The following is a 57,671-nucleotide window of genomic DNA, read 5'->3' on the forward strand; positions in this document are numbered from 1 at the left end:
CTATCGTGACCTCAAGTCTGCCACAACACGACTAATCCACCATGACGTAACACGCACCATAGCTTCTACAACGATTTTCAACCCCATTTTTGAAGCACCCAACCGTCTCTCTATGAACACAATTGGGAGCTCGACAATATTACCGCCCGCTTGCTGAACCCGTCGTATCATATCTATTTGGAAGACATAACCAGCAGATTCAACCTCCTGCAAATCCAATCTGCGCAGCATACTAGCTCGATAAGCCCGAAAGCCAGCTGTAGCATCGCGTATTGGTAAGTGTAAAACTCGATGAGCATACCAAGAACCGCACCGAGATATGAAATCCCGATACCAAGGCCAACCCACTGTCTTGCCTCCAGCCACACGCCGTGAGCCTATAACCACATCAATATCATCCGCTTGATCCAGTTTTTGTAACAGTCTCGGTAAATCTTGTGGACGGTGTGATCCATCCATATCCATTTCACAGATAGTGCAATATTGACCCTGTAATCCCCATGCGAACCCCGCTAAATAAGCTGGCCCCAGGCCTCGAGGTCCATTGCGATGAATGACATGCACCCGGGTATCTTGACCAGCTAAAGCATCTGCTATGCGCCCTGTCCCATCAGGCGAGCAATCATCAACGACCAAAATAGTAATTTCAGGGCAATAATCCAGAACTTGCCCTACCGTAGACTTGATGCTGGCAGCCTCATTATAGGTAGGCATTACCACTAATACACCTGCACCCCTAGACAAAGCATCCGATTGCTTATCTGGCCTGGGTGTCGATACTTGAAGTACATGAGATGCTTGCATCAGTGGCTCCGCACCTTAAAATCAGCAATTCCAAGCCAGGAGTCTACAAGCGGTGTCCCTGTCTCAACACCTACCGATATAAGGAGAGTATTCCCGGACATGAAATCACTTTCTCTATGCATGCTTATGCCCAAAACCCAACGTATGTCAGTCCTAACTGTAAGTTATTGCACTGGCAAGAGTTCCTTGCCACCTCAGGAAATCAATGAATGTGCATCACGATTTGCCGGCGGACCGACTGTAATTAATTGGGCTGCGCAGCAGGAGCAGCAGGTGGAGCAGGAACCGCAGGTGCAGCCGGAGCCGCTGGAGCGGCAGGCGGTGCTGCTTGAGGCTGATTACTTGCAGGCGGATGAGTGGCTGACTGGCTCTGCTGGTTTGCCTGAACTCCACCCAAGTACTTGGGATCAGGATTACCGTAATTGTTGTCTGCTGGAATACCGGCCGCATTCAAGTAGTCATTCATAAACTTCTTCCAAGCTGGCGTAGCAATGTACATACCGTACCAATTGCCCCTTGAAACCCCGTTTATAGACTTACCAGTAAAGGAAACTTGACCTTCTGCATTACCAACAGCTACGTATGCAGCAACCTGAGGCACAAAACCGCCAGTTAACATGTACGTATCTTCATGAGTACCAGTCTTAGCGAAAGTCTTACGCCCACCATCAAGCTGGGTCGTATTAGCTTCTCCACCGGGCTGTACCACACCCTGGTTGAGGGCATAGGCTGTTGTTTGCGCAATTTTAGGATCGATCGCTTGATGACAATTTGCTGAAGGAACTTGTATTTCCTTATCGCTTCGGTCGGTAACCTTCTTAATAGCAATTGGAGAACAAGCCACACCGTTAGCCGCAAGCGTGGCATATACATTAGCCATAGTCAGCGGTGAAGCATAAGAAGTTCCGATCGTCATAGATGGCTGGAAAGAGTTTGCAGAATACACGTCCATCTGATTACGAGTAGAGTTGTGGTAGCCCAGCTCCTTGGCTGCATCTGCAACCGCACATAACCCAATCTGCTGGGCCATAGAAGCTTGAGTAGTATTGTGCGATCGCACTAAAGCTTGAAGCGGGGTCTCAGGTGATACTGTACCACCGCCTGAATTTGAAACCGACCAAGAGCCACCAAAACCATACTCATTGCCTTGGGCATCATGGCAAGAGAAAGACGAGTTAGGATATGAAAGCATCGTCTTCAAGGGCTGATTGATTGATTTGCCAGCTTTCATCCAGGCAACCATATTAATGGGCTTCCAAGTAGAACCTTCAGGAAAGCCTTGTCCGCCACCATCAACTTGGTCAACAGCATAATTAATAGCAGTCCGCGTACCACCACTTGCACTCTCAGTGGCATCATAGATACGATTTATTCCAAATCCAAGAACTTCTCCAGTTCCCGGCTTAATTGCAGCCATAGAGACTTCAAAACCTGATGGGTCATCGACAGGAACAGTGGCACGGGCAGCTTCCATGGCAGCGGAATTGGCTGCTACATCCATGGTGCTGTATATTTCTAGCCCACCTTCCTTGAGAAGCTTATTGCGATCCTCCTGAGTCTTACCGAATTCCTTTGAGTTGAGAATTTGTTTGGTCACATAATCACAGAAGAATGCTGCATCTCCAGCAGCTTGACAGCCTGCACCGACGCTCTGAACATGCAACATTTGGTCCAAAGGCACTGCTTTTGCCTTCTCACTTTGTTCCGAAGAAATATACCCCTCACGAGCCATTAAATCTAAAACGATATTACGCTGCTCTTGAGAAGCAGCAATATCCACAGTCGGATCAAACTTAGCAGGATTCTTCGTGACTGCTGCTATGGTCGCCGCCTCGCCTGAATTCAAATCTTTTGCATGCTTATTGAAGTAGCGTCGCGCAGCTGTTTCGACACCGTAAGTGTTGGTACCAAACTGCGCGATATTAAGATAGCCTTGTAAAATTTCAGCCTTAGAGTACTTTTTTTCCATTTGGACAGCGATCAGCATTTCACGCATCTTGCGAGCGACAGTTTCTTCGCGAGCGTGATATTCAGCAATGGGGTCATTGTCTTGCTCAGCCTGATTCATCAACACATTCTTGACGTACTGCTGAGTTAACGATGAGCCACCTTGCGTGTCACCCTGTTTGACATACGTTTGAATAAAAGCACGTAAGACACCTTGCATATCGACGCCAGAATGCTCGAAGAATCGACGATCCTCACGTGCAACGACTGCCTTTTGCATGGTATCAGAAACCTCTTTAAGAGGTACCACAATACGGTTTTGGGCATAAAAAGTAGCAATTACTGTCTGCCCATCCGCAGCATAGATTCTTGACTGCTGAGGCAAATCATTGACATTAAAGTCAACATTATCCACATTCAGATCAGGCATTAAATTCTTTGCAGCCGCATTAACCCCATATACGCCAGGCAGGAGGAAACCAGAGACCACCACTCCTCCAGCCAAGCAAAACATCAAATAGGCTAGCATGAGTGCGAAAAAGCGGTGAACAGTCATCGACTTCTTGTTTTCAGGCATGTAGTCCATATTAGAACTGCGGCTCTACCGACACAGCCGACACACGCAGACTTGGACAAGGTTCACAAAAGTTGCAGTTTACATGCGTGAGCGACGAATTAATGCCCCCGGATGGTAGATAATAATCGTGCGGCCTTTACGAGAAATCCATTTTCTATTAGAGAAGTCCATCAAAGCTTTGTTAACTGTCTCACGAGAAGCACCGACCAACTGAGCCAGTTCCTCTTGCGTAAGGTCGTGGGGAACCATCAATCCTTTTTCAACAGGCTCACCAAAGCGGGTCGCTAAGTCTATCAACGTTTTAGCCAAACGAGCTGGGACATCCATAAATACTAAGTCCGAAATTCGTTCATTATTGGCACGCAAACGGCCTGCAAGGACCTGCAACATATCGATAGCTACCCTAGGATGCTCATTAAGCCAAGCAAATAGGTCATCATGCTCCAATGCAGCTACTTGTGAATTATTAACCATTACCACAGCTGAAGCAGTACGTGGACCGCCACGTGGATCAAAGACTGGTATTTCACCGAGAATCTCACCCCAACCGTGAATACTTAAGAGTTGTACCCTGTGATCTGGAGACTGTCTCACTAACTTAACTCGGCCTCTTTTCAGCAAATACATTCGCTGGTCAGTATCCCCCTGACGAAATATGGTCGATCCTTTAGGAAGGGTGTATTCCTTGAGCAAGCCTAACAGTTGTTCTGCTTGTGGTTTCGGAATCTGCTTGAAGAGGGCAGTTTGCATCAATACATCATCTTCCGCAGGGCTTTCACAAGACTTACGAGCCACCACCATTTAATTCCCTTCCCAAGTCACCGTAATCGTCTTCGACTGCTGTGACCATCACTTTCTATTTATACCGGTTAATACTTGGACTGCTACCACTGTTCTTCAAACGAGACACAAGGCAATTGTCGAATTTCCCACCAGCTACATCATATGATACTAGCTGTCCATTGAGTTGAGCAAAAATATTTTGCAGCTAGCTCATTTCCTTGCACTGCCATTTGTTCATTCACCACAGACAAACGAGTTGCGGGGGCAATATCAGGCAATGTAGCCACAAGCGCCTCCGTTAGTTGTTTTCTGCTGAGGCGAGTTTGCCTCTCGAGAGGATCAATTCGAGCTTTAGCCGAACGAACAGCCTTATCTACGACTTTTTCATCAGAAGTATTAAGCACTTGAACCATCTTGTCAGCATCAATACTGTAGGAAAGCATATCATGGTGTAAAAAAGCCCCTACTCTACCAGGGTGTACTGGTAGCCGACGTTGGGCTGATCCGCCGATTTTTCCTTTTGGAGAAGCAATATCATTCATACCAGTCCAACCAGCTGTGATTCCTAAGTGCTCCAGACCCTTGAGTAGCCACACATCACACAAATAATATGTCAAAGTTCGATTCAGACCACTAGCAAACGATATTGGAAGATACAACGAATAAGTAATCACCCGGTCTGGTTCAGCGAACATGGCCCCACCGCCACTCATTCTCCGAACAACAGTAAAACCAAGTTCGTGCGCCCTTGCCACATGCACTTCATTATGTAAAGACTGAAAACGGCCGATAACTACCGCAGGGCTCGCCCACTGCCAAATACGCAAGCTAGGCGGTTGCTCACCCCGGTCGACAGCCTGGAGCATAGCCAAATCTAGACCTATCTGCTCTGCTGGTTCACGTTCCACATCCATGATGACGTTGAGTGGTAACTGCCCCCAGCGGTCAAAAAAGTCACTTGTCTGTGCATTCGTGAAATCATCTAGAGTCAGTATACGATCCAGTAAATCTGTTCGTGTATGTAAATGACCATCTATCGTATTCGTTGGATAGCCAGGAACCTGAGTTAGTGCCCGAATCAATGCAAGCGTTATCGTATTCGCATTAATACCGATCAGATAGCTATCTTTATATCGATTAATTACAGCTTCTAACCGCCCATTAATGTCACCCTCTGCTAGGGGAAGGACAATATTCTCAATTTCGCGTTCCAGCGCTTTTAGAATATTGAGTTGATCGCGAGCTGCATCGATAAAAAAATCACCGTCTATCTGACAGTGCTCAACATGAGAAGCACCCCTGGTAAGAAATACCTGTGGGTTCAATTGAACACTTACAGCAACCAGCTTACCGCCCGGGAGTTTGCATTCACCACGATAAGTGGTCAGTGCTTGACTAATCACAGTACAGCCTTCATAGGGCAGTTACTCAGTGAGCTCAAGACCATACGCATCTTTATGGTGTGACGATCCGGGGCGTGAACACAGGATAAGGATACCCTCAAGAATTCCCCAGGCCCAAGAGACAACCGGTCCTATAAAGAAGAAGAAGGCGCCGATGCAAGTAATCATCAGCTGAGCCATCCCCCTACCAGTGTTACCGAGGTAAAAGTTTTGCACACCGAATGCTCCGAGGAAAATACCTAGCATACCAGCAACCAGTTTACTGTGTGCCTTTCTGGTTTGGACCACAGGACCGGAAGCAGAACCAGAAGTAGGCTGAGTTCCCATCTGCTCAGGTGAAAGCTGAGGATACGCGGCGTATTGATTACCTTCCAGTGAAGGCATATATTGCAACGGATGCGACGATCTTACAGTACTATCTTGTGTCGTTTGGCTTGGTGTAGAGGTAGCCACACGTGGTTCGCCCGAAACCACCGATTGTGCCTGCTGCTGAGACTGAGGCTGCCATGCAGGCTGTGACCCAAAAGCAGCTGCTTGATCAGGTGCAACAGCAAGAGAACCGTTGTTGACTGCTGGCGACGGGTCAGCCTGAAACTGTCCATGGTACATCTGTACTGACGGATCCACCGGATTGGTGGCAGGACCTGCTGGACCTACCGCGGGCTCTATAGGCTGAGTAAACTGTCCAGCTCCAGGAGAATAACTGCGCTCTGGTACCCAGCCTTGAGTTTGATAAGTACTGAACTGACCAGCCTGAAGGTTGTCAGGCTGTGAATTCATTGGTTGGTAATCCATAACAGCCGGATAAGTCGGCTCAAGATTGGTAACTGGCATTTGATTCGACTGATCTGTCTGATAAGCCCCTGAACCTGCTACATATGTTGATGCTCCAGCAGAACCCGAATGCACCGTCGGTTGCGACGATGCAGAAGGCATAGATGATGGTGCATTCACAGCTACCACCGGATCGACGTGAGCTACCTGAGATACCGGAAACACGGGTTGATTCACCTCAGGCACTTGCCAGTTAGGCAGCGGTGATGATGGCTGCCATGATTCTTCCAGTCTATTTGCGACAGGCTGTTCGGGTACTGCTGCACTACTATCTGTGTGAAGGTAAGCCTGGTAAGGCGATGATACTTCTGGAACAACCGGATACTCTGCTGGTACTGCCTGCCAAGACTGAACGTCTGGTGGCACATTGCCATACGACTGATCACCTTCCGGCGTATTCTCAGGTTGATACTCACTCATAATATTCCCTTCACCACTTCGCTGCCAGCATTCAAACATGCCGACAAGCTCAGACTGCCAGAAAGTCCTGTTAACTCCTCAACATATCTTATTCAGTATAGCTTGAATCCTGTAAACCAGTTTTCGGGCAGTTTTACAAGAGGTCTGGATCATCAGGAGTAAGTATGGATAAGCAAAAAGCATTTTCAAGAGCTAATTCTTCCCACTGTTTATACCGTCCTGATGTTCCCCCATGCCCACCATCTATTTCAATCTTAATTATTGCATCTGCTCCCACAGCTTCTTCCTGCAAGCGCGCTGTCCACTTCAGCGGTTCCACATATAAAACACGAGTATCGTTAAGGGAGGTTGTAACCAATACCTTCGGGAAATGAGTACTACCGAATTTTCTCGAACGTTCTTCCTTGTCTGGCACATTTTCGTATGGTGTATATTCTTTCATATATCGGTAAACCGTTGGATTGTGTAAGGGATCGCCCCATTCGTCCCATTCAGTTACCGTCAAAGGTAAGGCTGGGTCCAGCATAGTATTGAGAGCATCCACAAATGGAACATCAGCCTCGATTCCCGCGTACAACTGGGGAGCCATATTCGCCACGGCACCTATCAGTAGTCCACCAGCTGAGCCACCGTTCGCCACAGTCCTGTGGGGATCTATCCATCCGGAATGTTCCAGTGCTGCTGTGACATCGATGAAATCTTCAAACGTATGCTTCTTATGAAGTCGACGACCCTGCTCATACCAAGCACGACCCATCTCTCCGCCGCCACGCACGTGCACGCACGCATACACTACTCCTCGATCGAGTAAACTCAATCTTCCCGTAGAAAAACCAGAATCAGAAGCGATCTCGTAGGCTCCATAGCCGGTAATAAAGCAAGGTGCCCCCGTGGGACGGACCAGTTTGCCAGTATTCTCTCCCTCAGATTGCCAAGCCCCAGAATGCATACTACGGGGAGCACTCAGTACTTGCGAGCATAGTCCCTCGGTAGGTTCGGCCCCTAAGCCAGACAAGGTTCCCCTACGCCATACCAAGGAAACCGGAACTAAAGCACCATCTCGTACTTTTACCCACATCCTGCGCTCACAGTATTGATCAGGATCAAAATCACCTAAAACTTGTGCTCGTTTTAACAGTAGGTCCTCACCAGTTGCCACGTTGAGTTCATGGAGTTGCGCTGGGCAAGTATACGAGCCAAAAGAGTACCGTACAGTCGGCGCATCATAAGAAGGGTTATCAGCAGCAGCGATGGAATACATTTTGTTTTTGTCACCTCCCGCTGGCTCAATTTCGCGGAAACTCCATGGCTGACCTGCCTCAAGATCTTGTGCTGCCTGTTGTGCAGAAACCACGCACAGATGAAGCAGGCTATCAGCCCTATAACTCATAAGCACGAAGTGTTGATAGATCCCCATGCCTTCAATACTTAATCCGCGAGATCCCTGCAAAATAGCAGGATTCCCCTGCCAGTAATAGGGCTCATCAACACCTGCCTCCCTGCCTGTCGTAACCTGCTCACAGCCATAGGGAGAACCTTGAGCTACCACAACACCTTCATCGCAGCTGAAGGGGGGCCGATGGATTCGCATGTCTATGAGACGAATACTAAAATTGGGATTTTCAAGGTTATGGTAAACCACCGCAACAGGAAAACTTGACTCAGTCCCATCGGGACTTTTGCAAGGCAAAGAAGCAAATGAAACATCGTATTCCACACCCTCTTGCCGTTCGATAAAAGTTTGAAAAACCCCTTGAGGATTAGACAGGGAAAGTGTGAGTATTTCACTAGTGGTCTTCGAACTGGTACCGATTACGACCATGCTTTCATCGAAACTCAGACCGACACCTACCCAAAAGCGTTCATCGTCCTCCTCGAACACACACACATCTTCACTTACATCGCAACCAACTTGATGTCGCCACACCGAGCATGGGCGCCAGGCCTGGTCCACCTTAACGTAAAAAATCCACTGTCCATCTGGAGTCAACACGGGACCAGAAGAGACCTGGTCAATGTGGTCAGGCAAATCAAGGCCCGTTTCCAAGTCTCTCAAGCGTATGTCGTACCTCTCATCACCACGTGTATCTACGCAGTAGAGGAGCCAACGACCGTCGGTACTCACATCTAAACCACCTAGACGGTAAAAATCATGCCCCTGAGCTTCGCGGTTACTATCAAAGAAAACTTCCTCGCCTGGCTCACTTCCTGGCTCAGCAAGTGCATCTATGGTAGGTGGAGTCCAGTCGTCTACATCCTTAACCGGAATACGGCACTGTCTTGCATACTGGTCACCTTCTCGGGTACGCGTGAAGTACCAGTATCCATGCATGCGCGTAGGCACAGACATATCAGTCTCAAGTACACGAGATTTGAATTCCTCAAAAAGCGTATGCTGTAGCTTCATAACAGGTGCTAAACGCTGTTGGCAATATTCATTTTGAGCTGCAATGTAGGATGTGGTCTCTGGACTATCCTTATCCCTCATCCATTCATAAGGGTCAGTAAAGCGGTCACCGTGTATTTCCCGTACCACTGGAATCTGCTGAGCTACTGGCACATCGGAGAGTCTAGTTGGATTGGTCATATTCTGGCGGCAAAGAGAAGTCATGAAGTGATTATATGTAAGTTCTCTAACAAACATGGCGTAAGTACGGAAGCATGGTCTTCATCAGATTAGCTCCCGTCGTGCCATAGAAGATCGGAACATCAATGTCAGGCGCTGGACGACTGTTGGACCATCCCAATGAGGATAAGCTTGTTTCACTCGGACCCAACTGACGGATGCCGATTGCTAAGACTCGGCCAGGATAGCGTCTTACAACATCAGTATACGTTGTAATATCTCGCTGCCCATCATCTCCAAAGAGAATAAACCGCATATTAGGAAAGTCAGCCATGAGCTGTCGTATAAACTCGTGTTTATGCTGCACGCTCGTGGGGACAAAGGTCTTGGGTCTTGGGTCCAAATCCCGAAGGAGTAACGGACCACTAGGGAATCCATGGTCTTGGATAAACAGACGAATAGTACGTTCCACATTCCATGGTGATGCAGACAAGTAGAAAAAGGGCATCTGTGGGTCTAAATCATGGATACGCGTATATAAAACGCTCATGCCCGGTACCGATACACGCTTCGTTGGATTCGATAACAACAGGTTGTATGATGCCTTGAACTTACTGGTAGCTTGTGTGACTAAAATAGTGTCGTCCACATCAGAAATAACGCCAATACGCGCCGAAGTAGGAATCGTATAAATGGGAGCTGAAACAAGTGAGCGACCTGGCACATGATACGTTAGCTCATGGAGCCCTACGGATAAGTTATGCTCTGCTACCAAATCCAAATACCCTGACCGGTCAGAGCGAATACTGTTGCTGCTCTGGTTACGCCTTGAGTCAGGAGCGTCATAATACTCGAAGTCGCCAAGTTGCGCAGATTGGATAGGAACAGAATCTATAGCCAACGAGACTCGAGTATGAGGAGCCGGAACTGTTAGTGCTGTCCATATCCCCCGACTTGCTGAACTAGTCTGAGGACCAGGTGGAGAAAGAACTGTACGGCAGATAAGCCGAGAATAGTGCTCAGTTCCATAACTCACATAAGGCTCAACTCGGGGGTACCAGCCTAACCGACGGCTCATATTCGTTGACAACTGGACCCAGAAGTCGAACGTACTTGTCACGCTTTTGCGTACTAATTGGATAGGGATGGACTGTCTGTCAAAGCGTTCATTTGGTGCAGCAGTATCGAAGCTAGACGCAACATGACGAGCACGAATGGCGGAATGCCGTTTACGACCTTTGCTCTCAGTACTAGTCATGGATATACCTTCCTAGCCGTACTGTGTTGAACTGCCCCGCACGTTATTGGGCGTCAATAATTCTAATGTAGGAATCAGCATCCAAAAGTTCAGGCTGATCATCGTCAAGTTCCAACTTGAGAATCCAGCCTTCACCGTATGGATCTGAGTTAATCACAGAAGGATCATCTGCTGCGGAACGATTAACATAACTAATAGTACCTGCAAGAGGACAAATCAACGGTTCCACCGCTTTAGAAGACTCTAGTTCTACTACTTCGTCTCCTGCATCAACATGTGTCCCAGTTTCCGGTAGGTCAAGGAAAACCAAATCTCCAAGCTGTTCTACTGCGTACTCAGTCACCCCTAAAACAGCAGGTGTTTCAGCAGTATTTACCCAGACATGATCCTGTGAATATGATAACTGCTCAGGAACATCCAGATGCTCTGAATTCTTCTGCGATTGTGTAACCATTTCTCCAGCTTATCTCTAGGCCTCTAATAGGCAGACACATAAATTGGGCGGTATTTGCTAACTTGGTTTAACGCACCGGCTGAGTTGGCTGATCTCCAATAACCTTGACCATTGTACCGATTGGGCAATTGTCATAGATCCATTTGGCATCTTGTTCATACATATTGATACAGCCGTGAGAACCACGGTTTGCTGCGTCACCATGAGCTATAGCATCATAATTCCACAGCGCAGTGTGGAATCCTTCTGAACCATTGTAATAGGAAACCCAAGGTACATTTGGAGACACATAACCTGGACCTCGCATGGTTTGAACAGCGTAACGGACGTTAATGAAGAAGGTCCCCAAGTCTGATTCATCACCATTGCGGGGCAGACCTGAACAGATAGGGAAGGATTTAACCTGCGTTGTTCCAGCATATGCGGTAGCAGTTTGTGTTGTGAGATTGACTTCCACCCACATGTCACCATTGGGAACGTCGTAATTGACAGTACGACTCTCTACTTTGTGGGGTTCAACATCTGCGACAGCCTTTATCGGCGTTATCTGACCAGACTTCAGCTGATCTAAGATCTGAGTGGCTGTTGTTCCTGTATCTTTGATTTTGACACCATCAACACCCTTATTGGTGACAGTCAACACCTCACCTTGAGGATTTTTAATATTTTTTTCAACAACCATGTCCTGATTGAGATTGGCGCTCAGTTCTTTGGCTGCATAAGAGGTAACTGCTTCAGTATCGTAAGAAAGGGTAATTGTACCTTTTTGAGGATCAGAAACTGGTTTAATCCATTGAGCTACTTGCTCAACAGGAATGGTCAGAGTACCGCCTTTGCCGTTCTCAATTACCATGGGTGTAGTGAGTCGCTTATTGGCATCGTCAGCAGCCTGAATGGCCGTATCTTTTGTGATTGGCATGCTTGTATCATGATAGCTAATCTTCACGGGTATAGTTTGTCCTGGACTCTGAGATATCTTCTCCACTGCGCTGGTCACACTATCCATGCGAGGAGCACTTCCATCCTTACCTTCATGAGCTAGAAAACGATGAGAGTCCTTATCATAAACTATCGAAGATGGAAGGGATCGCTTGTCTTGGTGGACAAAGGTCTCAGTCAAATAATTATTCATAGCACCTTTGTTTACAGACACCACCATCGGTACTGATTCATGCTCAAAAGGGTTGAGTTTTGCAAACTGATTGTGGTTTTTGGCTGACAGAATATTCTGTACAGTTGCTCCTGCATCCACTTGTACACCCAGCTCCTTGAGCTTGGCTGTAGACCGTCCACCATTACCATCACTGATAGTGAGACCGGAAGAGGCAGACTTAGAAGAAACCAACTGCTTCAAATCATGTTCTGAAAGACCCGAAACATTCTCTCCCGCAAAGCTGACACCTGGTGCAGCCTTGTGCGCATAATATGAGCGCGCACCAAAGAACCCAAGGACCAACACTGTGATTATCAAGGCAAGTAGGCCCGAAATAATAATGAGCGAGAGATGAGACCGCTTATGTTTGGCGACTGCATGCCCCCTAGATGGCTGAAAATCAACAGCCCCATTGTCGGTTTGCTCCGGTTGTATGTTCATATAAGGTGCATAACTGCTATCTTGAGAAATAGATGCAGTTGGTGGTATAGCCGTCGGCATTTCCGTATGCATTTGTCCGACGGAATACTCAGGCATTGGCTGAATATTACCAACATGCATAGTATTGTTAGCGGCGTGTGCTGATTGAGAGTTGCCGTTTTGACCGTATTCACCTGATGCCCCATATGGAGGAATTCCGGCCCCACCAATCACTTCGTCGGTCATCGCTCACACCTTCCGTCAGGTCTTCTACTGTCAGACAACTATAGCCTATGGCCACGAAACTCACTCGCAACAACTGACCTCACAGCATATGCCCATACCATTGCTCAATCATGTAATGAGCAACGGAGGCTTGCGTTGGTGGCACTATAGTGCCCTGGGACAGAGCTTGACTGTATTCATCCCGGCTTACCCACAGCGCATGGTCTATCTCCTGCCCGTCAACAGTAACATCATCGGTCAGTGCCTGAGCTTTAAAAGCCACCATGAGAGATGATGGAAACGGCCAAGGCTGCGAGCCTAGGTAGCGCATGTGACCTAAGGGTATCTGTAACTCCTCCATGGCCTCCCGGCGAACAGCTCTTTCAAAACTCTCCCCTGCTTCCACAAAGCCCGCACACAAGGAGTAACGATCTGGTTCCCAAGCGGTGTTGTGTGCCAGAAGAAGACGATCCTTGCTATCTACGATTTCAGTAATCACTGCTGGTTCAATACGAGCAAAAAACTCTCGACTCGGGCCCTCTTGAGTACACACTTGCTCCCAACCATTAGCGAACGGCTGAGTTGAGGCCCCACATGATGGGCAGTATTGTTGGCTATTCTGCCAAGAACTCAAGGCTACAGCACTAGTTGCTAAGCCCACATCCCGAGAAAGACCACGGGGAGCAAAGGACTTTAAATCCAGCCACTCAAAGCGAGTCTGAGCACGGTCGATAAAGTCACCAACCTCTTTGGCAGTGCTGCTATTGGTAGACAATTTTTTCGCTAGATCGAGGTCAAGTGCAAAAAAGTGCTGTTCTGAAGCACTCCCCAAGAAGTATAGACTCGACGAGCCACCAGGGGCTGAACCCACAAAAGATGGTACGTATTCGCCAGGCAATAGGGCGAGACTTAAGGTACCTGAACCTTGTTGTGCTCGTTCTAGCGACCCATATGGTACCCCTAAGCGCTGCCCTTGGACAAGCATGACGAGAACTTTCTTCTGCCTAGACAACTGTTGAAAAAGACCACTTTGCCTTCGTAAGTGTGTACAGTAGTCGACTTGAGATTGAGCCAGCGGTAAAAAAGGCAACGTCTGAGCCAAAGAAAACGGGGAAAAATAGGTCTGCTGAGCGTCCACAGTATTTGCCTTTCTTAGGACTCTTGCACCCGTTGTACGAGTTCTACAAGTGCGCGCGCAACGGTATCAGGATGCTCTACAGCACTGAAATGACCACAGTTAGCAATTGTTGTAAACATACGTTCAGTGGCGGTGAGGCCTTGAACAAGACTTGCCATCCGTTCAGGTGGACTTGACGGATCTAACTCCCCTGAAATCACAGCTACTGGAGCTGTAACTTCAGGTAGGATTTCACTTTGGTCTGGCCTACCAGCAGCCATACGTTCACGCCAGGCAATACCTGCTGGATTCTGATCCTTGATCCAAGCAGAAAACATTGCCACAAACTCAGAGGAGCGCTTGATTGTTGAATCGTGCTCTGTTGGCTGCGCAAAACTCATAACCTCTCGAACACTATCTTCCTGTTCACACAGCTGAGCTACCCGCATTCGATTGACTTTGCTATCAGGAGTATCCGCAACAACGTTAGTATCACAAAAAGCAAGTCCTGCCACACATTCTGGATGTAGCCTCTGTATAGCAGCCGTTACGTATCCACCCATTGAAAGACCTACCCATATAGCCTTTTGGTGACCTAGAGCAGACAATATGTCAACATAACTTTCTGCAAGCAAGTCGAGCGCTTGATAGTAGGCACCATCAGCATCCCTAGCACCACTATCTTGCAGGCTCGGCACTGGACTGAGCCCAGCTCCGGGCATATCGGGAGCATACACAGAAAATGACTCTAAGCCCGCCTCTTCCGCCTGCTGAGTGAGATGTCTGGCACATGTCAGCCACATTCGATGGTCTACCGGAAAAGCATGTATAAGCACAACTGGCACAGCTGTACCTGAATACAAGACATGATTGATAATTTTCATATTGATTCCATTCTTCTCATCAGCAGCCTCCCACCAGCTTGCTTGCCCCACCACTGACTAAGGCTTCACTTACCAGACGCCTGCCCACAGGAGGGCCTGTTGCAATATCTTTTCATGCCCACCCTGCATTTGTCGGATAAAAATATCAAGTGTTTCATTGTGCGGGTCAACCCATTCCACATCCAAGGTTTCATCTTGAGATTTGCAATCACCAGCCATAGGAACGAGGTAGCACAAGGCTATAGCATGTTGACGGGCATCATAATACTCAGATGTTCCTGGCGTTGGGAAAAACTCTGCAACAGTAAACGGTACGGGGCTTGGTGGAAGCACCGGTAGGGCCAGCTCACCCAGATCTTTGGAAATGTTACGCGTCAGGGCTTCACGTATGGTTTCGTGATAACGGATGCGACCGGTAATTAACGTTCGTTCTATATTGCCATCGTCGTCAACACACAGTAACGTACCCACTTGCTTTACACAACCCGCAGTATCGATACGAGCAGGGACCACTTCTACATATGACAGTGGTAGCTTAGCCCTTGCCCAGTTGATCTCCTCGGCATTAAGCCAGCCAGGTGGATTACCCTGCCCTGAGTCCCGGATAAAGTCTTCAGGAGTGATATGAGAAAACTCGCCGCGCGGTCGATCCGCATCAAAGTCCGAATCGTCCGGTATTTCATCGTGTAGTACTGGCATACTTCATATTATCCGACTATATTTCCATTGGTTCAAGCTCAAGCTACCTTCGAGCCAACAACCAGCATGAACCACTAGGAATGAGTTCGAGCATACTATTTCCAAACACAATGGAATTTTAAAGATACCAGGGATGTTGATCTGGTAAGGTCAATGCACATTTTCAAGGAGCGACCATGACGACAGTAACCCTCAACACACATAACTTTCAAGAAACTATGGAAAACAACAAGCTAGTTTTCGTTGACTTTTGGGCTACTTGGTGCGGCCCTTGCAAGGCTTTTGGCCCGATTTATGAGAAAGCTTCTGAAACTAATACAGACATAGTTTTTGGCAAGGTAGATATCGACCAAAACCAAGAACTGGCTGCTACTTTAGACATTCAAGCGGTACCAACACTGATGATCGTTAAAGATGGACAAATTATCTTTAAACAAGCTGGAGCCCTGCGAGCTTCAGACCTGGATAGCGTCATCAGCCAGGCACGCAAGGTCACTCTAGACGAAGGCGACAAAGAAACCGCTCAAGCATGAGTCAGCTACTGTAACGAGTTACTTTGGTATATGAGGTTACAGTCAAGGAATTTTGCATGTAACCTCATTTTTACTCTTACAGCTGTTCAATTGTACAGATTCGGCACTGAGTACTACAGTTGTATAGAAGCATGCTTGCCGGTGGTACTTTCATGCCATAACAGCATTTAGCGAAAGTAGCATGCGAATGTGAACTATTTGCATGCTCACATGGAAAGCCCACCGAGGATCTGTAAACAGAGATAGAGGAGCGTAATGCCAACCCATCGTAGGAAACATACAGAAGCTTTAAGAGCATTGACCAAACGTCAGTGGCTAAGACTTGGAGCAGGTTGTGTTGCCCTGACAATGGTCGTAGGTGCAGGTTTTGCTTCACTAGGTTTCTATCAAAACCAAGATGCAACACCACATCCAGCCGCTACCGCCTATTCCGCAACGCAACCCGAACAGCAAGAAGTCTCCCGAGATTCTGTTCGTGCAGCCCTCTCTCACCGTGAGGGCGGTTCCAGTGCTGGAACTTCCTACGTGACTGTGCAGATTAATGGTGCCAATAAAATTGTTTTAGGCGAGCACTTCACTACAGTTAAATCAGTCCTTGACGCAGGCAACATTGTTTTAGAACCTGGCGATCAAGTCACTCCTTCTTTAGAGGAAAAGGTCACAGAATCGACAGTCATCAAAATAGACCGGTCTGATTCTAAAATAGTCACTGAGAATTCAACCATTCCCTTCAATACTATTGAAGAGAAAACTGACAGCTTGCCTGCCGGCACTAAAAAAGTAAAGACAGAAGGCAAGGAAGGTGTCATGGAAACAACCAGCCTTGTGACTACGGCTGGCTCAAAAAATCTATCAAGCAATGTCTTTGCATCCTTTGTTAAAGAAGCACCAGTCAACAAAGTCATACAGGTCGGTACAGGAGCAGTGGTTACTGCAACTCCTGGAAAGAATGGCCCTGCTGGCGCACCTGCACCAACAAACGCAACAACAGCTCCTGTGGGAGAATCACAGAGCATTGCTCACGGCATAGTGCTTTCTCGAGGCATGGGCGAAGGAGAATTCACCTGCCTTGTACAGCTTTGGAATAAAGAGTCAGGTTGGCGAACCAACGCCGCTAATCCTTCTGGTGCATATGGTATCCCCCAAGCATTGCCTGGCTCCAAGATGGCATCAGCCGGCGCTGACTGGCAGACCAATCCAACGACACAAATTACCTGGGGCTTGGGATACATCGCCGGCCGCTATGGTACACCTTGTGGTGCTTGGTCTCACTCGCAAGCTACTGGCTGGTATTAAATTTCTCTATACTAAAATCCCCTACTCATACAAACAATATGAGTAGGGGATTTTAGTATGCTCTTCCTTACGAGATATCTTCATACAGTCTCAGAGCAAGACTACCAGTCTCACTTATTGCTGTCTGGTACCCTGATTGCTCTGTTACTGTCTCTCAATAGATTGAGGGGGCTGGATTGTACAAAAGCCAATCCAGCCCCCTCAATTCGTATTGCTTAGAAGATAGCTTGCAGAACAAAATCAAGAATAAAGAGCAGACCAACGATCCACATGATGGGATGTACTTCTTTGGCCTTACCCTTGCAGGTCATAGTGAGGCAGTATGTAATAAAACCAGCAGCTACACCATACGAGATCGAGTAGGACAAGCCCATAAATATCGAAGAGAAGAAAGCTGGTATAGCTTCAGACAAATCAGTCCACTTGATGTCCGCAAAACTCGACATCATCATGCAGCCCACGACAACGAGTACAGGAGCCGTAGCAGCTGATGGCACCGCGGAAATAAGGGGGGCAAAGAGGGAAGACAGTGCAAAACAGATAGCTATCACCACAGAGGTCAAACCTGTGCGCCCACCGACTGCAATGCCTGAAGCTGACTCCACATACGTGGTGGTGTTGGAAGTACCAAAGAGAGCACCTATAGAAGTAGCCGTAGCATCAGCGAAGAGAGCCTTATCCATCTTTGAAGAGAAGCCCTTCCCTGTCTCCAGTGCTTTTTCATCAGCTTCTGAGAAGATACCTGAACGCCTTCCCGTTCCAACAAACGTACCGATAGTGTCAAAGGTATCCGACAGTGAAAAAGCAAAAATAGTTACTAACACAATCGGCAACTTAGCTGGGTCAGAAAAGAGTGCGGGGAAACCTTTCGGACTGAAGATCGCTAAGAACGTCTCAGGCAATTGGGAGAATGCCTCACCCAAATTAACTGATTGAGCCATGCTCGTAACACCCATCGGTATGCCTAAAAGGCTAACTGCAATAATGGCAATAACAAATGCACCTCGGTTAAGGAAGGACCAAGCCCCCTTACCCTTACAAACCAAGAGGATAATAGTAATAGCCAAACCAACTAGGAAGAGAATGGTTGAGGGCGTATTAAAGGTAGTCAAGCTAGGATTTGCACCAGCAGCCGATGACTTATCAGGACTAAAGGTCACAATACCTACATTGAGTAACCCGACGTAAGCTATAAAAACACCAATGCCACCACCGATAGCATGCTGGAGGACAGGTGGAATAGCCTGAATAATCATTTTACGAAGTTTGGTGGCAGTAACGATGATGTTGATAATACCGCAAATAAATACCATACTGAGCGTTTCTTGCCAGGAAAAGCCTAATCCCTTAACAACAGTGAAAGTAAAGAAGGCATTAAGACCAACACCAGGAGCCACACCATATGGCACATTCGCAACAAGCCCCATGATCAAAGTACCAATAATCGCGGCAATAATAGTTGCAATAAAAACAGCTCCCCATGGCATGCCAGCCGTGGAGAGCACTGAGGGGCTTAATGCGATAATATAAGCCATAGAGAAGAAGGTAGTTATACCTGCAAGCACCTCTGTAGAAACTGTGGTATTATGCTCTTTAAGCCTGAATAGCTCGTGCATAGTTCTCCTAATATGTTGGTTTTAGCGATCCAGCATAATGAAGAATATCACGAGCCTAGGCTCTTTTTTTACCATAACGTCACAATATGGACATCAGTCGTGCATAGTTGTTCGTTGATTTTGATGGACGTGCTACAGACGTTTTGCATAGAACAAAAACATTACGGCTGCGGTTCATGTTTGGGTATTGCCACTTACTTTTTACCTGCTCCCCTACAGCATCGATCTAGTTCTAACAATAAGAAATATCTCATGAGTATGAACGAGCCACTATAGCCCTATCTCACAAAGCGAGCGACGCACTGTTATAAAACTTACCAGCCACTTCGAAACACCCCAATGCAGGTATAAACAGGGCAAGGTTAGCCAAAGCGCCCAGAAATATAACGCTCCGTATCCTCCTCACGAGGGTTAGAGAAGATAGTAGAAGTATTATCCATTTCTACGAGATGTCCAGGCTGACCGACTGCCTTGAGATTAAAGAAAGCCGTATAGTCAGAGACACGAGCTGCTTGCTGCATGTTGTGCGTCACAATCACAATCGTGTAATCACGCTTGAGCTCGTTTATTAAATCTTCGACTGCCAGTGTGGAGATAGGATCCAGGGCTGAGCAAGGTTCGTCCATGAGGAGCACCTGTGGATGAACGGCCACAGCCCTAGCTATACACAGGCGTTGCTGTTGCCCACCAGACAAACCGATACCTGGTTTATCGAGTCGGTCCTTAACTTCATTCCATAAATTAGCTCCGCGTAAAGCCCACTCAACGAGATCATCAGCATCTGCCTTAGCGATACGACGATTGTTGAGACGGATACCTGCCAAGACATTCTCTCGGATTGACATAGTTGGGAAGGGATTAGCCCGCTGAAAGACCATTCCTACATCCCTACGAACGGCAACGGGATCCACATCATCTCCGTATAAGTCTTGTCCCTCAAGCAGCACTTGTCCTTTGACATGGGCACCAGGAGTGATCTCGTGCATTCGATCGAGGGTTCGCAAAACTGTTGACTTACCGCATCCTGAGGGGCCTATAAAAGCAGTGACCTTGTTGGCATTGATTTTCATGTTCACATCTTCGACGGCAAGAAAATCACCATAGAAAACATTCAGATGGTTGATATCTATGCGCTGACCCATTACAAGCTCACTCTCTGGCAGAGTTCTTGGCCCACAAACAGCAGGGATACCCAAGAACCATAGGTAGATATATCTAACATTATTACTTCTCCTCTACAGAAAAGACCTTAGATATCAGACGACCCAGCAAATTCAAAAACAGAACGATGACAATGAGTACGAGAGCTGCTGCCCAGGCCCGTTCCATGCGAATACTGGCTACACACCCTGGATCTGCACCCGGACCACACACTGCCAATCCTTGAGAATACTCGTTATACACATACACTGGCAGTGTTGTCATGCGCCCAGAAAACAGATTGAAATTGGTGGAAACAATAAAACCTGATGCAATCAGTAATGGTGCTGTCTCACCAATCACGCGAGCGATAGCCAAAATAACACCTGAAACAATGCCTGGCAAAGCAGTACGCAAAACGATCTTGGTGATAGTACGCTGTTTGGTGACCCCGAGCGCATATGCTGCCTCTCGCAAATCGTTAGGAACCACCCTGAGCATGTCCTCCGAGGTTTTAACCACTGTTGGGATCATCAATAACGATAAGGCTATCGAGCCAGAAAAACCGTTAACCGCTCCTGGCCCCACAATGGTAGCAAACATAGAGAACGCAAAAAGACCAGCTACGATAGAGGGGATACCACTCATAACATCTACCAAAAGCGCAATAGCTTTTGCTATCCGTCCGCCGGCAGCGTATTCGACGAGGAAAACTGCGCACATGACACCAATAGGAACTGAGATAACCATGGCACCAGCAGTTACTTCCAGGGTACCAATAATGGCGTGTAGTATCCCCCCATGGCCACCGGTGAGTGTTGGGTTGCCACCAACTACGCCAGCCATATTGTGCGTTAAGAAGTCCCAATTCAAACGTTTTAGACCTTTAGAGATACTGACCCATAACACTGAAACCAGCGGAACAAGAGCTATGAGGAAGGAAAACACAACGAGTCCGGTCATCACAACATTATGACGCTTACGGGCACGAATTGAAGACCTAGTAGGTCTAAATCGATCAAAATCGATAACGGGTTTGGAACCACTCTTGAGTTTCTGCTCGACCGCTTGTACTGGGGAAGACGTTTGCTGACTCACTTGCTGCTCCCTTTACCGGTAATACGCCGCGCAATGAAGTTGACGAGAAATGTGATCAGGAAGAGCACTAGACCTGTTGCAATAAGGCTTGCAACTCCCATAGCATTTGCCTCTGGGAACTGTGACGCAATGTTTGCCGCTATGGTCTGACTGGTAGAAGCCCGTAAAAGGTGTAAGGAGTATGAGAAACCAGGAGACAAAATCATCAGAACAGCCATGGTTTCACCTAAAGCACGCCCCAAACCCAACATAGACGCAGAAATAAGGCCGGACTTAGCAAAAGGAAGCACCGCTAGTCGGATAGTCTCCCACTTAGTGGCACCCAAGGCAAGAGCTGCTTCTTGCTGCAATCGCGGTGCTTGTGCACATATATCGCGAGCAACTGAGGTGATTATCGGCACAATCATAACCGCTAACACCAAAGCTACAGTAGCCACAGAGCGTGCAGGTGCTGCCACGGGTCCTGAAAAGAGAGGAATCCATCCTAGATAGTGCGCAACCCAAGCCCAAAAACCAGTGATAGCTGGCACTACTATGAGGGCTCCCCACAATCCGTATACGACAGAGGGAATTGCTGCCAACAAATCAATCACAGAGCTGAGTAATGTAGAAAGTTTACGTGGCGCATAATGAGTGATAAAGAGCGCGATACCTACCGAAATTGGGAAGGCTACCAGCAGAGAGAGACCAGCGATAATGACTGTACCAAACAGTAATGGTCCTACGTACGCCAAAAAGCTCGTCACACGACCACCACTCAGCGCATCGAGAGCACTGGCACGATCAGCTGGAGAGCCCGTAAATGCAGGCAATGCACGCAGGATCAGAAAAAGAGTCACGGCAGCAAGCGCTACAAAAATAACGATACCAGCAGTCCAAGCCAGGATTTTAAAAATCCGATCTGCTAAGTGCCCTGACTGTGTTGCATCGGCTTCAGTGAAGGAAGATACCTGATTGCTCTTACAGTTGTTGACAGGTTGAGAGCTCGCCATATTTTTCATGCTACCCCAATTTCTCGAACTGAGTGCGCAAACCCCTGACGAATATTGCTGCTTAAGGGCACAGATCCTGCATTGCTTGCCGACTGTTGTTGTCCAGAGTCGCTTTCCAGATACGTCAACCAAGACTTGGCAAAGTCAGCTTTTTTACCGTTAGCATCATTGCGATAGGCTTTGCAAACGACATCGTATGAGATCAAAAGAATTGGATACGTGCCTGCCTTGTTTGTGGCATAATCCACGTCCAGCACCTTACGCAATGAATTCGCGCCTTGTGGCTTAAACGTCACCTTGTGTTCCAACATAGCGGCTGCAGTTTGTTCAGTAGCCGGTACATATGAACTGCCTACTCGAACTGCCACTGTACCTAATCCGTTTGTCTGAGCCACGTCAGCATACCCAAAAGTGCCCTCTGCTTGTGTGAGAGTCATGACCAATCCTGCGGTTCCCTTGGCACCCTGACCAATATCATTAGGCCAGTTTTGACCCGGCTGATAAGGCCATGCAGGACCAGCTGAGGCTTCCATGTACTTCAGTAAACTCTTGGTTGTACCAGACTTATCCGAACGATGAATGACAGTGATAGCTAAATCGGGCAGTTCCACATCTGGATTAAGCTCTGCCAATCGCCTGTCATTCCACCGAGTAATCTGGCCTTGGAATATTTGAGCTATGGTGACTGGGTCCATGTTCAGGTGCCGGTTAGGTTTATTCAATCCCGCCTGGGGCAGATTGTAAGCTAAAGCGATTGGTGTTACATAAACCGGTAGCTCAAAAGCACTGCTTCCAGCACACACCGATTTCGACTGTTCAACCTGATCGTCGCTCAATGGTTCATCAGTTCCCGCCCAAATAACGGAACCGTTCAAAAATGCCGTAACTCCGGCGCCTGAACCAGCAGGATCATACGAAATGCGAGCCCCCGTATGGCGGTATTGAAAGCCAGCGATCCACGCCTCATTAGCAGATTGCTGAGAAGAAGCCCCAGAGCCTGCAAACTCACCAACTATGTGACCAGATTCAGTCTCTACTTGACCTTGCGAGTTATGCTGCGGTACTGGCTGGTTATCACCACAAGCTGCCAGACCGACAGAAATAGTAAGAGCTAGTACAAAGGCAGCCCCTCGGGCAAAGGCGTTTTTATGCATGCCACTTCCTCAACTCGTCATTCCAACCAGCTACATACTAGCTTAATCGTATCCACCGATGAATCGCCAGAAGACTTCGTATGGCTGGCGTACTATACTGAAATAAGGAGTTGGACATATCTTTCATGTTGTCATAAAGGGATAGAAATACAGTTACATTCTCTTTATTTCTAAGACAACAGAATGTTATTGATTGCCCCGCCACCACGATTACCAGACAATCACGCATTGTGCAGACAAGGAATTGGCTATTTGTAAGCCCATACACCCTCTCCGATGCTTGTGAACTTATACAGAAAGAGGAAGTGGTTGTGAATGCGGAAACCAGAGCTTACTGCAAGCAAGCAGACGCTCAGTAGAGAGGCATCGTTTCAGAATGGGAAGTTGACACGACCCGCACTAATCTCCCTCTCTGTACTCACTGCGATTACCTTCCTAGGTAATTTCACTCAGTTACAACTAGCGAGTGCTTTACCTACTATCGTTTCAGAATTCCACATTTCCCTAACAACCGGACAATGGCTCACTTCCATCTTCCAACTCGTCATGGGAGTTATGGTTCCACTTACCGGCTTCCTCACTAAGCGCTTCTCCACCAGAGAAATAGTCATCACTTCGATGACAATTTTTACGATCGGCTCTGTACTCAGCTGGCAGTCTTCCTCGTTCTCTCTGGTTTTGCTGGGGCGTATGTTGGAAGCGATTGGCACCGGTGCCATGTGGCCAGTTCTACAAATCACTGTTTTCTCTATTTATCCTCTAGCTAAACGCGGTATGGCTATGGGAACTGTAGGTGTAGCCATGAGTGTAGCTCCAGCTATCGGTCCCACCTTCGGAGGCTGGCAAACTGATTCACATGGCTGGAGGTCCATCTTCCTCTCCTTAGCTATTCTCGGTGCCTTCGGTCTAATCGCAGCCACCGTACTTTTACGCAACTTCGGTGAAATCAACAAAACCATAAAGACAGACTTCTTCTCTGTCGCTCTCTCAATTTTTGGCTTTGGCGGGCTTATGTTTGGTTTTACCAATATTGAAAACGTACCTGTCACTAGCCCTATGGTCTGGCTTCCCATGATTATCGGCCTAGTTGGCATTGTCTGGTTTGTGCTCCGTCAACTTCATAGGACCAATCCCCTACTCAATCTGCGAGTCCTTAAGGTTAAGAATTTTACTGTTGGCACAGTCATTGCTTCTCTATCCTTCTTTGCTTTTAGCTCTGTTACTGTGATTTTGCCACTATATATCCAGACTGATCGTGGTTTTTCAGCTACTATGTCCGGTCTCGTTATGCTGCCTGGAGCTATAGGGACTGCTATAGCCCAATTCTTCGGTGGACGTCTGCTTGACCGTATGGGAGCTCGTCCGGTCGCACTCACCGGCTGCACTATCCTCTTCATCGGCACTCTTGGAATGAGTATGATCGGTGCAACAACATGGATTGGCATGGTTTCTCTCCTCCAATTCGTGCGTCAGATTGGCATGGGATTCACTCTTATGCCTCTCACTACATGGTCCCTTAACAACCTCCCTTCTAAGGATTTGTCAGCAGGCTCAGCAGTAACTAACACGGCCAGACAGATCGCTGGCGCAATAGGTGCTCCTATTTTGGTGATTGCGATGGAAACCATTACTGAAATGCACCATCAGTCAGTTGGAGGCGGTGCCGCTACAGCAGCAGCTTCTAATATTTTCGGCGTGCAGTGGGCATTGCGAATTTCAGCTATTATCTGCTTTGCTATGCTCACCTTGGTTTACTTCGGAGTACGAGGAGAGGATGCAGGTTCTGGCCGTGCTATGTCTCGCATGGTTTTGCGCCGTATGCACCTAGTTCATGTGCCCGCAACGGCAAGTGGTTGGCAATCTTCAGACTCCACTCACGAAGCCACGGTGAAAGAAAAATTACAATAGTTAACAGATTTCAACTGTTGGCATACGTATCTTTGCTGATTGCTGAACAGCGGTAGGTACTACATATATACGTATGCTACCGCTGGACCAAGTTTCCCGTTTATCCAGCAACTCACTACTTACATTCGGTGATCATTTCTGTGGCAAAGCTTGGTTGGGACAACTGTGGAGTACACCAAGCATGGCATCCTTCTCTTGGCTGGTTACCGTCAACCCATATTTGGCTTTAACACCTATCTGCCGCGAGACATAGTCACATCGGTAATCAGTTTTGGGCGGTAGCCAATATGCTGCCGAAGCTGCCCCCTTATCCTGATTAGTCTGCCCATCGACTGCCAACAAATTATAGGGATCATTCCCTAATTGATACCGCTTGGACTGATTCCACTGACTAGCTCCAGAATTCCATGCATTCTCTAGGGCAACTACATGATCAATTTGCACTAAGGAACTCGTATTTGCCCCTCTTTGGAATCTGATAGTTTTACCAGTATAAGGGTCATGAAGAACTCCACTTTGAACCTTGCACCCACCAGATTTGGTATATCTGACGTCTTGCAGGTCTCGGGTAAGAACATCTTCTCGGACATTACAACCATTTCCATCATCATCAGTCTCTTTAAACCCGAACGAGTCCCGCTGGTAGCGCTGTTTAGGTTTGGAATGATCTACGACGCTCAACTGATTCAGAGTTCGGGCTGCGTCACCAGACGCTGTTCTCATACCAGTCATCCGCGAAATTCTAGGATTTACCCTTGGCAGAATAATACCGATAGTGATCCCTACTACTACAGCAATGACTAACAGGATAAGTAGGCGCTCAGTCAAACTGGATGACCTAAAATGGGCTGACGGTACCGGCTGCACCCGTTGGTTTGCGTTCATCATGGGCTTAGGATCACTGTGAAGTTGACGGCCGCTGGAAGATGTTCCATCAGAAGAATGAACGCGTCCATTCACTCCGGTTTGCTTTGGATCGCTCACTGGGTCACTACTCTTCATCGAACTCTAGTGGTCCAGAACTGAATGGAATAGACATCATCTAACAATCCTCCTTTTGCAAATTACTCAGTATCAGGCATAGGTGAACGTCAGTGGATCGTGACCGGCACGATTTGGGCTGTCTAAAGCATCAACCTGAGCCATCTCGTTGTCTGAAAGACTGAACGAAAAGACATCTATATTCTCCTTTTGCCTGAAGCGGTGCACTGACTTAGGAATGACGATCATTCCATGCTGAATATGCCAGCGCAAAATCACTTGTGCTGGAGTTACAGCATGCGTTTGAGCGATTCGCTCAATGAGACCATTTCCAGCTTGCAAGTCAGCTCCTCTGGCAAGTGGAGAATATGATTCAATGGCAATCCCATGCTGTCTACAAAACGCGACTGTCTCTCGCTGCTGCCAGCTAGGGTGCAGTTCTATCTGATTGACCAACGGGTACTCACCAGTTTGCTGGCACAAACGCTCCATGTGCTCAGGCAAAAAATTACACACACCTAGGCAACGAACCCTGCCTTCGGCACGCAGGCGTTGAAAAGCTTTCCAAGTTTGATCACTGCGCCAGTCAAAGGGTGTAGGCCAGTGAATCATATACATATCTATGTAGTCTGTTCGTAAAAGGGCGATCTGACGGTCGAAGGCACGCAAAGTTGGATCATACCCTTGTTCAGAATCCTTAAGTTTAGTTGTCAACCATAGCTGTTGCCGCTGCTTTCCGTCAGCGTAACCAGCTGCCATCAACCCTTGCCCTACACCTGCTTCATTATCATACCCAGCAGCAGTATCGATATGCCTATACCCCACATCCAGAGCAGACTGAACTACCGATGATGTTTGACTGTCCGGTACTCTCAAAACGCCAATACCTACTTGGGGAATCTGAGAACCATCGCCCAATGTAACTGTCGGTATCACTTCCATTTGACTGCCAGCTCCTGTCCTTCAGATTTGCATACTTTTTGCAGTATGAACCACTGTAGTCGCAGAATACAACGACAGGGCCACTCTCCTCCTCATTGTGGTCAACTGTTCACGACCAGTAAAGACAGTAAAAGGTCAGCAGCTACAGTAAGCAACTGCTGACCCGAACGTTAGGAAAACTACCCTATCAGTGCTGATTTTCCAATCGATGGTAGATTTCTTCCATCATCAAATCTTTCTCAAAACGTTCTGGAGTTGTATGCTCATCAATAGTAGCCAATTCAACTCCTGCGATCCTTGCGAAATCTTCCCAAGCTTCACGACCGACGGATGTAGTCATGCAAGTATGGTGGGCAGCCCCTGAGCGCAGCCAGCACTCGGCCGACACCTTGAGACTTGGCTGTGGTTTCCACAGTGCGCGTGCGGTAGGAAGTACCCTGAGCGAGCCATCCGGAGGCACCACATCAGCCACATTCATGACTAAACGGAAACGCTCACGCATATCTGCCATAGATATCACCACCGCATCCTTGTGAGGCGCAACGGTGAAAACAAGACGCACGGGGTCTGCTTTGTTACCAATACCTAGAGGATGAATTTCCAATCTAGGCTTATTGATCGATCCTACAGACGGGGAAACTTCAAGCATATGAGAACCAAGTATTGCCTCATGCCCCGGCACGAAGTTGTAAGAGTAGTCTTCCATCAGGGAAGCGCCACCCTCAAGACCAGCGCCCATGACCGCACCGATACGCACCAGCATGGAGGTCTTCCAGTCTCCTTCGGCTGAGAATCCGAAACCATGCTCGGAAGGCAAGCGCTGCGCTCCTACCCCAGGCAGCTGACTTAAGGATCCCAGGTCTTCGAAATTATCAACTGCAGCCGTTGCTCCATAGTCATTCATCATGTTCACCAGGCCAGCTTCTTCCTTGGCGGCGGTATACAGCGAATCATAACGAGCATCTAGCAGCTCAGGTGCCAGGTCGTATTGAGACTTGTAGTCTTCAATGAGCATCTTAACCTGATCATCTTTGACTTTATCGACATAGGAAACTAGTTCATTAACAGACCATGTGTTAACTTGGGTCCCGAAAACTCGCTCAGCTTCGGTCTTGTCACCCTCAGTAACAGCAACATTACGCATGTTGTCACCCCAGCGCATGACCCGCATGTTCTGAGCAGCATCCCAACCAACACAAGCCCTAGCCCAAATGCCAATTTGCTCAGCCACTTGTGGATCTGTATAGTGACCGACGACGATTTTACGGGCAATGCCCAAGCGGCTCAGAATATATCCAAATTCACGATCACCATGAGCAGCCTGGTTGAGGTTCATAAAGTCCATGTCAATCGTGTCCCATGGAATCTCAAAGTGATGCTGAGTATTCAGCTGGAGCAGGGGCTTAGTCAATACTTCAAGTCCACGAATCCACATTTTTGCTGGCGAAAAAGTGTGCATCCATGCCACAACGCCGATACATGCTGGATTCGAGGAAGCCTTAGTCATAAACTGCTTGATAGCGTCAGAAGATTTTAAGGTTGGTTTGAGAATAAGCTTCACAGGGATTTTACCTGTTTTGTTGAGTTCATCCACAATTTCTGTAGACTGCACTGCCACCTGGCGAAGGGTATCCTCACCATAAAGGTCCTGCGAACCCACACCGAACCATATTTCCTTACCTTCAAATGGATTTTCCATCGTTCTACTTTCTCATCATGCCTCTTGAACTCGTGATCGAGAAGCAAATTACCAGACTTTACTTATTTCCTAAAGATGCATTAGCAATCAGTGCTGCCCATAGACGTTCTGATAGCGCTCATTCAGTTTGGCGATATCCGCAGGGTCAATCTCAATGATGTCCCCAAGTTGAGCCGCAACCCACATAGTATGTGCGACTTCTTCAGTCATAGCTGCAGCTTTCACTGCACTTTCAGCATCCTTGCCAATGGTGAAGGGGCCATGATTTTGCATGAGTACAGCCGGAGAGTGGGGATACTGTTCTAATGTCTCAACTACTCCCTTACCAATCTCTTCAGAACCGATAAGACGGAAAGGTCCGACAGGCACAGGCCCACCAAATTCATCACCCATCATAGTCAAACCACAGGGAATATTCTTACCTGTAGCAGCCCAAGCTGTCGCGTAAGTAGAGTGCGTGTGAACCACCCCATAGACTTCGGGCATGTGTCGATAAATGTATGCGTGAGAAGCTGTATCCGAACTCGGAGATTCAGCACCATCTATGACATTACCTTCTAAATCAGTAACCACCATGGACTGCGGTGTCAAAAATTCGTAACGAACACCAGAAGGTTTAATCACCATCAAATCAGCAGTTCGCAAGCGCTGAGAGACATTGCCTGCGGTCCATACTACCAAATTCCATGTGATCAACTGCTGGTGGAGGGTAGCTACCTGCTCACGTACCTGTTGGACCTCAGCACGTACCTGTGCTGGATAATCTTGTAAAGTGACCATTACATCTCCTATTCTGTCTGTATGTTGTTGCTGATACTCTGTGGTACACACCTCAGGGAAGCCGACGCGGTTATGACTCTAGAGGAATGCTCTTTATCGCAGCTTTTTCAATAGGAAGTCCCTGTTCGAATCGAGCAAAGAACTTCTCAAAGCCTTTTACATCGCTAGGATCTGCCTGCTCGGTGGTAGACTGCACATCTGCAAAGACCCTGGAATCCAAATAATCTGCCAGATCACTGTCAGTGTGATGTAAGTAATCAGCTAAGACAGCCATGCCCCAAGCACCGCCTTCTGCGGCTGTTGCCATGACCTTGATTGGAGCATTGAAAGCGGCTGCTAGTATCTTTTGCGCCACTTGTGGGGTTGCAAAAATACCACCATGCCCTACCAGCGAATCAACTTGAACACCCTCCTGCTTCGTCATAACATCCATGCCAATTTTGACCGGAGAAAAGGCAGAGAATAGCTGAGCCCGCATAAAGTTAGCCAAACTCATCTTGCTTTCTGGCCCCCGAGCAAAAACTGGACGACCTTCGTCTAAACCAGCAAGGAATTCCCCAGAATAGAAGCAATAATTCACCAAACCGCCAGCATCGGGATCACCTTCCAAAGCTGCCCGGAAGAGGTGAGCATATAGTTCATCGGTTGACAGCGTGGCACCAGTTATCTGAGCGAAGTCTGCAAAAACCTTGACCCAAGCGTTCAAGTCCGAGGTGAAGTTGTTGGCATGACTCATACCTGCTGGATCTCCCGCAGGTGTATTCACAGGATCGACTTCGGGATGCAATGCATCCATACGGTGTTCAAGAACCACCATAGAGAAAATTGATGTTCCCGCAGATACATTGCCTGTACGCGGACGGACAGCATTTGTTGCTACCATTCCAGTACCTGCGTCACCTTCTGGTGGAGCCAGTGGTATGCCGGCCTGAAGGGTACCTGTAGGATCCAACAGTTTGGCACCTTCTTGTGTCAAAACTCCAGCATCAGCCCCTGCCAACAGTGGTTCAGGAAGAAGTTCGGCTATATCCCAAGGTTGCCCCTTCACTTCCGGCAACTCACGGAATTGCTGAAGCATACCCCTATCGAACTCGTGGAGGTCAGCATCTATGGGAAACATACCAGAAGCATCGCCAATCCCCAGTACCTTGCGACCACTCAGCTTCCAGTGTACATAACCAGATAAGGTTGTCAGGAAAGCTACATGAGGTACATGCTCTTCGTTATTCAATATAGCTTGGTACAAGTGTGCAATAGACCAACGTTCTGGGATATTGTATTGGAAACAGTTAGAGAGGGCAAGGTGGGCCTGGTGAGTATTGGAGTTACGCCAGGTTCGGAAGGGAACCAACAATTCACCGGCATTATCAAATGCCAAATAGCCGTGCATCATAGCAGAAAAGCCCATTGTTCCAACACAGGTCAACTGAAGACCGTAACGTCCTTGAACATCTTGAACGAGAGCAGCATAAGCTGCCTGCAATCCCAGCCAAACTTCATCAAGAGAGTATGTCCACAGACCATCTACCAAATGATTTTCCCAAGCAAAATCACCAGAAGCTATGGTGCGATATCCCTCGTCGATGAGAACAGCTTTAATGCGGGTAGACCCTAATTCGATGCCTAAACTGGTCTTACCTGCTTTGATTGCCTCTGCCGCCTCCTTGTCCCCATGAATATCCACTACATTCTCCATAGCTCGACTCCTTTGTAACCGACGCATAGTCTCCGCTGTGAGACGCCAACTTTCAGATAAGGTCTTCAACGGTCCATCTGAAAACTACAATGTTAGCGCTCACACTCCTATATAGCATTGTAGCTTTTAGCATCAAAAGAAGCAAGTAGGCGAAGAGTACCACTAACCTCGTGTCACAAAAACAACTCTACCTTCGTACTGCATGCCCTAAGGAAGAGCGCACGATAACATCTGCCCCAATAAGACCAACACCGTGCTGGGTAGATGAAAACTGTGCTGGTTCTCCCTGCTTCATCAGTGCCAGCACCTGCCTCATTGTTGCAACACCTAGGTCAGCAAAACGTGGGCGAACCGTTGTCAGCGGCGGAAACATATTGTCAACCGTAGGAATGTCATCAAAACCGACCAAACTAATATCTTGAGGAATTCGCAGACCGTGCTCATGCAGGGCACGCGCTACACCTACAGCTTGATTATCATTGGCTGTCACTACTACAGAAGGAAGAGCATGACCACTCATTCCTCGTTCATCTATGAGATGATTCATAAGCCCGTATGACTCACGTGCCTGCCACGTAGAAGATCGTACAACAGCCGTTCGAATTCGATAACGTTTAGCTGCCATCTGCCAAGAGTCTAACCGAGTGGTAGCATCTCTCCACTGGCTTGGACCAGCCACATATAAGGCAGTTCTATGACCTCTAACTGCAAGCAAACGCGCCACTTCATGAACTGCTCCCCACTGATCAATACCAGTAAAGGCAATCTGAGAATCATCAGTCTTAGCTTCCACCACCTCATCTGCTTTGATGGCCCCATGGGTCGAAGTCACAATCACACGAGGCTGGCTCACCTGAGCTTTACAGGCTGCCTCGAACATAGCATCAGTAGGAGTAAGAAAAATGAAAGCATCCACGTTCTGCTGCAAAAAATTTTCACATAATGACTCAAAGTCATTCTGAGTGCAGTGCGTCTCATTCACCATCATCACAGACATAAACAGTCCATGCTCACGAGCAATGGACTCAATGGAAGTAATCGAAGAAACGGGACCAAAGTAGTTGACCCCACCCGCAACCAGGCCAATAGTGCGCGAGCGATGGGAAGCCAGAGCCCTGGCCGAGTTACTTGGTCTGTAGTCTAGGCTCTCAATTGCCTCCTGCACCTTACTTCGGGTAGCTTCAGATACGTCAGGAGAATGATTGATGACACGGGAAACAGTCTGATGCGAAACTCCTGCAAGCTGAGCAACTTCGAACATAGAAGGGCGATTAGGGTCCTTAGACCTTCCTCGGGTCACTGACATCTGCCGCCTCATCTTTCCACCGATTACCAGGATTTAGCTTACACTCTCTTAGTCCATAGTGCTGCTTACCAGCTTTCGAAACACCTGTACGATGATCTCTAGCTCAAGTGCCAACTCTTCCGATGGTAGGGTGTCACCCCCAGCTCAGCAATGGCTTGTCGATGCTTAGCAGAACCATACCCCTTATTATGTTCCCAATCATAGGGAGCATATTGAGGATTCTTCTGAGATAATTCCACCATGAGACTGTCCCTAGCTACTTTAGCTATGACCGAAGCACAAGAAACACTAGCACAGGTCGCATCAGCTTTAACGTGTGTCATCACCCTTGGCATCAATGGCAAATTGGGCGCTTCTACCATGCAACTAGCCGGAGTAATATAATCATAGGACCCGTCTAAAATAGCTGAAATCTGTATAGGCTGCCCACCTTCAGAAAGCGAATTTGCTCGTAATTGGAGGCTCTGTTCTACAGCTTCCAATGCACGTAATCCAGCCAGCCCGAGAGCATACATGATTCCCCACTGATCAATCTCTTGATTACTAGCCACCCCTGTTGCCCAAACACAAGACCATGCTTTCAAACTCTCTACCATGCCTTCGCGAGCAGCAGGAGTGAGCATTTTGGAATCGGCTAAGCCATACGGCACGCTCAGTCTAGAAGAACTCGCGGCATCCACTACCGCAGCTCCAACCATGACAGGTCCTGCAAGAGAACCACGGCCTACTTCATCCAAACCAATAACATAGTGTGCACCCTCAGCTATCAGTTGCTGTTCTACATCAAGTGTGGGAACAATTCGAGCTACACTCATTGAGCTGTCTCCTGCTTCCAATTATCGGCATTGCTATTAGGAACATTCGCAAAGACATCACGATGGGTATCAATACGTTTCCAGTGCTTCAAAGGCCAGCAGATCATAAAAGCCACGCCAACAACATTATCGATAGGAACCATACCTCCATCACCATCACTGCTATGGTAGCGAGAATCGGCAGAATTATCACGATTATCACCCAACACGAAAATGTGACCTGCGGGTACCAACACATCAAAACGGAGAGAACTGGGTTGAACACCTGGCTTTATATACGCTGTTTCATCTATAGTTTGTCCATTAATCTTGATGGGGCTGCCTGCACCTTTACATTGAACCCTGTCGCCTGGCATACCGATAAGACGTTTGATAAGAAAATCATCTTTATCAAATCTGCCATCTCCTGAAGCTCCAAGCCAACCAGCGGGATCATGGAACACGACAATGTCACCTCGCTGCAAGTGTCCCACATTTAAGGTGAGACCATGCGTAGTCAATACACGATCGTTGACTAAGAGTGTATCTTCCATTGAACCTGAAGGGATGATGTACTGCCCGAGCAGGAAAATACGAATTGATAACACCAGCAAAACAGGAAGCATACAGACGGTAAGGAGTTTGCAGATACTCTCCCAGACTCCACGACGGGCGTTAATAGGCAACACCACTCGTGAAGCATGGCGGGGATGAACAGCAAAGGCTCTGCCCATCTCTTCGTCAGAATTAGGCGCAGAATTGTATGCAACTGTAGAACCTGCACGGGGTCTTGCCGCATCATTGTTATTCACCATGCAGACTCCATTCCACACCACCACTATCATGTTTGCAGATAAGCTATTTGCAATAGATACTTTAGTTGCAATTGAACAAAAAGAGGGCCGGAAGTCTCATGACTTTCGGGCCCTCTCGGCGCAGCTCTATTGAATGAAACTAGTTACCTCAGCGAAGGTTACTAGCCTTACAAACTCACTTAGCCTGATTTGCCTTGGCATCACGACGCTCAGGAATACGAGCAGCCTTACCCCGCAGGTTACGCAAGTAGTAGAGCTTGGCCCTACGCACACGACCACGGCGAGTAACCTTGATGGACTCAATCTGTGGAGAATGCAGAGGGAAACGACGCTCAACACCAACACCAAAGCTGATCTTACGCACTAAGACAGTTTCACGCACGCCCTTACCTGAAATGGCAATGACAACACCAGTAAAAGTCTGAATACGGGTGTGATCACCTTCTCGGATGTTAACGTTGACTTCGATTGTGTCACCTGCACGAAAAGCTGGAATTGCTTCAGCATCCTTCATGTGCTTGGCGTCAAATTGCTCAATGGCATTCATAATAACCTCCGTCGCCGCCGCATATCAGCGCAACTTTTTGTTGAGGAATGAGGATTACACACCACTAGTACCCCAGTCCGCATCTCTACCCCACGGGTTACCCCATAAGGAATGCCAGTCCGCCAGTTTCACTGGCTGGACCTCAAGGGAGCTGACCTATGCGGCAGTCAGCATCCCGACACAATGTACATGCTATTCTACTCTTAGTTCGAGACTCGCGATAGGACTGTGTCTACCGGCGATGTGCCCTATAGAAAGCAATCAAAGCCTGAGTTGACTGATCTTGCTGGGCTAGAGCTGCATCGTCTTGCGAAATAGCAGGAGTGATCTCTTGAGCCAACTTTTTACCTAGCTCAACACCCCATTGGTCAAAGGAGTCAATGCCCCAAACTGTGCCTTCAGTAAGGACAATGTGCTCATAGAGAGCAATTAGCTCACCCACGGCATAAGGAGTAAGTGCCTGACCAAAGATGGATGTTGTGGGTCGGTTTCCAGTAAAGACACGAGCAGGCACAATGGTCTCGGGTGTACCCTCTGCTCGAACCTCCTCAGCTGTCTTTCCAAAAGCCAAAGCTTTCGTCTGAGCAAAGAAGTTAGCTAAGAAGAGCTCATGAACGTCTTGATCTGCGTCCTGAGTTGGATTAGCAGTATTAGCGAAAGCGATAAAATCAGCAGGAATTAAACGAGTTCCTTGATGGATGAGTTGGTAGAAGGCGTGCTGACCGTTAGTGCCAGGCTCACCCCAGAAGATTTCGCCTGTCTGGCTAGTTACTGGCGTACCATCCCACCGTACTGACTTGCCATTAGATTCCATCGTCAGCTGTTGCAGGTAGGCGGGGAAGCGATGGAGGTACTGATTATAAGGTAGAACGGCATGAGAGTGAGCACCGAAGAAATTGACATACCACACATTCATCAAACCGAGAATGGCCACGACATTACGCTCAAAGGGCGTGGTTCGATAGTAGGTATCAATATCATGGAAGCCCTTCAGGAACTCCTCAAAATGTTCTGGACCAAAGACCACAGCCAGAGAGGCTCCAACAGCGGAGTCTACCGAGTATCGCCCACCTACCCAGTTCCAGAAGCCGAAAGCGTTGTGAGGGTCAATCCCAAAAGCCTCAACCTTATCCAGGGCTGTAGAAACAGCCACAAAGTGACGTTTTACGGCTTCAGATCGTGAACTCTCAGAACTATCGATAGCTCCCTGATCCTGGAGCTTATTAAGCAGCCAGGTGCGGGCTTCACGAGCGTTAGTGAGCGTTTCCAATGTGGTGAACGTCTTAGAAACGACGATGAACAACGTAGTCTCCGGGTCCAAATCTCGGGTCTTCTCCGCAAGATCATTGGGATCGATATTGGAGACGTATCGAGCCGAAATACCTGCGTTCGCATACGGCTTCAAGGCTTCGTATACCATAACGGGTCCCAAGTCTGAGCCACCAATACCAATGTTGACTATAGTTTCAATTTTCTTGCCGCTCACGCCCGTCCACTGGCCTGAGCGAACCTGCCTAGCAAAGGCGTATACCCGTTCAAGGGTATCCCGAACGTCTTTTACAACATCCTGCCCATCTACGATTAGTTTGCCTTGATCCTCCGCAGGCCGACGTAGCGCTGTATGGAGAACTGCCCTATCTTCCGTATTGTTAATATGCACACCAGTGAACATCTGCTCTATGCGCTCATCGAGCTTAACTTCTTTGGCTAATTGAGCGAACAGTTCTAAGGTTTCTGGTTTAATCAAGTTTTTCGACAGGTCAAAATGGAGATCTCCAGCTTCAAAGCTCAGCTTGGCTGTGCGCTCCGGGTCAGCATCGAACCATCGGCGTAGATTGATACCCTCACTTTGTAAGTCCTTAAAATGCTGCTCCAACTGAGCCCAAGCAGGAGTTTTAGTTGCATCGACAGGAGGATTGATGGCCATGTATGGTCCTTTCATCAGCGAAAATCGTCAACCACTCAGACAAGGCATCTGAGAACGGCTGTTTTCTATATTTTCAAGGTACTCACAAAAGAGGACACAACACGCTCGAAGCAAGCGCCTACCCAATGCGCATACTTGCTATTTACTAAGACCGATTGACCTAAACAGCGGTTGACGAACCAACCTATCAATAAGAGATACGAGCAAGGCAAAGAATAAGGCAAATACTATACCTACCAAAAGGAATCTGCCATACAAGCCCTGTTGTACCATACCTCCCAATATGCGAGCACAATACGGATCCCACAAGCTGTTAGACAGAGACTGGACAATGTAAAACCCTAGAATCCCTGAAGCCAGTGATTGAATAACCTTGCTCAGTTTCAGATGAGCAAATCCCAGATTTTGCTTCAGGGCACAGGTCAGTAGGGCTGCCAAAGCCAAAAGAAAAGCTAAAATTGAAGTTGACTTGAAAGAAAGACTGTACAGCAGGTCTGTACGCCCTAAACCAGCCCAAACACCAGTAATACCAATAACTACTACCATTAGACAGAACAGTATATTCCGCCAGAAACCGCTGGTGACCCACTTACTAGATTGAACCGTCGAGTGCTTCTTGTGTACATAGACACCGAGAACACCAGCTACAGCATATGAAACCATATACGTTACAGCACTCATCTGCTTTCGCCAGTTGAACAGACCACGTTGAACAGGATCACCCTGTTCCATAAATGCAATGTAAACGTTAACAATATATATACCCAACACGAGCAGCAGGAAGAGTACCTGCGCCCACTTATTATCTCCAAAATGGCGTACAGCTACTGCCCAGATAGGTGCCAAGATCACAAAAATAAGGTAAAGCCAGACGAACTCCAAGCCAGGTCCTATCCAGAAAATAGTTCCCGCAGCTGGTATCCGTAGCACAAAATGATCCACCAGCAACATCAGTATTGCGTATACAGCAACTGTGGATACCACCAATAAGCAGCGGCGTAGACCAGCCTTGAACTGATCCAACCAGTAACCCCGTGAGCCTACTTGCCTGACCATATTTGGCAGCATATAAAAACCTGAGATCATATAAAAAACATGATTGCCCCAAGAACCTAACAGTGCGATCACACCCATACCCCATAACAGCAACCAAGGTATAGGCAGCGAACTATTTGCAAGAGCCGACGATACCACTACATGTTCAGGACCAGGTGTGACTCCCATATGCGTCATACCCCAGAACCACGGGGTAAAAACATGAAAGATAGAGATACCAGCAATCGCTGTCAGCCGTAAGGCTTCCACACGAATATTCCTATGTCTGGGTATGGATGCTTGTTGCTGTTGTTCTGCCTGTGTGGTTGCCTGGCTCATCCTTTTTATAACTCCTCTTTCAGCATCCCTATAGAATGTGCAGTATCATTCGAGCATACGAGCCACTCGTCTCGTTAGAGAATATCGTCCTGCCCATCTCCTGAGAGCTTGGAAACCATGGTCTTCACGTCTTGACTACGGGCTCTCGGGGCAATAAGCAAGGCGTCCGGCGTATCAACCACTACAAGATCATCTACCCCTAATAGGGCTATTGTCCGCCCTGCAGCTGGAACGACCACATCACCAGCACTATCGATGTAGCTCACCAAGTCTGCTTCACCGAGAATCTTAATATTTTGACGGTTAGATGAAGGCAACAAAGCTGCGATAGAGTTGAAGTCACCAATGTCATCCCATCCAAAACCACCTGGGACAACCGCCACACCACCAGCCGCAGCAAGAGGCTCGGCAACCGCATAGTCAAAAGCGATTTTTTCGATTCCTGCCCAGTACTCATTCAAAGCCGCCTGCCTTGACTCCGGATTAGTATCCCAGGCCTGAGCAATATCCATTATCGCCGAGTAGAGGTCAGGCTTGTAGCTCTTCAGACAGCCTAGTAGGGTATCTGCGCGCATCACAAACATACCAGCATTCCAGCGGTATTCACCAGTAGCCAAGTACGCTTGAGCCGTAACGGCGTCTGGTTTTTCCACGAACTCGGTTACCAAACGCGCATCAGGAGCGCCTGTAATCTCTGAAGCCAGGGAACGCCCCTGATGAATATACCCAAATGCAGTTGAGGGACGCGAGGCAGCGATTCCAATTGTAGTCACATATCCAGCCTCCGCAGCAGCAACCGCTTGACGCACTGACGTAGTAAAAGCATCTTCGTCACGAATGACATGATCAGCAGCAAACGATCCGACCACAATATGGTCCCCGTGTCTGCGGGCCAAAACTGCCGTAGCCAAAGCAATAGCAGCGGTAGAATCGCGCGGTAAAGGTTCTGCAAATACCGCATCGGATGCCAATTCCGGTAACTGCTCACGAACAGCCTCGACATGAGGAGCACCAGTAGACACCACGATATGGTCAGAGCCGCAAATGGCAGCTAGCCGACGAAAAGTGCCCTGGATCATACTCTGGCCTTGACCCAGCAAATCGAAGAGAAACTTAGGGTGATCTTTGCGGCTTAAAGGCCATAGACGAGTACCCACTCCTCCAGCTGGAATAATGGCATAAAAATTGTCGAAACTCATATTCTCCATTCTCGCAAGGTGCCGGTACATGCTCATCTCAACCCGCCCATGTAGACAAATCGAACCCTCAGGCTAAAATGTAGAGTTGTCTACATGGCCGGACGCTGCGTATGCAACGCCTGCTGTCATCTGACAGGCCACTTTAGCTCAGTTGGCAGAGCGTCTCACTCGTAATGAGAAGGTCGACAGTTCGATTCTGTCAAGTGGCTCGAATCTGACTTTTACTGAATTCACGTTACCTACGTCAAACACCTGCATCATTCTTAGAACAACAGATTGTGTATAGATACCACTTGGGCAGTTATAAAAAGAAACATCAACAATGAAAACGCCCTAAACCCTGTGCGCATGGGGGGACTTGAACCCCCACGACCGCAGTCACAAGAACCTAAATCTTGCGCGTCTACCAATTCCGCCACATGCGCAGAGCAATGAGCTCGCCTAACTAATATAGCAGGACCTCATCCTAATGGAACAGGTCTCCCGACATTGGGCGGGTTGAAGTTCACGAATACCTAGCACGTTCAACCCTGTACCACCAGCTTATAAAAGGTTTTCCACAAGAACAGGCATAATGGCACGCAATGCCTTCCCACGATGGGAGATTGCATTCTTCTCCTCAGCAGTCATTTCAGCAGAAGTTATCGGCAGCCCATTGCGCACAGCCCGGTCTGGTTGCTCGTCGGGAACGAAAATCGGATCATACCCAAATCCGTTCCGACCCCGGGCCTCATGGATGAGGTGACCAGTCATAGTCCCTGGACGAACAAACTCCAGATCCCCGTTACTAGCAGGCAACACCAAAGCCGCAGCTGTCACAAATCGAGCACCCAGCTGATCTTCAGGCAAGTCCTTCAATTGAGCTGAAAGCAAGCGGATATTTGCACCGTCATCACCATGCTTTCCTGCCCACCGAGCAGAAAAAATCCCCGGAGCTGCACCCATCACATCTACCACCAGACCCGAATCATCTGCAAGGGCTGGCAATCCCGTGCGATGAGCCACATCTCGTGCTTTAATGAGGGCGTTTTCTTCGAACGTCACTCCATTTTCAACCGGATCAGGCAAACCCAATTGACCGGCAGACATAAGCTGCAACTCACCCACTTTTCGGTGCTGTTCTTCAGTCAACACCGCTAGGCATTTTTGCAAGATAGCCTGCATCTCCACCAGCTTGCCCTCATTATGGGTGGCAACAACAACTCTTCTGCCTTCCTGGACCATCGTTACTCCTTTGCCTGTTGTGACGTCACCACTTGCCCTAATTCAGCCCTCAATGCCTTCCTTTGAAGCGTTTGCAGCTCCTTGTTACCTTTGGTTGCCAGGTCAAGCAAAACCCCAAGCTCTTCACGGTCAAACGGGCGATGTTCAGCAGTTCCTTGAATTTCAATGAACTCTCCTGAACCAGTCATAGCCACATTCATGTCTGTCATGGCTCGGCTGTCCTCTACATAAGGAAGGTCCAACATCGGTTTACCATCTATAACTCCTACAGACACTGCTGAAACCTGTGAGCCCAGCACTTTCTCAGCACTTTTGATATGGCCTTTACTTTCAGCCCAAGAAAGTGCATCTGCTAAAGCAATATATGCACCTGTTACTGAAGCTGTTCGGGTGCCACCGTCAGCCTGAAGAACGTCACAGTCAATCTGTATTTGGTTTTCTCCTAAGGCTTTCATATCGACTATGCCTCGTAAACACCGACCAATCAATCTAGAGATTTCTTGAGTTCGACCGCCTACTTTACCTCGGACAGACTCACGAGCAGTACGTTCAGAAGTAGCCCGCGGCAACATAGCATATTCAGCCGTAACCCAGCCCAAACCTGATTCCTTACGCCAGCGCGGCAGCGTAGGTGAGAAACTTGCAGTGCATAGGACTCGAGTATCACCACATTCAATAAGAACAGAGCCCTCAGGGGCATTTGTCCATCCTCGCGTGATCCGAACAGGTCGTATCTCATCTGCCGCACGCCCATCAGGGCGTACAACTGTTTCATCAGAAAGCAAATTTGCAATTGCAACCATAACCTTGGCCTTCCCGCATTCCTTGTAACCGACACATGCTTAGCCGGTATACGCTTATATATACGTTTATACGTTTGTCGCTGTACGAATACGATTCACACACTCAATGCTGTTCGCTTTGGCAAAATACGGTCGATGAGGAACAGCGCTAACCCTAGAGCAAAACAAACTACCAGGTATTCTGCAGCATTGACTGTCAGCCGTTCCCAACCTAAAGCCTTAATATCAATGCCTGCATAAGGAAAAGGACTACCCGAACTACCCGGACCAGAACCTGCAGCTATTCCCGACCCGGAAGTCGGCCACACTGCCGCCCTGACCAGTACAAACGTTAGGTAAATTGGTAGGTAAGCCATCCACGAGAGTGTAAAGTGCCAAGCAAAGCGTCGGTGAGGGTCAAAAAAGAAGAAATCAAGAAAAGCCATACCAGGCAGAAGAATTCGCGTTATCAGACCCAAAGGTATATACCACACCCGTAAACCGTCCATCATGCCCGCGGAACCATAAAAAAACCATACGGCGAGAGCCCCTATCAGCACGTAAAGTGTCACAAAACCTTTAAGCCAAGCTGGCGGTTCAATCCCTTTCAACAGGGCAGCAGCAGCAGCCCAAAGCATAACCACTGCCATAGCAAAGGCTGCCTGAGTCTCCAGGGGAATCCAGGCACGACCGAGACCGTTCAACCAACCACTATAGGTACAAGCCAGCGCTAGGGCCACCACAATACAACGGTAGAGTGCTACCAAATATCTCATACCTTGTAGCTTATTCCCAAGCCTTGGCAAGCACAGTAAGAGCTATCCAAAGGAAGACCATTATTGCCCTATCGCCCTCGCCAGCTAAGCTATAGAACCAGTAGCCAGACCGGCATAAGAACGATTGGGAGTCTCAATGAGCACTAACCCTACTAACAGCATGTCCACTGCCTTACTGACAGACATGTATGAATATACGATGCTTGATGCTGCTTTGCAGGACGGCACTGCCAACCGCCGGTGCGTTTTTGAAGTCTATACTCGCCGCCTACCTCAAGGCCGGCGATACGGTGTCGTAGCAGGAACCGGTAGACTCATAGAAGCTATTCAAAATTTCCAACCGTCTCAAGATGATATAGCCTTTTTGGCCGACCGAAACATCGTGAGCACTGCCAGTATTGCATGGCTCGAAAACTACCACTTTTCTGGTACCATCCGCGGTTACCGCGAAGGTGAAATATTTTTCCCCAACTCCCCCGTCTTGCAAGTAGAAGGTACCTTTGCTGAGTGCACTCTTTTGGAAACCTTGATTCTCTCAATTCTTAACTATGATTCAGCTGTAGCATCCGCCGCCTCTCGAATGGTTTCAGCAGCCAATGGGCGACCTTGCATGGATATGGGTGCCCGCCGAACCAATGAATGGGCGGCAGTTTCAGCAGCCCGGTCTGCAATCATTGGAGGCTTCAGCGGCACATCAAATTTGCAGGCAGCAAAGATGTACGGTATCCCCGCTATCGGTACAGCAGCTCACTGTTTTACACTCTTGCACGATAGCGAGCGCGACGCTTTTGTTTCACAAATTCAGGCACTTGGCAGCAATACAACACTGCTAACTGATACCTACTCAATTGAAGAAGCAGTTGCAACAGCCGTGGAAGTTGCCGGACCCCATCTGGGTGGAGTCCGTATTGATTCAGGTGATTTAGCCGCACTGGCCCAGCAAGTTCGTAATCAATTAGATGCATTAGGCGCTAGTGAAGCGAAGATTACAGTAACAAATGATTTAGATGAGTTTGCCATCGCTGCTTTACAAAATGCACCGGTAGACTCTTATGGGGTAGGAACCCAACTAGTAACTGGCTCAGGGGCGCCCACTTGTTCTATGGTATACAAATTGGTAGAGCGCGAAGGATCTGACGGCAACATGATTCCCGTAGCCAAGCGATCTCAGAATAAGGCAACCGTACCAGGCCGAAAGATAGCTTTCCGCTCATATGAATACAAATTAGCTACAGCTGAGCACGTGCTCTCAGGTAGCCCTGGCGCACTGGCATCCTTCCAAGTTCCAGATAACTGGCGTGACTTGCTAGTGACTTACATGCTCAATGGCGAAGCCACCAATGCATGGACCGGCAAAGAAGCGATGCTAGCGGCTCGCGAGCACCGTGCACAATCCTTATCCGAGCTGCCTCTCAGCGCCATGAGTCTTATGAACGGTGATCCCACTATTCCTACCCTAGAGCACATACTGTAAGTTGTGCCCTAAAACCCGGCATTTTTCATTTCTTCGTAAATACGCTTGCAGTCGGGACAGACAGGATATTGAGATGGGTCGTGCCGGGGTACCCATACCTTGCCGCACAGAGCTACTACAGGCCGTCCAGTCAGTTTTGATTCAGCGATTTTCTCTTTAGAAACATAGTGAGAATACCGATCAGCATCACCATTATCGCTCTGCTGGGCTTCTTCCTTAGTTTCAGGCCGCTCTAAAACAGCGGTATTCCCACCCTCATCGGGGCTAGAAAACGGAGAAGTGCTCTCATCGTCAGTCCAAATATCCACAATCTTACTCATGCTGCCATCATACCCATTCTGCTTCTGTGGTCATAATTTCCGTGGTCATAATTAAGTACAGCTCTGAACGGTAACTCACGAACTGTTGACATGTAAGCGTCGAGGCCCATCTGGCAGTCAACAAGCACCATATGGACTACTCATTTTCTAAGCTGTAAAACAGGCGCACACCCTCCTGAAGACACCCTATGGTGTCATAAAAATCACTATCGCCTGGCCAAAATAGTGCTGTTGACCTCGAATCAATAGTGCTTGAGCAGGGAAACCTGAGAGCCGGACAGGTTCAAACTGTCTGCTTGGTAAACGAATTTCACCAGTCTGCGTTACCGGGTTCAGCCGCAATCATCGGTATCGTTTACTACAGAACTGACTACTTGTACAAGAACACCGTGACAGGAGTCACACGCTAACGCGGTATATACAAAAGCTCAAGGCAACAAACTCTGTAGTGTTGAGTTTCCAGCCTGCGCGGTAGGCTACTTGTATGACTATAGCTGTATGCCCAGGGTCCTTCGATCCAGTGACCTCAGGACACTTAGATGTGATCGAAAGATGCGCTTCTTTTTTCAAAGAAGTTCATGTGGTGGTCGCCGTCAACATGGCCAAGCAACCACTCTTCTCTGCCGCAGATCGCGTATCTATGATTCGTGAAGCCTTGGAAGCAGACGGCTACCCGCACATCACTGTCACGTCAACTGATGGACTGATTACTGATTACTGCAAGCAAGTAGGTCCGTGCGTCATCGTCAAAGGTTTACGGCAAAACGGCGACTATGAAGCCGAGTTGGGAATGGCCCTCGTCAACCGAAAATTAGCTGACGTAGAAACGCTTTTTCTACCAGCTGATCCAGTGCGTGAGCATATATCCAGCTCAATTGTGAAGGACGTGGCTCGACACGGTGGCAGCATACAAGGTATGGTGCCAGACACAGTAGTAGGTAGACTCAAGACAGCAATGAACAAAGGAAAGAACTAGCATGGTGCAAGCAAGAGGTGAGAAGCAGAGCGCAGAGATGTCTGGCAACCAATACAACCAGAGTCATAGCGATCCCAATGATCGCTTTAAACCACCAGCATCCGTAACAGACTTGCCAGCCCAAGCTCCTGCGGTGGTTGTGGAGGATGACCGGACTAATTCTTCATACGCTATTAAACGCACCAATGCCGGTTCCAAAACAGGTACCTCCCTGCCTGCTGTAACCCTAGGCTCATCGATAGTGGAAGCTGCTCATGGCCAAACACCGGAAGATCACAAAATTCCAGTTGAGAACAAGCCCACTGCTGAGCCAGCCAAGGAGACTTCTCGCACACTTCCTGAAATGCCAGATTTGCGTGAAGATGCCAAACCTTCAAGCTCCTCAAATGCTTCTCGAGCAGAATTCACGACCGTCTACGACATCATCGATAAGTTGGAAAACCTCCTTGACGAGGCTAAAACTTCCGTTTTTACTCCTGGCATAGCTAAAATTAACCGGGAAGAGTTTATAGATGCCCTGGCCGATCTTAAAAAAATGCTCCCCGTACAATTGGAGCGCGCCTCTGCTCTTATGAGGGAGTCTGAACGCCGTTTAGAAAGAGCACAGACCCAGGCTAAAGCGATCACTTCTGAGGCACAAAGCCAGGCTGCCGACCTAGTCAAAGCAGCGGGTGAACAGGCTGAGTTTTTGGCCGGTCAAGAAAACGTAGTAGCTATTGCACAGGAAAAAGCTCAAGCTATCATCGAACGTTCTCAAGCTCAGGGCGATAAGCTCGTCCACGGTGCCAACGAATATTCAGCCAAGGTAATGGAAGCGCTAAGTTCTCAATTAGAGCATTATCAGCAAGATGTTCAAGCAGGTATTCAGGTACTGCATGAACGTGAACGCGAAGCAGCTTCTCAATTAGAGCAGTCATATGTGGAGGATCATTGATGGATAAAACAACAAGCTCACCATGGGCTATCTCAGTAGCCCAGCTGGCGCAGCATGCTGGTCAATCTAAAGCTATAGACATAGATTTCCCAGCACCCAGTGGCATCGGAGACGACATCGTGGGAGTTCGCGAGGGCGACCTCATCCACATGCAGGCCAATATTGATTCGATCGTAGATGGTCTAATCCTTAACGCTCATGTGAGCGCCCCCATGCACGCAGTTTGCACCCGTTGTTTGAAGCCGTTGTCCAACTCAAAAGAGCTCGATATAGTTGCTTTTTATCCTTATGATATGAAAGAAATTGATGAGAGTGAGGGCGACCTAGAAATTGTAGCCGGAGAAGACGAGGCAGATGATGGCAATACGTATCCTCTAGCTGCTGGAGGCACGGTCTTAGATGTTGAGACTCTCCTCAGAGACAACTTGGTCGAATCTATTCCACTAAAAGTACTGTGCAAACCAGATTGCAAGGGTCTATGCTCCCAGTGTGGTGTCAATCTCAATGAGAATCCAGACCACCACCACGACACTAGCGATGACCGCTGGGCCATTTTGGAAGACCTGAAGGCTCAGTTGGAACACAAGGAAGAAACTACGAAGTAGGCAAGTTCATCAACTAGCCCCAATAAGCAGCCATCATTTGACTAGGGTCTGCGCTAAGATTGGCTCACGCTTAAGCTCAACTGATTTCGATCGAAATAGAGGAATAATATGGCACTGCCAAAGTATAAGACTTCGCGAGCAAATACGCATTCTCGTCGCGCCAACTGGAAGACTCAAGCCGCAAGCACGGTCACATGCCCCAACTGTGGAGCTGCAACCCTGTCTCACATGGCTTGCCCCACTTGCGGAAGTTTTCGCGGTCGAGTCTACAGAGATGCGATTCAGTCAAAGTACGCAGTAAAGTAACAAATGGATGCACGGGCGTACACTCACGCTCTTGCCGGTAAAAGAGCCCTGCCATCGACGGGTGGCGGGGTTCTTTTATACTCAAACAGTATTGGGATCCTACTATGGGTTCAGGAAGGAACCATTATGACCGAGCACATGCCGCAAGAAGATGCAAAGACGCCAAATGCTGATATGCAGCATCACATCCAATCACAATTACCTGCCCAAGAACTTTTCTCTGCTCTCGGGCAAAGCCTTCAACCAGATCTCCTCGTTCATGCGCTTACCCACCGTTCCTTTGCTCATGAACACGAAGGCCTACCAACTAATGAACGGTTGGAATTTTTAGGTGACGCCGTTTTAGAATTGGTTTCCACAGAGACACTCTATAAAATTCATCCAGATATGAACGAGGGACAATTAGCTAAAATGCGAGCCAAGGCTGTGTCTGAAGAGTCACTCTCTGCTATTGCCCGAACCAAGCTTCACCTGGGCCAGTACATCCTCTTGGGACACGGTGAGGAGGAAAGTGGCGGAGCTGACAAGGATTCTATTCTTTGCGATACCGTGGAAGCTTTAATTGGTGCTGTTTTTGTGGAACACGGCATCGATGGTGCTCGCGCAACCGTTCACCAATTGATCGATGACACCCTAGCTGAAGTAGCCACAGAAGGACCAGCACTTGATTGGAAGACCTCAGTCACAGTTAAAGCCCATCAGCTTGGTTTTGGTGACCCAACCTACCGCATGTCAGTGAGTGGACCCGAATATGCACAGGTCTTTACTGCCGATCTCATTCTGACAGGAACCGAATCAGTGATCGGGCAAGGCCAGGCATCAAGTAAAAGAAAAGCTCAATTAGTAGCTGCTGAAGCAGGGTGGAAGGCTCTTGACGACAGCGAAACAGTGAAACAACTCAAGCGAGAAGTTTCCACTATTTGAAATGTAGAACACGTACAGTCAAATATTGGCATAGTATGGAAGAATCCCTCTAACAGGAGAAGTACTATGGCAGCGCCTACACCTCTACAAGCATTCAGCTCAATTCCTAAAGAGCCTGCGACACCATCAATAGGGCAGACAGACCCCCAAGGCGAGAGCATGACGGGAGCCCAAGCTCTCATTCGTTGCTTGGAAGATCTAGGCATTGATGTTGTGTTTGGTATACCCGGAGGCCAAATACTACCAGTCTTCGACGCCATAACAGATGAGACTAAGTTCCGCTTTGTGCTCACCCGCCAAGAGCAGGCAGCAGGACAAGCAGCGCAAGGCTACGCTCTCGCTACTGGCAGAGTAGGCGTCTGCATGGTCACCTCTGGGCCAGGAGCAACCAACATGGTTACTCCTATCGCAGAAGCTGCAATGGACTCAGTACCTTTAGTGGTGATCACTGGCCAAGTATCCGTTGAATCCATCGGAACTGATGCCTTCCAAGAAGCAGATATCATGGGCATCACTTATCCAATTGTCAAACATTCGTACTTGGTCACTGACGCCCGAGATATACCTCGAGTTATGACTGAGGCCTATTACATAGCGCAAACCGGCAGACCTGGTCCAGTACTCATTGACTTAACAAAGACCGCTCAGACACAACAAGTCGCATACTCTTGGCCGCAAAAACCCATTCTTCCTGGGTACAAACCAACCACTAAAGCCCACGGCCATGTCTTGCACGATGCCGCAAAACTGCTGTCACTATCGAAGCGCCCCCTTTTGTATGTGGGAGGTGGAGCAGCTCGAGCACAGGCCAGCAGCCAGGTTATAAGGCTCTCTGAACTCACGGATGCACCGGTAGTAACTACTCTGGCAGCAAGAGGCGTAATTCCAGATAGCAACCCTCACTCACTGGGTATGCCTGGTATGCATGGTTCAATATCTGCAAATGGCGCTATTCAAGAGTGTGACTTACTCGTCGCTATTGGGGCCCGCTTTGATGACAGGGTCACAGGTAAGTTACGTCAATTCGCCCCCAATGCCAAAGTGGTCCATATTGATATTGACCCAGCTGAAATTGGTAAAAACAGGGCAGTCGATGTCCCTATCGTAGGTGATGTCGCTCAGGTTCTCGATGATTTATGCGAAGTTACCCAACAAACTTTTGCCAGAACTAACAAGCCAGATTTGACGGCTTGGTGGCAACGCATTCACTCCTGGCAAACAGCTTACCCTCGCACTTATGAAAGTTCTCCGACTGGACAGATAGAGCCTCAATGGGCATTACAGGAATTAAATCAGCTAGTTCCAAAGAACGCAGTTTGGGTTACAGGCGTGGGCCAGCACCAGATGTGGGCCAGCCAGTTTATTGATTTTGAGCATCCACTTTCATGGATATCCTCATGTGGCTTAGGGACTATGGGCTATGGGCTACCTGCTGCAATCGGTGCAGCTGTGGGGACCAAGAATGATCGACAGGTCTGGCTTATTGAAGGAGACGGTGGTTTCCAGGTATCTAGCTCTGAACTAGCTGTAGCCCGCCAAGAAGGGCTTCCGCTCAAGATTGTTATCTTCAATAACTCCTCATACGGCATGATACGACAATGGCAACATCTCTTTTACTCTGCCCATTACTCGTATACCGACTTGCATGACGGGACGGTAACACATCAAGGTCAAGCTACTATCAATGCTATGCCACCGGTCCCCGACTTCGTTAAGCTGGCTGAAGCATACGACTGCTTAGGATTACGTGCAAATTCCAAAACAGAAGCTGTAGCAGCCTTTACACAGGCACTTAATACTAACGATCAACCAGTAGTCATTGATTTACGTGTATGGTCAGATGCACAAGTTTGGCCTATGGTGCCGCCTGGGGCTTCAAACAGCGAAATTATCTACAAACCTGGCGTCACACCACTACTTACGCAGGATTCTCGCGAACAGTCGCCAGAGTAAGCACATTTAACTCCCAAAGCAGGCAGCTAGCACATAGAAGGCACATGATGGTTAACAATTCAGCTACACACTCCGAAGCTCGGCAACATATACTTTCTGTCTTAGTGGAGAACCGCCCAGGTGTGCTGGCCCGCGTCACAGGCTTGTTCGCTAGACGGTCGTTCAACATTGATTCACTCTCTGTTTCTTCCACAGAGCGGGCAGACATCTCTCGTATCACAGTCACTACTGACGCCGAGCCTGAGCCTCTCGAACAAATCATTAAGCAGCTTAATAAGCTCCTCCATGTTTTAAAAATTGTAGAGCTTAACCCAGAGCAGGCTGTGGAGAGAGAGCTTGTTCTCATTAAGGTAAAAGCTAACGAACGCAACCGCTCAGATGTCTTAGAAATCGTGAAACTCTTCCGAGTAAGGGTTGTCGATGTACACCCAGAGTCACTTACCATTGAAGCAACAGGTGCACAGGGTAAGCTGGACGCTCTTATGGGACTGCTGACACCTTTTGGCATGGTAGAACTAGTTCGTTCAGGAGCGGTGGCGCTGACCCGAGGCCCCAAGGCACTCAGTGAAAAGGTTCCTGAAATCCAAATCGGTGAGCGCTTAAACCGGTAAATGGTTCCCAACGCTCCAAGCCTCGCGCTAAATTAGAGAATCGTGCCTATCTATGATCTCGGTTTGGAACATGTTTCCCTTTCATTTGCCACTAAAGATATCTTCGACGATGTAACCCAAGGCATTTGCGAGGGTGATCGAATCGGGATAGTTGGCCGCAATGGTGACGGTAAGTCAACTCTTTTGCGTCTACTGTCCAAACAAATCGAACCTGACTCTGGACGGGTAACAAGAAGGGGTGGACTCACACTAGGAGTACTGGACCAGAGAGATCCCTTGAATGATGATGATAGTTTACGCAAGGCTGCGCTTGGGAACCGTGAGGACTATGAGTGGGCTTCTGATGCCCAGTCCCGTGAAATTGTAGAAACTCTCTTAGCCGGTATGGACTTAGACAGCCCTGTGGGTTCCCTTTCGGGTGGCCAGCGTCGGCGAGCAGACCTGGCCCGTCTTCTCCTCAAAGACTGGGATATTTTAGCCTTAGATGAACCTACTAATCACTTAGACATTGTCACTATTCACTGGCTGGCTGAGCACTTGCGAAACCGCTGGCCAAAAGGTTCAGGCGCCCTCCTGCTGGTAACTCATGATCGCTGGTTCCTTGATGAAGTCTGTTCAAGCATGTGGGAAGTCCACGACGGCACTATAGACCCCTTTGAAGGTGGCTATTCGGCATACATGCTTCAACGAGTAGAGCGAGACCGTCAAGCGGAGGTCGCAGAGAATAAGCGACAAAACTTGGCACGCAAAGAACTTGCCTGGCTCACCCGCGGAGCAAGAGCACGATCAACGAAACAAAAGTTCCATGTCAAAGCAGCGACTGAGTTGATTGCAGATGTTCCGCCTATGCGCAATACCTTAGAACTCAAGCGTATGGCCACCTCCCGTTTGGGTAAACAAGTAGTGGATCTCAAAGATGTCACCAAGTCATATCCTATTGCCAACAAACCAAACCAGACCCGTACAGTTATTGACGACGTAACTTGGCTGATCGGACCAGGTGACCGTTTCGGTGTCGTAGGCGCTAACGGCGCAGGTAAGTCTACCTTGTTAGGACTCATCGACGGCAGTGTCCAGCCTACTGCTGGTCGAGTCAATATAGGCAAGACCGTTAAATTCGCTGTGCTTACCCAGCGCTTGGATGAGTTGGAAACTTTAGGCGCATACAAGATTCAAGAGATTCTCAGCCGCTATAAGTCTAATTATGAGCTGGAGGGTAAGGAAGTAACACCTACCCAGCTCATGGAGCGACTAGGGTTCTCCTCCGCTCAGTTGATGACCCGTATCCAAGACCTTTCTGGCGGACAGAAACGTCGTATGCAGCTCCTTCTCATCCTCCTTGACGAGCCAAACGTACTCATTATGGACGAGCCAGGCAATGATTTAGATACAGACATGTTGGCTGTCATGGAAGACTTATTAGACTCATGGCCTGGCACCTTGATCGTTGTCTCTCACGACCGCTACCTACTAGAACGTGTAACCGATCAACAGTTTGCACTAATAGGTGGAAAGGTCACCCACCTGCCCGGCGGTGTGGATGACTACCTTGCCATGGTTGAACAACACCTGAGCTTGAACACACTCAGTTCAAGTGGGTCGGACACACCCGGGCAAGACTCAGCCCTCAGCATTACCTCGCAAGAGGCAGGTAAGAGTGCTTCTGGTAAGTCTGCCCGTCAAAATCAGCATGAACTCAATAAAAAATCCCGTGCCATTGAACGTAAACTTACCAAACTTAACCAAGAGATACACGATCTACAAACCAATATGGCAGAACACGATCCCAGTGATTATGCTGGCCTGAGCGCACTCAACGAACAGGTTAAGACCATACGAGCGCAAATCGACTCCCTAGAAGAAGAGTGGCTGTCGATAGGTGAACAGTTAGAAGATTAACCGTTCATTCCCTAACAGGTTGCGCAGCACAAGTAGAGCAGCGAGCAGCAAACGCAGAAAAAAGCGAGTCAGCCATAGGCTGAATAAGAGGATCAGCCTCTTGAAAATCACTGACCAGCTGAGCTATTTGGCTTTTTTTCAAGCCTTCTGTAACTTCTGGCTGTTCTAACCATTGTTCAAAGATCGGCATCGTCACTTCAAGATGGAATTGCACGCCCAAAGCTGAACCTTGACGGAAGGCCTCTACTTTAGTGAGAGGGGACTTAGCTAACAATTTGGCATCAGGCGGTAACGTAACGGAATCAGAGTGCCACTGTAGAACCGTAGTCTTTTTATCAGCCCATGAAGAGACGGCATCGTCAGTAGCTACCCACTTCACTTGGTCAACTCCCCTCTGGAGGGTTTTACCTAGTGTTAACTGACCACCCAGGGCTTGAGCTAAAATTTGGTGCCCCAAGCAGACACCTAAAACCGGTATTCCAGCACTGTGAGCTGCTTTAGCCAACTTAGCCTCAGCTTTGAGACCAGGAAAGTGCTCATAATCATTAGCTTGCATAGGCCCACCAAGGAGCACTATGCCAGCGAGTTCTTCTAGCGGTGGTAACTGAGGTTTCTTGATCGTAGCAACATTCATTGTCACCCGCTCTAAACCTACATCTTCCAAATTATCTTCTATACGGCCAGCCCGTTCCCAGGCGGCGTGCTGCACAATGAGGACCTTTCGATTCGGCATACCCCTATGGTGTCACACAGTACGGTCTTATCGAAGCGACCAGTCACGGATACGCATTGCACATGAACCAATTCATTCCAGTTTCTAGAGCTCCCGACCCCGACAAGAGCATAAAAAAAGTAAAAGCTTACACCATTGGCCACGAAACAAGAGTGGGATTTGGGCACTGGGCTGTGGCAGGACTCCCCCAAGCTAGGTCTTATCGCAATTGGTTCATGCTTTTACGGCTTCACTATGATCAATACAATAATGGAGTGCCCTCCAATAGCGTTCAAATACCTCGGGTACCCTGATGAGCAGCCAACTCATTATGTCAGGTAAAGACGGTAGCATCATTGGTATGAACACGAGCCCTAATCCGCTTAATTCCAACGATTCTCTGAGCCAAAATGCGACAGACCTGAGACTGTATGACACAGCCAGCAAGACTGTGACCACCTTTGAGCCCATTGAACCAGGCAAGGTCAGCCTGTACATCTGCGGAGCAACTGTACAGGCCTCACCCCATGTAGGACACATACGCACAACCCTTGCCTTTGACGTAATTCGCCGATGGATGCTTAAGCTTGGCTACAGGGTAACGCTTATACGTAACGTGACCGACATCGATGACAAGATTTTAGATAAGGCGGCAGCAGCGGGCCAGCAATGGTGGGAACGAGCATCCATCTACGAGCGTGAATTCACAGCTGCATACGACGCTTTAGGGGCATTACCCCCAACATATGAGCCACGTGCAACTGGCCATATTCCGCAGATGATCGACCTGGTCAATAGGTTACTAGAACGGGGGCACGCTTATGTGGTACCCACCCCAGAAGGAGTTCCTTCAGGAAACGTGTACTTTGATGTAGAATCTTGGCCACAGTACGGTGCTCTTACCCACCAAGAGACAGGCACAAAAGCTGCTGACGAACAAGCGGCTCTTGCTGACTCAATGGGCCCCAGCATCGATACCACCACGGCAAACAAGTACAGTCCTGTTGATGATGCCGACACACTCGCCAGCAAGCATGGGCCACGAGACTTTGCCCTCTGGAAGGCCTCAAAGCCAACTGATCCTATGACTGCCCGCTGGGATACTCCCTTCGGCAGTGGTCGCCCAGGTTGGCATCTTGAATGTTCAGCCATGAGCCACCGTTACCTAGGTGAAGATTTTGACATACACGGAGGAGGCCTTGACTTGCGCTTCCCCCACCACGAGAACGAAATGGCTCAATCCCACGCTGCTGGCTGGGGCTTCGCTCATCGTTGGATGCATACCGCTTGGGTGACTCAAAAAGGCGAGAAAATGTCCAAATCCCTTGGCAATGGGCTATCCGTTTCAACTGTTCTTGCTGCCTATCCCGCTTGGGTGGTCCGCTATGCCTTGGTTTCAGTTCACTACCGCTCCATGCTGGAGTGGGGTGATCAAATGCTCTCCGAGGCACAGGCCGCTTACGAGCGCATTATTGGTTTTGTAGAGAGAGCCGGCAAAATGCTCAGTTGGCAACCTACCCGCGAGCAAGTTACCACTGTACCAACAGACCAGCTACCTACTGACTTCGTGAACGCAATGAACGACGATATCAGGGTATCGGAGGCTCTGGCGGTTCTATTCGCTACCATACGTAGAGCTAACACTCGCATGAATGAAAACCCATCTGATGCAGAGTTAGACCAACTCCGCAACGACCTTCTCCAAGTGCGTGCTATGCTCGACATCTTCGGTCTAGACCCACTTGATCCTCATTGGATTCAGCCAGGCCAAGGACAGCAGGCAGATGCAGCCCACAAGGCCTTAGATAGGTTGGTTCTTCAAGAGTTAACCGATCGAACTACAGCCCGCCACGCTAAGGACTTCGCTCAGGCAGATGCCATCCGTGACCGTCTCACGCAAGCTGGCATCACAATTGAAGACACTCCCTCTGGTTCCAGCTGGCATCTTGAGGACTGACAACATGCACAAGATGATGAGAGATAACAAGTCATCCAGAGGCTTGCCCTCGATCTAGGTTAAGTAGGAACTTCCTCAAATAGATACCTGCTAGGTACCTACACCAGGAATACTATCTATTTGACGTACATTTCTCCCGGCTGCAAGTTAGAATTGAGACATTATGGCTGCATTTTCTTCACTAACGGACAGACTGTCGAACGCGTTTACGCACTTACGTTCCAAGGGCAAGCTCAGCGAAGCCGATATTGACGGCACTATTCGTGAGATTCGCCGCGCCCTGCTTGACGCGGATGTTTCCTTAGATGTTGTACGTTCCTTCACTGGGAAGGTTCGCGAACGAGCCTTAGGATCCGAAGTTTCCCAAGCCCTGAACCCTGCCCAACAGGTGGTTTCCATAGTCAATGATGAGCTGACGCAGATTCTGGGCGCTGGTGTCGACCGACCCTTAAACTTCGCAAAGACCCCACCAACTGTCATTATGTTGGCTGGCTTGCAGGGTGCTGGAAAAACCACTCTAGCCGGTAAGCTTGGCTACTGGTTAAAAGATGCAGGTCACACTCCTGTTCTGGTAGCAGCTGATCTTCAACGACCAAATGCGGTAACACAGTTACAGGTCGTGGGCGAACGTGCCGGTGTACCAGTCTTCGCTCCAGAGCCAGGTATTCAAACCGATAGTTCCGATGTGGTGTCTCCAGGGCAAGCAAGTGGTGACCCAGTCAAAGTAGCCCGTGATGCCATAGAAGAAGCCAAGGGCAAGCTCTATGACACAGTCATTATTGATACAGCTGGTCGCCTCGGCGTGGATCAGGAGCTCATGCAGCAGGCTCGAGATATCCGCGACGCCGTCCATCCGAACGAAATCCTCTTCGTTATAGATGCCATGATCGGTCAGGATGCAGTGACCACTGCTCAAGCATTCGATCAGGGTGTAGATTTCACTGGAGTCGTACTTTCTAAGTTGGATGGTGACGCCCGTGGCGGTGCTGCCTTGTCAGTTGCGTCTGTAACTGGCAAACCAATCCTGTTTGCTTCCAATGGCGAGGGGCTGAAGGACTTTGAAGTCTTCCACCCCGATCGTATGGCTTCCCGTATCCTTGATATGGGTGACATCTTAACGCTGATAGAGCAAGCCCAAAAAGAGTTCGACGAAGAGGAATCTCGCAAGGCTGCTGCCAAAATGGCCGAGGGCTCATACGGGCTTGACGACTTCATGGACCAGCTTCAGCAAATCCAAAAACTCGGGTCACTCAAGTCCATCCTTGGTATGATTCCCGGCATGGCTCAGCACCGTAAGGAGCTAGAGCAGTTTGATGAGACAGAAATCGACCGAACTCAAGCCATTATCCGTTCAATGACACCCGAAGAACGCAGGGATCCAAAAATTATAGATGGCTCCCGTCGGGCTCGAATCGCCTATGGCTCAGGCACAACAGTATCCGCAGTTAACAGCCTCCTTCAACGCTTCGAGCAGGCTTCCAAAATGATGAAACGCATGACAAATGGGGTTCGTCAGATACCAGGAATGCCTGGGTTTGGTGGGAGCAAAACGAACAAAAAAGGCAGGAAAGGAAATAAGAAAAAAGGTAAATCTCGCTCTGGCAACCCAATGAAGCGCGAACAGGAAGAACAAGCATTGCGCCAGCGTCTCTCTGGTGCAGATAAGCCCAGTGCAGGATCATCCTTTGCTAAACCACAAACGGCACAAATGCCAGAAATCCCACCAAACCTAGGTGGCGGTTTATCAGGCTTATTCGGAGCTTGATTCCACTGTGAGCACCATACTGTGGGTTTTGCTCCTACTGTGCAGCTTATGGATGGCTTTGCGTTTTCTGCCCCCTGGCTGGGACTGGCACCGACCGTTGCCAGAGCTGATTGCACTTATTCCCCTACTGTCAGCACCACTGCTCATTATCATTGTTTGGTCACTGGTTGAAGCTGCTTGGGCACAGACTATTGTTGGCACGCTCCTACTCACCTTAGAAGCTCTGTGGGAACTACCCTTCTTGGTAAAGCTGCCTAACGGTTTACTACCGTTCCTGGCAGGCTTACCTCCGCGGAGCCAGCCCAACGACTCTGGCAGTCGTCAGCACATATGCATGATGACGTTGAACTGCCGGTATGGCAAAGCTAGCGTTGCAACCATACGTAACCTTGTCGAGAGTAAACAAGTAGAAGTTCTTGCTTTACAGGAAGTGACCCAAGAGTTCCTCAAAGAACTCGACACTACTGGTATTCAATCTCAGCTCCCCTATCGTTCAGTAGGTCCAACAACCAAAGACGATAATGGTGGTTGTAATGCTCTTTTCAGCAAGATACAACCACTTGAACAGCAATCATCCTCGGTTACTATACCTGCTTCAGCCGTTCCCACGATGACACTCCCTCTGAACAACACCACTCTTCGGATAGCGTCAGCTCATCCAAAATCCCCTCAACGTGGTGCAATGAATTGGGGTAACAGCATATTGGCTTTGTCTGCATTAAACCTGATTACCTCGGCAGACCCATTACAGACAGTAAACGCTGGTGAAGAAACTCAACAGCACAAGGCATCTACTAGCTCTTTCGAATGCGTCATTTTAGGAGATCTCAACTCTTCTCTTTACCATCCTTCCTTCCGCCGTATGCTCAAAGATGGCCGACTCTTAGACGGCGCTGTGTCATTACATCAGGGTATTCACCCCACGTTTCCAGCCAACTGGCCTGCGCTACCACCACTAATCGAAATCGACCATATCCTCCATTCACCAGGCCTCATGCTGCAATCACTCGAGACACTACATGTTGCAGGAACTGACCACTTAGGTTTACTCGCACATATAAGTGAGTGCGAGCAGGAACATAAGACCAGCCATTGAACTTCTGCCCACGTAT

49 protein-coding genes and 2 tRNA genes are annotated in these 57,671 nt (G+C 48.5%); 16 read left to right on the forward strand and 35 right to left on the reverse strand.

The genetic code is table 11. The features are described 5' to 3' along the window. From BOCO_RS01135 to BOCO_RS01190, 12 genes are all read right to left on the reverse strand, one after another. Positions 1-804: a polyprenol monophosphomannose synthase gene (locus BOCO_RS01135; RefSeq protein ID WP_338023396.1), complete on the reverse strand. Its 804-nt coding sequence runs from the start codon at positions 802-804 to the stop codon at positions 1-3. Positions 805-1,048: 244 nt separating this feature from the next. Further along, on the reverse strand, positions 1,049-3,328 hold the full coding sequence (locus tag BOCO_RS01140) for a transglycosylase domain-containing protein (protein WP_211278668.1): 2,280 nt from the start codon (positions 3,326-3,328) through the stop codon (positions 1,049-1,051). A 78-nt stretch (positions 3,329-3,406) separates the two neighbouring features. Further along, positions 3,407-4,129, reverse strand: coding sequence for a Crp/Fnr family transcriptional regulator (locus BOCO_RS01145; RefSeq protein ID WP_094722281.1), 723 nt, complete (start codon positions 4,127-4,129; stop codon positions 3,407-3,409). A 140-nt stretch (positions 4,130-4,269) separates the two neighbouring features. Further along, positions 4,270-5,514 carry a lipoate--protein ligase family protein gene (locus BOCO_RS01150; RefSeq protein WP_094722282.1) on the reverse strand — a complete coding sequence of 415 codons (1,245 nt, stop codon included), beginning with the start codon at positions 5,512-5,514 and terminating at the stop codon, positions 4,270-4,272. 21 nt (positions 5,515-5,535) lie between these two features. Next, positions 5,536-6,768 carry a TM2 domain-containing protein gene (locus BOCO_RS01155; protein ID WP_158520383.1) on the reverse strand — a complete coding sequence of 411 codons (1,233 nt, stop codon included), beginning with the start codon at positions 6,766-6,768 and terminating at the stop codon, positions 5,536-5,538. Positions 6,769-6,901: 133 nt separating this feature from the next. After that, positions 6,902-9,355 carry a S9 family peptidase gene (locus tag BOCO_RS01160; RefSeq protein WP_094722364.1) on the reverse strand — a complete coding sequence of 818 codons (2,454 nt, stop codon included), beginning with the start codon at positions 9,353-9,355 and terminating at the stop codon, positions 6,902-6,904. A 46-nt stretch (positions 9,356-9,401) separates the two neighbouring features. Further along, positions 9,402-10,592, reverse strand: a complete 1,191-nt coding sequence (locus tag BOCO_RS01165) for an App1 family protein (protein ID WP_094722284.1) — start codon at positions 10,590-10,592, stop codon at positions 9,402-9,404. A 43-nt stretch (positions 10,593-10,635) separates the two neighbouring features. Continuing rightward, a complete protein-coding gene (gcvH, locus tag BOCO_RS01170; protein WP_094722285.1) occupies positions 10,636-11,046 on the reverse strand; it encodes a glycine cleavage system protein GcvH in 411 nt (136 codons plus the stop codon). 67 nt (positions 11,047-11,113) lie between these two features. After that, positions 11,114-12,865, reverse strand: coding sequence for a L,D-transpeptidase (locus BOCO_RS01175; RefSeq protein WP_094722286.1), 1,752 nt, complete (start codon positions 12,863-12,865; stop codon positions 11,114-11,116). 79 nt (positions 12,866-12,944) lie between these two features. Then, positions 12,945-13,982: an NAD(+) diphosphatase gene (gene nudC, locus BOCO_RS01180; RefSeq protein WP_094722287.1), complete on the reverse strand. Its 1,038-nt coding sequence runs from the start codon at positions 13,980-13,982 to the stop codon at positions 12,945-12,947. Positions 13,983-13,996: 14 nt separating this feature from the next. Beyond that, entirely contained in the window at positions 13,997-14,851 is an 855-nt protein-coding gene (locus tag BOCO_RS01185) for an alpha/beta fold hydrolase (protein ID WP_211278671.1), read from the reverse strand. A gap of 63 nt (positions 14,852-14,914) precedes the next feature. After that, on the reverse strand, positions 14,915-15,544 hold the full coding sequence (locus tag BOCO_RS01190) for a DUF4916 domain-containing protein (protein ID WP_094722288.1): 630 nt from the start codon (positions 15,542-15,544) through the stop codon (positions 14,915-14,917). A gap of 176 nt (positions 15,545-15,720) precedes the next feature. Between BOCO_RS01190 and trxA the strand changes: the two genes are divergently transcribed. Further along, positions 15,721-16,077, forward strand: a complete 357-nt coding sequence (gene trxA, locus BOCO_RS01195; protein WP_094722289.1) for a thioredoxin — start codon at positions 15,721-15,723, stop codon at positions 16,075-16,077. A 255-nt stretch (positions 16,078-16,332) separates the two neighbouring features. Continuing rightward, on the forward strand, positions 16,333-17,373 hold the full coding sequence (locus BOCO_RS01200; protein ID WP_094722290.1) for an aggregation-promoting factor C-terminal-like domain-containing protein: 1,041 nt from the start codon (positions 16,333-16,335) through the stop codon (positions 17,371-17,373). 215 nt (positions 17,374-17,588) lie between these two features. On the opposite strand, the gene BOCO_RS01205 is transcribed toward BOCO_RS01200, so the two are convergent. The 5 genes from BOCO_RS01205 to BOCO_RS01225 form a co-directional block, all read right to left on the reverse strand. Further along, on the reverse strand, positions 17,589-18,989 hold the full coding sequence (locus BOCO_RS01205) for an NCS2 family permease (protein WP_094722291.1): 1,401 nt from the start codon (positions 18,987-18,989) through the stop codon (positions 17,589-17,591). A gap of 362 nt (positions 18,990-19,351) precedes the next feature. Then, entirely contained in the window at positions 19,352-20,131 is a 780-nt protein-coding gene (gene pstB, locus BOCO_RS01210; protein ID WP_094722292.1) for a phosphate ABC transporter ATP-binding protein PstB, read from the reverse strand. A gap of 82 nt (positions 20,132-20,213) precedes the next feature. Further along, on the reverse strand, positions 20,214-21,158 hold the full coding sequence (gene pstA / locus BOCO_RS01215) for a phosphate ABC transporter permease PstA (protein WP_420835385.1): 945 nt from the start codon (positions 21,156-21,158) through the stop codon (positions 20,214-20,216). A 65-nt stretch (positions 21,159-21,223) separates the two neighbouring features. Next, the gene (pstC, locus tag BOCO_RS01220) at positions 21,224-22,219 is read right to left on the reverse strand and encodes a phosphate ABC transporter permease subunit PstC (RefSeq protein ID WP_420835384.1); all 996 of its coding nucleotides are present in this window, start codon (positions 22,217-22,219) and stop codon (positions 21,224-21,226) included. A 5-nt stretch (positions 22,220-22,224) separates the two neighbouring features. Beyond that, a complete protein-coding gene (locus BOCO_RS01225; RefSeq protein ID WP_094722295.1) occupies positions 22,225-23,373 on the reverse strand; it encodes a phosphate ABC transporter substrate-binding protein PstS in 1,149 nt (382 codons plus the stop codon). A gap of 315 nt (positions 23,374-23,688) precedes the next feature. Here BOCO_RS01225 and BOCO_RS01230 point away from each other — a divergent pair, with 315 nt between their 5' ends. Beyond that, positions 23,689-25,281, forward strand: a complete 1,593-nt coding sequence (locus BOCO_RS01230; protein ID WP_094722296.1) for an MDR family MFS transporter — start codon at positions 23,689-23,691, stop codon at positions 25,279-25,281. A gap of 132 nt (positions 25,282-25,413) precedes the next feature. On the opposite strand, the gene BOCO_RS01235 is transcribed toward BOCO_RS01230, so the two are convergent. The 12 genes from BOCO_RS01235 to BOCO_RS01290 all read right to left on the reverse strand — a co-directional run bounded on the left by BOCO_RS01235 (position 25,414) and on the right by BOCO_RS01290 (position 39,341). Beyond that, positions 25,414-26,166, reverse strand: a complete 753-nt coding sequence (locus BOCO_RS01235) for an HNH endonuclease family protein (RefSeq protein ID WP_094722366.1) — start codon at positions 26,164-26,166, stop codon at positions 25,414-25,416. A 189-nt stretch (positions 26,167-26,355) separates the two neighbouring features. Next, the gene (locus tag BOCO_RS01240; protein ID WP_094722297.1) at positions 26,356-27,204 is read right to left on the reverse strand and encodes an aldo/keto reductase; all 849 of its coding nucleotides are present in this window, start codon (positions 27,202-27,204) and stop codon (positions 26,356-26,358) included. 187 nt (positions 27,205-27,391) lie between these two features. Further along, entirely contained in the window at positions 27,392-28,903 is a 1,512-nt protein-coding gene (gene araA, locus BOCO_RS01245; RefSeq protein WP_094722298.1) for an L-arabinose isomerase, read from the reverse strand. An 87-nt stretch (positions 28,904-28,990) separates the two neighbouring features. Further along, positions 28,991-29,683, reverse strand: coding sequence for an L-ribulose-5-phosphate 4-epimerase (locus BOCO_RS01250; RefSeq protein ID WP_094722299.1), 693 nt, complete (start codon positions 29,681-29,683; stop codon positions 28,991-28,993). Between the two features lie 70 nt (positions 29,684-29,753). Beyond that, on the reverse strand, positions 29,754-31,379 hold the full coding sequence (locus BOCO_RS01255; RefSeq protein ID WP_094722300.1) for a xylulokinase: 1,626 nt from the start codon (positions 31,377-31,379) through the stop codon (positions 29,754-29,756). A gap of 187 nt (positions 31,380-31,566) precedes the next feature. After that, positions 31,567-32,640, reverse strand: a complete 1,074-nt coding sequence (locus BOCO_RS01260; protein WP_094722367.1) for a LacI family DNA-binding transcriptional regulator — start codon at positions 32,638-32,640, stop codon at positions 31,567-31,569. Between the two features lie 143 nt (positions 32,641-32,783). After that, a complete protein-coding gene (locus BOCO_RS01265; RefSeq protein ID WP_094722301.1) occupies positions 32,784-33,500 on the reverse strand; it encodes a ribonuclease HII in 717 nt (238 codons plus the stop codon). Next, positions 33,497-34,294 (reverse strand): signal peptidase I, encoded by a 798-nt coding sequence (gene lepB / locus BOCO_RS01270; RefSeq protein WP_094722302.1) that lies wholly within the window; start codon positions 34,292-34,294, stop codon positions 33,497-33,499. The genes BOCO_RS01265 and lepB overlap by 4 nt, the downstream gene beginning before the upstream one ends. Positions 34,295-34,469: 175 nt before the next feature. Then, the gene (gene rplS, locus BOCO_RS01275; RefSeq protein WP_094722303.1) at positions 34,470-34,844 is read right to left on the reverse strand and encodes a 50S ribosomal protein L19; all 375 of its coding nucleotides are present in this window, start codon (positions 34,842-34,844) and stop codon (positions 34,470-34,472) included. Positions 34,845-35,073: 229 nt separating this feature from the next. Continuing rightward, on the reverse strand, positions 35,074-36,768 hold the full coding sequence (gene pgi, locus BOCO_RS01280) for a glucose-6-phosphate isomerase (RefSeq protein ID WP_094722304.1): 1,695 nt from the start codon (positions 36,766-36,768) through the stop codon (positions 35,074-35,076). Positions 36,769-36,906: 138 nt separating this feature from the next. Then, positions 36,907-38,142: an acyltransferase family protein gene (locus tag BOCO_RS01285; RefSeq protein WP_094722305.1), complete on the reverse strand. Its 1,236-nt coding sequence runs from the start codon at positions 38,140-38,142 to the stop codon at positions 36,907-36,909. A gap of 74 nt (positions 38,143-38,216) precedes the next feature. Then, on the reverse strand, positions 38,217-39,341 hold the full coding sequence (locus tag BOCO_RS01290; RefSeq protein WP_094722306.1) for a mannose-1-phosphate guanylyltransferase: 1,125 nt from the start codon (positions 39,339-39,341) through the stop codon (positions 38,217-38,219). Between the two features lie 136 nt (positions 39,342-39,477). Here BOCO_RS01290 and BOCO_RS01295 point away from each other — a divergent pair. Continuing rightward, a tRNA-Thr gene (locus BOCO_RS01295) sits at positions 39,478-39,550 on the forward strand. Positions 39,551-39,684: 134 nt separating this feature from the next. On the opposite strand, the gene BOCO_RS01300 is transcribed toward BOCO_RS01295, so the two are convergent. The 4 genes from BOCO_RS01300 to BOCO_RS01315 all read right to left on the reverse strand — a co-directional run bounded on the left by BOCO_RS01300 (position 39,685) and on the right by BOCO_RS01315 (position 42,123). Next, positions 39,685-39,766 (reverse strand) — tRNA-Leu (locus tag BOCO_RS01300). Between the two features lie 118 nt (positions 39,767-39,884). Beyond that, positions 39,885-40,565 (reverse strand): non-canonical purine NTP pyrophosphatase, encoded by a 681-nt coding sequence (locus tag BOCO_RS01305; RefSeq protein WP_094722307.1) that lies wholly within the window; start codon positions 40,563-40,565, stop codon positions 39,885-39,887. A gap of 2 nt (positions 40,566-40,567) precedes the next feature. Continuing rightward, on the reverse strand, positions 40,568-41,368 hold the full coding sequence (gene rph, locus BOCO_RS01310; protein ID WP_094722308.1) for a ribonuclease PH: 801 nt from the start codon (positions 41,366-41,368) through the stop codon (positions 40,568-40,570). Between the two features lie 95 nt (positions 41,369-41,463). Further along, entirely contained in the window at positions 41,464-42,123 is a 660-nt protein-coding gene (locus tag BOCO_RS01315) for a hypothetical protein (protein ID WP_094722309.1), read from the reverse strand. A gap of 136 nt (positions 42,124-42,259) precedes the next feature. On the opposite strand from BOCO_RS01315, the gene BOCO_RS01320 reads away from it, so the two are divergent. Then, positions 42,260-43,597: a nicotinate phosphoribosyltransferase gene (locus tag BOCO_RS01320; protein WP_094722310.1), complete on the forward strand. Its 1,338-nt coding sequence runs from the start codon at positions 42,260-42,262 to the stop codon at positions 43,595-43,597. Positions 43,598-43,605: 8 nt separating this feature from the next. Here the strand turns inward: BOCO_RS01320 and BOCO_RS01325 are convergent, their stop codons facing one another. Next, entirely contained in the window at positions 43,606-43,917 is a 312-nt protein-coding gene (locus BOCO_RS01325; RefSeq protein ID WP_094722311.1) for a DUF3039 domain-containing protein, read from the reverse strand. A gap of 484 nt (positions 43,918-44,401) precedes the next feature. Here BOCO_RS01325 and coaD point away from each other — a divergent pair, with 484 nt between their 5' ends. The 8 genes from coaD to BOCO_RS01365 all read left to right on the forward strand — a co-directional run bounded on the left by coaD (position 44,402) and on the right by BOCO_RS01365 (position 52,125). Further along, on the forward strand, positions 44,402-44,893 hold the full coding sequence (gene coaD, locus BOCO_RS01330) for a pantetheine-phosphate adenylyltransferase (RefSeq protein WP_094722312.1): 492 nt from the start codon (positions 44,402-44,404) through the stop codon (positions 44,891-44,893). 1 nt (position 44,894) lies between these two features. Continuing rightward, a complete protein-coding gene (locus BOCO_RS01335; protein ID WP_094722313.1) occupies positions 44,895-45,827 on the forward strand; it encodes a hypothetical protein in 933 nt (310 codons plus the stop codon). Continuing rightward, positions 45,827-46,432, forward strand: coding sequence for a YceD family protein (locus BOCO_RS01340; protein ID WP_094722314.1), 606 nt, complete (start codon positions 45,827-45,829; stop codon positions 46,430-46,432). Before BOCO_RS01335 ends, BOCO_RS01340 begins: the two co-directional genes overlap by 1 nt. Before the next feature lie 108 nt (positions 46,433-46,540). Beyond that, positions 46,541-46,738 (forward strand): 50S ribosomal protein L32, encoded by a 198-nt coding sequence (gene rpmF / locus BOCO_RS01345; RefSeq protein WP_094722315.1) that lies wholly within the window; start codon positions 46,541-46,543, stop codon positions 46,736-46,738. Between the two features lie 174 nt (positions 46,739-46,912). Further along, positions 46,913-47,662 (forward strand): ribonuclease III, encoded by a 750-nt coding sequence (gene rnc / locus BOCO_RS01350; RefSeq protein WP_094722368.1) that lies wholly within the window; start codon positions 46,913-46,915, stop codon positions 47,660-47,662. A gap of 66 nt (positions 47,663-47,728) precedes the next feature. After that, a complete protein-coding gene (locus BOCO_RS01355; RefSeq protein WP_094722316.1) occupies positions 47,729-49,615 on the forward strand; it encodes an acetolactate synthase large subunit in 1,887 nt (628 codons plus the stop codon). Between the two features lie 47 nt (positions 49,616-49,662). Continuing rightward, on the forward strand, positions 49,663-50,226 hold the full coding sequence (gene ilvN / locus BOCO_RS01360) for an acetolactate synthase small subunit (RefSeq protein ID WP_094722369.1): 564 nt from the start codon (positions 49,663-49,665) through the stop codon (positions 50,224-50,226). A gap of 42 nt (positions 50,227-50,268) precedes the next feature. Beyond that, complete coding sequence (locus tag BOCO_RS01365) at positions 50,269-52,125, forward strand: ABC-F family ATP-binding cassette domain-containing protein (RefSeq protein ID WP_094722317.1); 1,857 nt, start codon at positions 50,269-50,271, stop codon at positions 52,123-52,125. A 4-nt stretch (positions 52,126-52,129) separates the two neighbouring features. On the opposite strand, the gene BOCO_RS01370 is transcribed toward BOCO_RS01365, so the two are convergent. Next, positions 52,130-52,858, reverse strand: coding sequence for a type 1 glutamine amidotransferase (locus BOCO_RS01370; protein WP_094722318.1), 729 nt, complete (start codon positions 52,856-52,858; stop codon positions 52,130-52,132). Positions 52,859-53,198: 340 nt separating this feature from the next. On the opposite strand from BOCO_RS01370, the gene cysS reads away from it, so the two are divergent. The 3 genes from cysS to BOCO_RS01385 all read left to right on the forward strand — a co-directional run bounded on the left by cysS (position 53,199) and on the right by BOCO_RS01385 (position 57,655). Further along, complete coding sequence (gene cysS / locus BOCO_RS01375; protein WP_211278672.1) at positions 53,199-54,794, forward strand: cysteine--tRNA ligase; 1,596 nt, start codon at positions 53,199-53,201, stop codon at positions 54,792-54,794. Positions 54,795-54,957: 163 nt separating this feature from the next. After that, positions 54,958-56,559: a signal recognition particle protein gene (gene ffh, locus BOCO_RS01380; RefSeq protein ID WP_094722320.1), complete on the forward strand. Its 1,602-nt coding sequence runs from the start codon at positions 54,958-54,960 to the stop codon at positions 56,557-56,559. 52 nt (positions 56,560-56,611) lie between these two features. Then, positions 56,612-57,655: an endonuclease/exonuclease/phosphatase family protein gene (locus BOCO_RS01385; protein ID WP_094722321.1), complete on the forward strand. Its 1,044-nt coding sequence runs from the start codon at positions 56,612-56,614 to the stop codon at positions 57,653-57,655. Positions 57,656-57,671: the final 16 nt, after the last annotated feature.

Source organism: Bombiscardovia coagulans, assembly GCF_002259585.1.
GTDB lineage: Bacteria > Actinomycetota > Actinomycetes > Actinomycetales > Bifidobacteriaceae > Bombiscardovia > Bombiscardovia coagulans.

Bases quoted from the DNA above. Each gene is read 5' to 3' on its own strand.
- BOCO_RS01135 (WP_338023396.1), bottom strand. From the start codon at position 804: ATGCAAGCATCTCATGTACTTCAAGTATCGACACCCAGGCCAGATAAG.
- BOCO_RS01140 (WP_211278668.1), bottom strand. From the start codon at position 3,328: ATGCCTGAAAACAAGAAGTCGATGACTGTTCACCGCTTTTTCGCACTC.
- BOCO_RS01145 (WP_094722281.1), bottom strand. From the start codon at position 4,129: ATGGTGGTGGCTCGTAAGTCTTGTGAAAGCCCTGCGGAAGATGATGTA.
- BOCO_RS01155 (WP_158520383.1), bottom strand. From the start codon at position 6,768: ATGAGTGAGTATCAACCTGAGAATACGCCGGAAGGTGATCAGTCGTAT.
- BOCO_RS01160 (WP_094722364.1), bottom strand. From the start codon at position 9,355: ATGACCAATCCAACTAGACTCTCCGATGTGCCAGTAGCTCAGCAGATT.
- BOCO_RS01165 (WP_094722284.1), bottom strand. From the start codon at position 10,592: ATGACTAGTACTGAGAGCAAAGGTCGTAAACGGCATTCCGCCATTCGT.
- gcvH (WP_094722285.1), bottom strand. From the start codon at position 11,046: ATGGTTACACAATCGCAGAAGAATTCAGAGCATCTGGATGTTCCTGAG.
- BOCO_RS01175 (WP_094722286.1), bottom strand. From the start codon at position 12,865: ATGACCGACGAAGTGATTGGTGGGGCCGGAATTCCTCCATATGGGGCA.
- BOCO_RS01190 (WP_094722288.1), bottom strand. From the start codon at position 15,544: ATGCCAGTACTACACGATGAAATACCGGACGATTCGGACTTTGATGCG.
- trxA (WP_094722289.1), top strand. From the start codon at position 15,721: ATGACGACAGTAACCCTCAACACACATAACTTTCAAGAAACTATGGAA.
- BOCO_RS01200 (WP_094722290.1), top strand. From the start codon at position 16,333: ATGCCAACCCATCGTAGGAAACATACAGAAGCTTTAAGAGCATTGACC.
- BOCO_RS01205 (WP_094722291.1), bottom strand. From the start codon at position 18,989: ATGCACGAGCTATTCAGGCTTAAAGAGCATAATACCACAGTTTCTACA.
- pstB (WP_094722292.1), bottom strand. From the start codon at position 20,131: ATGGGTCAGCGCATAGATATCAACCATCTGAATGTTTTCTATGGTGAT.
- pstC (WP_420835384.1), bottom strand. From the start codon at position 22,219: ATGGCGAGCTCTCAACCTGTCAACAACTGTAAGAGCAATCAGGTATCT.
- BOCO_RS01225 (WP_094722295.1), bottom strand. From the start codon at position 23,373: ATGCATAAAAACGCCTTTGCCCGAGGGGCTGCCTTTGTACTAGCTCTT.
- BOCO_RS01230 (WP_094722296.1), top strand. From the start codon at position 23,689: ATGCGGAAACCAGAGCTTACTGCAAGCAAGCAGACGCTCAGTAGAGAG.
- BOCO_RS01235 (WP_094722366.1), bottom strand. From the start codon at position 26,166: ATGAACGCAAACCAACGGGTGCAGCCGGTACCGTCAGCCCATTTTAGG.
- BOCO_RS01240 (WP_094722297.1), bottom strand. From the start codon at position 27,204: ATGGAAGTGATACCGACAGTTACATTGGGCGATGGTTCTCAGATTCCC.
- araA (WP_094722298.1), bottom strand. From the start codon at position 28,903: ATGGAAAATCCATTTGAAGGTAAGGAAATATGGTTCGGTGTGGGTTCG.
- BOCO_RS01250 (WP_094722299.1), bottom strand. From the start codon at position 29,683: ATGGTCACTTTACAAGATTATCCAGCACAGGTACGTGCTGAGGTCCAA.
- BOCO_RS01255 (WP_094722300.1), bottom strand. From the start codon at position 31,379: ATGGAGAATGTAGTGGATATTCATGGGGACAAGGAGGCGGCAGAGGCA.
- BOCO_RS01260 (WP_094722367.1), bottom strand. From the start codon at position 32,640: ATGTTCGAAGTTGCTCAGCTTGCAGGAGTTTCGCATCAGACTGTTTCC.
- BOCO_RS01265 (WP_094722301.1), bottom strand. From the start codon at position 33,500: ATGAGTGTAGCTCGAATTGTTCCCACACTTGATGTAGAACAGCAACTG.
- lepB (WP_094722302.1), bottom strand. From the start codon at position 34,294: ATGGTGAATAACAATGATGCGGCAAGACCCCGTGCAGGTTCTACAGTT.
- pgi (WP_094722304.1), bottom strand. From the start codon at position 36,768: ATGGCCATCAATCCTCCTGTCGATGCAACTAAAACTCCTGCTTGGGCT.
- BOCO_RS01285 (WP_094722305.1), bottom strand. From the start codon at position 38,142: ATGAGCCAGGCAACCACACAGGCAGAACAACAGCAACAAGCATCCATA.
- BOCO_RS01290 (WP_094722306.1), bottom strand. From the start codon at position 39,341: ATGAGTTTCGACAATTTTTATGCCATTATTCCAGCTGGAGGAGTGGGT.
- BOCO_RS01305 (WP_094722307.1), bottom strand. From the start codon at position 40,565: ATGGTCCAGGAAGGCAGAAGAGTTGTTGTTGCCACCCATAATGAGGGC.
- rph (WP_094722308.1), bottom strand. From the start codon at position 41,368: ATGGTTGCAATTGCAAATTTGCTTTCTGATGAAACAGTTGTACGCCCT.
- BOCO_RS01315 (WP_094722309.1), bottom strand. From the start codon at position 42,123: ATGAGATATTTGGTAGCACTCTACCGTTGTATTGTGGTGGCCCTAGCG.
- BOCO_RS01320 (WP_094722310.1), top strand. From the start codon at position 42,260: ATGAGCACTAACCCTACTAACAGCATGTCCACTGCCTTACTGACAGAC.
- BOCO_RS01325 (WP_094722311.1), bottom strand. From the start codon at position 43,917: ATGAGTAAGATTGTGGATATTTGGACTGACGATGAGAGCACTTCTCCG.
- coaD (WP_094722312.1), top strand. From the start codon at position 44,402: ATGACTATAGCTGTATGCCCAGGGTCCTTCGATCCAGTGACCTCAGGA.
- BOCO_RS01335 (WP_094722313.1), top strand. From the start codon at position 44,895: ATGGTGCAAGCAAGAGGTGAGAAGCAGAGCGCAGAGATGTCTGGCAAC.
- BOCO_RS01340 (WP_094722314.1), top strand. From the start codon at position 45,827: ATGGATAAAACAACAAGCTCACCATGGGCTATCTCAGTAGCCCAGCTG.
- rpmF (WP_094722315.1), top strand. From the start codon at position 46,541: ATGGCACTGCCAAAGTATAAGACTTCGCGAGCAAATACGCATTCTCGT.
- rnc (WP_094722368.1), top strand. From the start codon at position 46,913: ATGCAGCATCACATCCAATCACAATTACCTGCCCAAGAACTTTTCTCT.
- BOCO_RS01355 (WP_094722316.1), top strand. From the start codon at position 47,729: ATGGCAGCGCCTACACCTCTACAAGCATTCAGCTCAATTCCTAAAGAG.
- ilvN (WP_094722369.1), top strand. From the start codon at position 49,663: ATGGTTAACAATTCAGCTACACACTCCGAAGCTCGGCAACATATACTT.
- BOCO_RS01370 (WP_094722318.1), bottom strand. From the start codon at position 52,858: ATGCCGAATCGAAAGGTCCTCATTGTGCAGCACGCCGCCTGGGAACGG.
- cysS (WP_211278672.1), top strand. From the start codon at position 53,199: ATGAACACGAGCCCTAATCCGCTTAATTCCAACGATTCTCTGAGCCAA.
- ffh (WP_094722320.1), top strand. From the start codon at position 54,958: ATGGCTGCATTTTCTTCACTAACGGACAGACTGTCGAACGCGTTTACG.
- BOCO_RS01385 (WP_094722321.1), top strand. From the start codon at position 56,612: ATGGCTTTGCGTTTTCTGCCCCCTGGCTGGGACTGGCACCGACCGTTG.